This window comes from Pseudomonas sp. FW305-E2, assembly GCF_058782925.1.
Genome location: NZ_JBYSYE010000029.1, coordinates 1 through 57,671 on the forward strand (window position 1 = coordinate 1; position 57,671 = coordinate 57,671).

The following is a 57,671-nucleotide window of genomic DNA, read 5'->3' on the forward strand; positions in this document are numbered from 1 at the left end:
GCCGCGCGGGCGGCGCTCGATCTCCCTTCTGTGCCAGGCGCGCGCGACCGCCTTGTTTGTACGACGCGATATCGAGGCGTGCGCCAAGGCGTTAGGGCGTAAATCCCACAGGCATAATTGGCCCGAAACAAACGTAGGAGCGGGTTTACCCGCGAAGCGCCGCGCGGGCGGCGCTCGATCTCACAGGCGCTGAAACTCTCCCGGCGAACACCTACCGGGCGCTGAAACTCTCGCGGCGAACACCTACCAGGCGCTGAAACTCTCCCGCCAAACACCTACCCGCCAAAGCGCGAATTCCGCCTCTTGCCCTATACACACCGCGACACATTGTCGGCTTGACTTTGCCTATACCCACCCAATTGCTGTAAAGTTGACGCCAAGGTCAGCTTTTCTCAAGCCAGGCCAAGAATCAAAAGAAAGGGCAGGCCCCAACTGCCCAGAGGATCAAGCATGTCCAACCGTGATATTTCCCGGCGCGCCTTTCTGCAAGGCGGCCTGATCGCTGGTGTCGGCGTGACCATGGCGCCACTTGGCAGCCAGGCCTTCGCCGCGTTGATGGAGGAGCGCGTCACCACCTCGCCGCAGAAGTGGATGAACCACGACGGCAAGGCGCGTTTCCGTAACGATGCGTTGTCCAAGGTCTGCGGCGACAAAGTGTTCGCCCGCGACATCCGCGCCAAGGACATGCCCGGGTGGCCCGCGCAGCAGGGCCATGCGCTGCTGCTCAAGGCCACCACGGTTGATCGTATCTATGCCGGGCATGACCTCAGCCTGCTCGGCACCGACCTGCAGCCGGACCGCATCGTCACTGCCGCCGACCTCGAACAGGACGGCATTGCCTGGCCCGAGGCCCATTCGCCCGACCCGCTGCTGCCGCCCGGCAAGGTGCCGATGTTCATCGGCCACCCGGTGGCGATCCTGATCTGGCACGACTTCGAGCGCTTCCGCCAGGCCAAGCGCAAGCTGCAGTTCAATCAGCAGGCGATCCGTTACGGTGCCCAGGCGCCGCTGTACCAGCGCGACCCTTATGGCAGCTTCCGCTTCGTGCGGGTGGGCGGCGCCACGCCGTTCGACGACGATGAGTTCTCCAGCCTGAAGAACGCCATGCTGTTCCCCACCATTCTCAACCGCAAGCCGGTGTGGTCGAAGCAGCCCAACCAGCACGGCGACCTGACCGAGCAGGGTTTGTTCTACGCCAAGCGCATGGCCGAGCAGCTGGACAACCCGCCCGAGGACTGGCTGGTGTTCGACGAGCGCTACAAGACGCCGTCCATCGAACCTGCCGCGCTGGAGCCGGACAACGGTAACGGCTGGTATGACCCGGCCACGGGCACGCTGCACTTCGTGGTCGCCACTCAGTGCCCGTTCGAAGTGGCGCAGGAATGCGTGCACATGATCAAGCCGTCGCGCTTTGCCCTGAACACGCTGAACATGCATCCGGGCTATACCGTGGGCTATGGCTCAAAAGACAACAACATCTTCGTCTTCTATGCCGCGGTGGCTGCGCTTTACGGCGCCGGCGTGCCGATCCGCCTGGCCAACGACCGTTACGAGCAGTTCCAGAGCGGTATCAAGCGCCATGCCTTCGATATCCGCTACCAGCTGGCGGTGGACAAGAAGGACAACAGCTTCAAGATCTTCCGCGCCGACATGAGCTGCGACGGCGGCGGGCGCATCAACTACAGCCCGTCGGTGGCAGCCGTGGGCGCCACGGCAGCGCAGTCGATCTACTACATGCCACAGAACGACCTGTCGGTGACCGCCTACTATTCCCGTGGCGTCGAGGCCGGCTCCATGCGCGGTTACGGCACCCTGCAGAGCATGGCGGCCACCGAGATGATGGTGGATGAGATCGCCGGCCGCCTGGGCGTCGATGCCATCGACCTGCGCCGCGCCAACGCGCTGAAATCGGGCATGAAGAACACCCAGGGTGCGGTCCCGGCCGGCGCCCTGCGCCTGTACGAGATCCTCGACAAGGCCGCTGTGCACGAGTGGTGGCGCAACCGCGATGCACGCAAGCAACAGATGGACGCCAGGGACCCGGACCACTGGTACGGCGTCGGCTTCGCCATCTGCCAGAAGGACTTCGGCACAGGTTCCGAGGCGCCGATGGCCAGTGTCGAGTTCAGCGCCGATGGCCGCATCAGCCTGCGCCATATCGGCACCGAGCTGGGCACCGGCATGTCCACCTCCCAGGCTTTGGTGGTCAGCGATTTCCTCGGCCGTTCGGCCGACGAGGTGACGACTGCAGTCACCGAATGGCCAGAGCTGCAATTGAGCACTAGCGGAAACCCGTACCTGATCAGCCAGCCGGAGCAGGACGCCGCGCTGCGCAACCCGCGCTGGGTCGGCAAGCTGGCGTCGCCATCGTCGGCGACCAACTCGGCGTTTTACTTCAGCCATGCCACCCGCGAAGCGGCGCGTGTGCTGTTCAATCATGGGTTGTGGCCGGCGGCCATGGCGATCTGGAGCCAAGGCCCGCACGGCGGCCAGGCCAACCCGCTGGTGGTGCGCCGCGAAAATGCGGTGTGGGTCAACGGTGAGCTGACCGGCAATGGCCTGGCGCCGATTCCGTTTGCCCAGCTGGCGCAGAAGGCCCACGACATGGGGCTGGTTACTGGCGTGAGCGTGCACGGCTTCAACCGCTGGAGCTGGGCCGAGGCCGACTTTGTCATCGATGGCGTGCGCGAGCGCTTCCCCCTCGATGCCATGGCGGTGAAGTACGGCGATGGTGCGGTGAATGCCAAGAAGGCGCAGATGGGCAGCCATGGCTATCACCTGCTCGACCGGCAGAATGCGGCCTACCCCGACACCCAGCTGAACAACGCCATGGTCACCTACTACAGCCCGGTGGCGACCATCGTCGAGGTCAAGGTCAACAAAGGCACCTTGGAGACGCAGGTGCTCAACCACCACAGTTGGGTCGAGTGTGGCCGGGTGCTGGTGCCGGAACTGGTCAAGGGCCAGCTCGAAGGCGGTATCGCCATGGGCATTGGCCATGCACTGACCGAAGAAATGCCGTTGTACGAGGGTGGGCCCGGGGAGGGCGACTGGAACTTCAACCGCTACCGCCTGCCGCATGCGCGCAATGTGGCGGTGTGGCAGCAGACCAGCGAAATCCTCCCGCCGCTGTCACCGACCGACCCCTCCAAGGGCATCGCCGAAGTGGTGATGATCCCGGTCGTCGGTGCCATCGGCAATGCCGTCGCGCATGCCATCGGCAAGCGCGTGCGCGATCTCCCCATCACCCCAGCCCGTATCAAGGAGGCCCTCAATGGCTAACCGTCCACTGCAACTGACGCTCAACGGTCAACCGGTCGGGCCGGTCGAGGTTCCCGCGGACCTGGCGATGATCGACTACCTGCACGAACACCAGAACCTCACCGGCTCGCGCCTGGGTTGCGGCCAGGGCATCTGCCACGCCTGCGTGGTGATCGTCGACAACCCCGACGGCACCAGCGAAGAAGTGCGCACCTGCATCACCGGTGCGCATTACTTCGAAGGCAAGAAGGTTCGCACCATCGAAGGCCATGCCAAAAAAGACCAGGCCGGCAACCTGACGCTCAACCCGATCCAGCAGAAGTTCGTCGACCTGTTCGCCTTCCAGTGCAGCTACTGCGCACCAGGCTTCGTCAACGCCGCTACCGTGCTGGTGGAAACGGCCCAGCGCCAGCCGCTGAAGAAGAGCGAAGTGGAAGACCGCATCGAGGCCAGCCTCGGTCACCACATCTGCCGCTGCACAGGCTACGTGCGTTACTACGATGCCACCCGCAAGGTGCTCAACGATCTCGGCCTGGTCAAGGAGGGTTGAACATGGGCTTCGTACGTAGCGCCTCGGCGTTGGCCCTCGGGCTGGCGGTCAGTTCGTTTGCCTTGGCGGCCGACGATGCGCAGGTCAAGCGCGGTGAATACCTGGCCCGCGCGGCCGACTGCATGGCCTGCCATACCGCCGAAGGCGGCGCGCCGTATGCGGGCGGCTTGCCGATCCATTCGCCGTTCGGCACCATTTATGGCAGCAATATCACCCCGGACAAACAGTACGGCATCGGCAACTACAGCGCCGACGAGTTCTTCGCCGCAGTCACCGAGGGCAAGCGCAAGGACGGCGCCAACCTTTATCCTGCGATGCCTTACACCTCGTACCACCTGATCAAGCGTGAAGACTCGGACGCGATCCTCGCCTACCTGATGACCATACCGCCGATCAACCGCCCGGCACCGCAGACCGCGTTGCGCTTCCCGTTCAATGTGCGCATGGGGCTCAGCGGCTGGAACATGCTGTATGGCAAGAGCGTGCAACTGCAGCCGACCGAGGGTAAAAGCACGGCCTGGCAGCGCGGCCAGTACATGGTCGAGGTCATGGGCCATTGTGGCGAATGCCATACCCCGCGCAATCCGATCGGTGCGCTGCAGCAGGACCAACGCCTGAGCGGCGGCCTGCTGGGTGGCTACCTGGCGCCAAGCCTGCTGGCCCAGGACCTGGCCGAGCGCGGCTGGACGCAGCCGGACCTGACCACCTTCCTCAAGCACGGCATCAGCGCCCAGGGCAGCATGTTCAACGAGATGTTCCCGGTGGTGCACCACAGCACCCAGCACCTGGAAGATGCAGACCTTGCGGCCATGGCCACCTACCTGCTGGGCGACCAGCCGCCGCCGGCCAAGGCTATCGAGGCCGTTGCCCTGGAGCGGATGAGCGACAGTGCCAAGCGGGGCCACCAGCAGTACCTGAACGTCTGCGCCGGCTGCCATGGTGTCGACGGCGAGGGCAAGCCGCACATCGCCGTGGCCATGCGCGGCAACACCGTGCTGCGTCAGGCCGACTCGCGCAATCTGGTCAAGGTGGTCCTCGAGGGTATCCGTGAACAGCAGTTCACCGGCTTCGAGCGCATGCAGCCGATGCCGGGCTTTGCCGACAAGCTTGATGACCAACAGGTGACAGATATGGTCAACTACTTGCGCCAGGCCTGGGGTGGATTGCCCGGCGACCTGAACGTACAGCAGCTCGCCGAGCTGAAGGCGGAGTAAAGCGTGCAGCATCTCGATCTACAGGTGATCCGTCAGGCTTTGCAGTGGTCCTGCAACGGTCAGCGGGTATGGTTGTGCACGGTGCTCGCCACCTACGGCTCGGCACCGCGTGCGCCGGGCTCGCTGCTGGCGGTGAACGCCAGCGGCCAGTGGCTGGGCTCGCTGTCCGGTGGCTGTGTCGAAGACGACTTTCTCGAACGCGTGGCCCTGGGGGAATTCCCGGAGCCGGTTGCCATCGTGCGTTATGGCGACGGCAGCGACCCGCGTTCGCGCGTTCGCCTGCCGTGTGGCGGTGTGCTGGAAGTGCTGGTGGAGAACCTGCCGGTTGAATGCGAGGTGCAGGCGCATCTGCGTGAGTTGGAACGTGCGCTGCTGGGCCAGCGCCGGGTACTGCGTGAGGTGAGCCTGCCTACGGGTACCCGCCAGCTGCTCGATGACCATAGTCAGGGGCCACGGGTCGAACGGGAAAATGCCCGGGTGCGCTTGCGTGTCGGCGCCGCCCAGCGGCTGCTGCTGGCCGGCTATTCCAGCGTGGCGCATTTTTGCGCCGAATTCGGCAGGGGGCTGGGTTTTGAGGTCATCCTTTGCGAGCCGCGTGACGAAGTACTCGACGGCGTAGTGCTGAATGGCATAGAGGTGCGCCGCGAGCTGCCGTCGGAATTCATCGCCAATGGCGGTTGCCATGCCGATACGGCAGTGGTGGCATTGACCCATGATCCAAAAATCGATGACCTGGCCATGCTTGAAGCCGTACGGACCGAAGCGTTCTACATCGGCGTGATGGGCTCCAAGGCCACCTCCGACAAGCGTCGCGAACGCTTGCAGCGAATTGGTGGCCTGGGTTGCGACGAGCTGGCGCGCATCCATGCGCCGATAGGCCTGAACCTGGGCAGCAAGACCCCGGCCGAGATCGCCCTGGCGGTACTGGCCGATATCCTTCGTGCGCGCAATGGCATCGAGCGGGCGGCGCTGTGAGCGTGGTTGCGTTGGTATTGGCGGCAGGCAGCAGTGTGCGTTTCGGCGCTGACAAGCGCCGTTCGCTGCTGGCTGACGGTCGAAGCTTGCTGGTACACAGCGTAGAGAGCGCCTGCGCAGTGTTCGATGATGTGCGGGTGGTGTTGCGTGAAGGGGAGCGAGGCGTGGACCTGGGGTTGCCTGCGCGGTGCAGGGTGGTCTCCAGTCCGGATTTCACATTGGGCATGGGCCATAGCCTGGCGGCCGGGGCCGCTTCGCTGGCTGACAGCGAGGCGCAGGCAGTAGCGATTCTGTTGGGTGATATGCCCTGGGTGGCGTCCGCGACCCTGGATTTGCTTGCACGCGAGGCCAGTGGGTCAACGATAGTCCTGCCTTGTCATGCTGGACGACAGGGCCATCCGGTGTTGTTCGGGCGCGATTTCTGGCCGGCGCTTGCCCGGTTGAAGGGTGATGAAGGGGCGCGTTCGGTGGTCAAGGCCAACCCGGCGGTTTGCGTCAGGCTAGAGGTGCAGGATGCCGGTGTGTTGCAGGATGTCGATAGGCCGGATGCGGTGCGCCCTTGAATGCGTTCGTCAAAGGCTATTCATCTTCTTCGCCAGTGAGTTCATAGGGTTCGAGTTCGCTCAGTTGGGAAAGCAGCACCAGATGCTCCACTGCCTTCAGCTTTTCAAGACGCTCAAGGCTGTCTGGGCCTCCCAGCATCAAGGCGGGGACAAAGCCATACATTTCGTCTGAGCCCAGGGTGCCGAGCCGTTCCCTGGCAGGTTCGAACAGGTCGTCGAAGTAGACGCACTCGGTCATCAGCCACATGAGCAAACCGTGGATCTTGTTGTCCCGTTCTTCGTCGCCTGAGCTGTGAGCGCCATCGAGGTAACGGGAATGGTAGGCCGCGATGGTCAGCACCGAACCGGTTTTCTCACCCCATAGGTACAGGTCGCCAAAAGCGCTGCGGGCGATGAGGTGATAAGTGTCGCATGCTTCGAAGTGCGTACCTGCCAACCAAGAGGCCACTACACCCTGGTATTCCTGAGGATTTACCAGCCAGAACAAGCCGCCGCCGTAGCCGCACCAGCCGTGGTCTTGCCAGTATTCAAGGAGGCGATTGGGGAGTTTGCCTTGGTAATGATCGACAGCGGCAGGTGGTACGGGTTGCTGGCCGATGGGGTCGCCGAAGGTTTCCAGGAAAATGCTGAAGATGACATCCATTCGTTTAGGTCCTTTTGTGTGCTCAGAAGTCAGAGAAGCTGTAGGGTTCGAGTTCGGTGATTTGAGACAGCAAAATTAAATGCTCTATTGCTTTAAGTTTTTCCAGGTTTTTGAGGTCGGGGCGCCCTCCCAGCATTAATGCAGGAACAAAGGCATACATCTCATCTTCTTTCAAGATGCCCAGCTTTTTCTTCGCGGGCTCAAAAAGGTTTTCAAAATCGTTGTGTTCTTTTTTTCTTGATAGAAAGAAACTTTGGACCTCTCTGGTTGCTTCCGTTTCAGTGAGTGTGCAGTTTTCACCTGTGTAACGGGACAGAAGACTTGTGATTTTTACTGAAAAGCCACTGTTCTCTCCCCAAAGATACAGGTCGCCGAAAGCGCTTCTGGCAATCAAGTGGTAAGTGTCCCGATGTTCAAGGAGGGTGCCCTCGATCCAGGATGAGACCACGCCCTCATACTCCTGTGGATTAACCAGCCAGAATATACCTTCGCCAAAACCACACCATCCATGCTCTTTCCAGTATGCAAGTAACAACGCTGGAAGTTTTCCGTTATAGCGATCAATGCTGGAGGGGGGCACCTCTCGACGCGAAAAAGGCGCGCCTATATTGTCAAGGAATATGGAGAATACCTCATCCATTTGCGATGCCTCTTATCGTTAGCACTTATGAAGTCTTACATTCATGTAAGTCGAGTGGGTGCCGAATTTCGGCGATTTTTCCGCAGCCTCTTTTATGCTGGCTAGTCTGTTTCGCCATTGAGCACCAATGCTGGAGTTGACCCAGAACGGGCCGGTGCCTTCATTGCCGCAGGTGCCTTACCAGGCGAAGCGGATGCCATCGACGTAGTACTCGCCGATACGCGGCAAGCCCTCGACGAAGAACTCGGCAATGGAAGCCAGCCCCAGCGCACCGAGGATCCAGCCGCTGACCTTGAGGCCTATGGCCGCGCCCGCGCCGGCAAACGGAATGGTTCCGGCGCCGCCAGTGAATGCGCCAACCCCCGCTCCAAGCAGGCCGCCGGTAACGGTGCTGCCGATGACGATCATCGCCATCTGCTGCACAACCCTCAGCAGTTCGTCGACGATGCTGTTGATGTCGAGGTCGGCGAAGCGCTGGCGTAGCATGTGCGCCGCCTGCCATTCAGCCTGGTAGAAGGCTGTGCGGACAGCTTCGATCCGGCGCAGGTTGAGGCCCAGTGAGGCGACCTCTTCATTGAGGCTGGTGCGGAACTGGCCACCGCTTGGGTAGCCCACCATGGCGATGACACGTGACTCGATCTCGTGCCAGGAGGGCACGAGGTAATCCAGGTACATGAGGTGTCTCCCTGACAACGTGTGCAGGGGGAAATCCCATCATGGATTCGGATCAGAGGTTTCTGGGTCAGTTGTAGGAAAAGGCGACTTCGTTTCTGTTGTGTTCGAGAAGCTCGGGAATTGGGTCCCGCCGTGAGCAGGCCCTGCTCCAGGCGCTGCTGCAGACCCCTGGGCGAGTGCTGTCCAGCGAGCAACTGAAAGACTGCGTGTATGGTTTCAGCGACGAAGTCGAGAGCAACGCCCTGAACGTGCACATCCACCACCTGCGGCGCAAGCTGGGTAACGGCATTGTCGAGACCGTGCGTGGCCTTGGCTACCGGCTGGGCCCGGCGCAGGCACCGCAAGAGGCCGCATCATGAGCCTTCGGGTACGCCTGATCCTCGGCAGGCCTTCGTGATCATCTGGGCGCTGGCCGCGGCGTGGATGCTGCGTGACCTGCGCCAGCAGATGATGTTTTCCCTCGACCAGCGCCTGGTGGCGTCGGCGCGTATGGTCGCCGGGCTGATCGACCAGTTGCCGCAGCCGCTGACTGCCAAGGGCGGGGAGGCGCATTTTTCCGCCGACCAGTTCAGCGTACCGGATGGCATGGCCTGTCAGGTCAGCTCGCTGCGTGGCGAGATCCTCGCCAGCAACCACAAGCACGATGGCGCCATGGACGACGAGCGCAGCGGGTTCCGTGACCAGACCATCGACGATGCGCTTTGGCGCACCTTTACCTACAAGCACGGCGACGTGCGCATCACCACGGCTGACCGGCACATGGAGCGCGAGGCGCTGAACCAGTCGATTCTGCTGGCGGCATCGGTGCCGGTACTGATGGCCCTGCTCGGCAGCCTGGGGCTGTTGTGGATCGGCCTTGGCAAGGGCCTGGAGCCGCTCAACCGCATGCGTGATGCCTTGCGCCGCAGGCGCGCGGACAGTGTCGAACCGCTGCAGGTGGCGGGCATGCCCAGCGAGTTGCAGCCGTTGCTGGAAACCCAGAACCAGCTGTTCCGGCGCATTGCCAGGACCCTCGAGCGTGAGCGGCGCCTGACCGACGATGCCGCGCATGAACTGCGCAGCCCGCTGACCGCGATCAAGACCCACCTGCAGGTGGCACGCATGACCGACGGCGCGGTGCGCGAGCAAGCGCTGGAGCATGCAGGATTAGCCAGGCTGGCAGACGCGTCCAGCATCAACGCCGTGACGAAGCCGTGCATCTCATCCGCCGCTTTTCACGGCCAATACTGTGTTTAGAAGTCAGAAAAGCTATAGGGTTCGAGGGTGGAGATCTGTGCAAGTAGTATTAAGTGCTCGACAGCTTTGACTTTTTCTAGGTGGGCAAGATCGCAGGGGCCACCGAATGCCAAGGCTGGAACGAAACCATACATCTCATCATGATTGAGTTTGCCTAATTTGTTATATGCAGGCTCGAATAAATCGCCAAAGTCGTTGGACTCCCGTTCGATCAATAGAAAGAAATCTTGCACCTCCTTGTCCATGTTGCCTGCATCAAGTTCATTCACTCTGCCGCAGTATTGTGAAGTGTGGGCTACGATGTCTAATGAAAAACCGGAATTTTCTCCGTACAGATAGAGATCACCAAAGGCGCCCCGAGCGATGACATGATAGGTATCTCGCCCTTCGAGCGCAGTGCCTTCTATGAAGGAGGCGGCTACGCCCTCGTAGTCTTGCGGATTGACCGTCCAGAATATTCCATCACCATATCCGCACCATCCGTGCTCGGCCCAGTATTCCAACAGTTTCTTCGGCAATTTACCGCTGTAGCGCTCGATGCTAGAAGGAGGCACCTCCTGCCTGAAAATCGGCTCGCCCATCTCTTCTATGAAGAGGGAGAAAAATTCGTCCATTGTCGCGCTCCTTATCTTGTTAGCATTTGTGCAGTCTGACATTTAAAAAGCCTGATGCGCGGCCATCTTTGGCTTGTTCTTCGACTGATCTTGTCAGCTCTCCTACCCTGCTTCTCCATTGGGGACCTATAGTGGAATTTACTTGCCTATCCCCGAAGTCAGAGATGACATCCTTGCCGCCGGCGATTAGATCTGGATTGTGCAGCGCAGCAAGAGAGGACATCGTTTCCTTAGCCTGCATCGTTGAAATTTTTCTTGCTTCAATTGGGTTCATGTCCTTGGGCAGTTTTCTATAAGCTCTTTTCCTTAGGTCGTCATACAGTTTTTGTCTTGCTTTTCTCGCAGTTTTTGGATCTCGCTTTATGGGGTTTGCAATATTTTCCAGGAACTCTTCAACCGTCAGCCGATTGAGTCCATCTTGTTGTCCCTTTAACTGCCGCTCAAACTCGCCATGCTTCGACGCTGGCAATTTATCCGCCTTGAAACACGCCACCGTATGCAACGGCATCCTACCGGGCTTAGCTGTCGAGGGCTCCTTGTCTTTTCCCGCCTGCCGATTCGGCTGAACTGGCTGCGGATCATCCATCGCCCCTTTGCGCCGCTCCGGCACTTGCAGATCCGGCCGTTTCTTCAACCCCTCTTCATGCTGGAGCATCCATTGCCCCAACCGCGCGCCTTTGCGGCTGGCCGCCATCTCCTGGGCCAGCACTCGGGCATCGCCGCGCCCGCGGGTGAGGTACGACACGATCGCCCCCAACAACAGCACCACGACTTCCACATGGCCTTGGGCAATCTGATGCGTGGCCCGGGATATCGCATAGGGGTCGTCCCGGCAGAACGGGCCGGTGCCTTCATTGCCGCAGGTGCCTTCCCAGGCGAAGCGGATGCCATCGACGTAGTACTCGCCGATCCGCGGTAAGCCCTCGACGAAGAACTCGGCAATGGAGGCCAGCCCCAGCGCTCCGAGGATCCAGCCGCTGACCTTGAGGCCCATGGCCGCGCCTGCGCCAGCGAACGGAATGGTTCCGGCGCCGCCGGCGAATGCGCCTACCCCCGCGCCAAGCAGGCCACCGGTAATGGTGCTGCCGGCGACGATCATCGCCATCTGCTGCACGACCCTCAGCAGTTCGTCGACGATGCTGTTGATGTCGAGGTCGGCGAAGCGCTGGCGCAGCATCTGCGCCGCCTGCCATTCGGCGTGGTAGAAGGCTGTGCGGACAGCTTCGATCCGGCGCAGGTTGAGGCCCAGCGAGGCGACTTCTTCATTGAGGCTGGTGCGGAACTGGCCACCGCTTTGGTAGCCCACCATGGCGATGACACGTGACTCGATCTCGTGCCAGGAGGGCACGAGGTAATCCAGGTACATGAGGTGTCTCCCTGACAGCGCGTGCAGGGGGAAATCCCATCATGGATTCGGATCAGAGGTTTCTGGGTCAGTTGTAGGAAAAGGCGACTTCGTTTCTGTTGTGTTCGAGAAACTCGGGAATTGGGGTTGAGGCTGCGAGGGGCAGGGTGGCGACCCGCGCGGCGCTCGATCTCCCCCCAACCCTCCCCAAAAGGTCCATAATGCCCCCTTAATCCGCCCAAGGTGCAATACCAGCCACACCACTCCGGGAGCCCCACCATGCACGTTCTGCTCTGCGAGGACGACGACCTGATCGCCGCCGGCATCTGCGCCGGCCTCACCGCTCAGGGTCTGACCGTGGACCGGGTTGGCAACGCCGCCGCTGCGCGAGCGATGCTGCAGGCCGCGCAGTTCGACGTGATGATCCTCGACCTCGGCCTGCCCGACGAAGATGGCCTCAAGCTGCTGCGCCGCCTGCGCGAAAAAGGCGAGACCCTGCCGGTACTGGTGCTCACCGCCCGCGATGCCGTCACCGATCGTGTCGATGGCCTGCAGGCCGGTGCCGACGATTACCTGCTCAAGCCCTTCGATCTGCGCGAGCTGGCCGCACGCCTGCATACCTTGCTGCGGCGGGTGGCCGGGCGGGCGGTGAACGTGATCGAGCACGGCCCGCTGCGCTATGACCCGAGTAGCTGCGAGGCGACCCTGGCCGGCCAGCATGTCGACCTGTCCCGCCGTGAGCAGGCCCTGCTCCAGGCGCTGCTGCAGAACCCCGGGCGAGTGCTGTCCAGCGAGCAACTGAAGGACTGCGTATACGGTTTCAGCGACGAGGTCGAGAGCAACGCCCTGAATGTGCACATCCACCACCTGCGTCGCAAGCTGGGTAACGGCATTGTCGAGACCGTGCGTGGCCTGGGCTACCGGCTGGGCCCGGCGCAGGCACCGCAAGAGGCCGCATCATGAGCCTTCGGGTACGCCTGAGCCTGATCCTCGGCAGTGCCTTCGTGATCATCTGGGCGCTGGCCGCGGCGTGGATGCTGCGTGACCTGCGCCAGCAGATGATGTTTTCCCTCGACCAGCGCCTGGTGGCGTCGGCGCGTATGGTCGCCGGGCTGATCGACCAGTTGCCGCAGCCGCTGACTGCCAAGGGCGGGGAGGCGCATTTTTCCGCCGACCAGTTCAGCGTACCGGATGGCATGGCCTGCCAGGTCAGCTCGCTGCGTGGCGAGATCCTCGCCAGCAACCACAAGCACGATGGCGCCATGGACGACGAGCGCAGCGGGTTCCGTGACCAGACCATCGACGATGCGCTTTGGCGCACCTTTACCTACAACCACGGCGATGTGCGCATCACCACGGCCGACCGGCACATGGAGCGCGAGGCGCTGAACCAGTCGATTCTGCTGGCGGCATCGGCGCCGGTATTGATGGCCCTGCTTGGCAGCCTGGGGCTGTTGTGGATCGGCCTTGGCAAGGGCCTGGAGCCGCTCAACCGCATGCGTGATGCCTTGCGCCGCAGGCGTGCGGACAGTGTCGAGCCGCTGCAGGTGGCGGGCATGCCCAGCGAGTTACAGCCGTTGCTGGAGACCCAGAACCAGCTGTTCCTGCGCATTGCTCAGACCCTCGAGCGTGAGCGGCGCCTGACCGACGATGCCGCGCATGAACTGCGCAGCCCGTTGACCGCGATCAAGACCCACCTGCAGGTGGCGCGCATGACCGACGGTGCAGTGCGCGAGCAGGCGCTGGAACATGCCGAGCAGGGCACCGACCGCATGCACCGCACGCTTGAGCAGTTGCTGATGCTGGCGCGGGTAGAAGGCAGCCTGTCGTTCGAGGATGGCGTGCAGTGCAGCGCCGAGCAGGTGGCGCGGCAGGCGATGCAGGATGCGGGCGGCGGCGACAACCGGCGTATCGTGCTGCGTCTGCCTGAGGAGGCTACGCAAATCTACCTGGGCATGCCGGCACCGTTGGCGGTGGCAGCACTGCGCAACCTGCTGGACAACGCCTTGCGTCATGGCGGTGATGAAGCTGTAGAGCTGGACGTGCAGATGGCAGACGGCCAAGTGGGCTTCATGGTGCGTGACCATGGGCCAGGGATTGCCGAAGCGGACCTGGAGCACCTGACCGAGCGCTTCTGGCGTAATGGGCAGAGTGGTGGTTGCGGATTGGGGCTGGCGATAGTGCAGGCAATCGTGCAGCGGTGTGCCGGTAGCCTGCGCTTTGACAGCCGTAGTGACGGCTTGCGGGTCTTGTTGCGGGTACCGGCGCGTCCGGTGCATTGATGTTTATTGCCTGTGCTGGCCTCTTCGCGGGTGAACCCGCTCCTACGGGCGGTGCGGTCCTTGTAGGAGCGGTTTACCCGCGAAGGGGCCAGCAGAGACAAAAATAAAATCCAGTAACAACCGCTAAATCCTCCCCCCACTCAAGCGTTTCCAAAGCGATAACCGCCCATCCGCTTGCTTGCGAGGATTCACCCATGTCCACCGCTTCCAGCCTTGCCCAGGTTGCACCGGCCAGCTTGCCGCATCCCTTGTACGAATTCACCGATTCGCCTTTGCTGCAACGCCAGCAACAGCAGGAATCCAACGCCCGCAGCTACCCGCGGCGCATCCCGCTGGCGCTCAAGCGCGCCCGGGGCATCCATGTCGAAGACGTCGAAGGCCGCCAGTTCATCGACTGCCTGGCCGGCGCTGGCACCTTGGCGCTGGGTCATAATCACCCGGTCGTAGTCGAGGCAATCCAGCGCGTGCTGGCTGACGAACTGCCGCTGCATACACTCGACCTGACCACACCGGTCAAGGACCGTTTCGTCCAGGACCTGTTCGGCATCCTGCCCGAGGCGCTGCGTCGCGAGGCCAAGGTGCAGTTCTGCGGCCCAACCGGTACCGACGCCGTTGAAGCGGCGCTCAAACTGGTGCGTGGTGCAACCGGGCGCAGCACCGTGCTGGCCTTCCACGGCGCCTACCATGGCATGAGCCAGGGCGCGTTGAGTCTGATGGGTAGCCTTGGCCCCAAGCAGCCACTGGGTGCGTTGCTGAGCAGCGGCGTGCAGTTCATGCCGTACCCCTACGACTACCGCTGCCCGTTCGGCCTGGGTGGTGAGGCCGGGGTCAAGGCCAACCTGCATTACCTGGAAAACCTGCTGCTCGATCCGGAAAGCGGCGTGCCGCTGCCCGCCGCCGTGATCCTCGAAGTGGTACAGGGTGAGGGCGGGGTAATTCCGGCCGACATCGAATGGCTCAAGGGCGTGCGGCGCATTACCGAGCAGGCCGGCGTGGCGTTGATCGTCGATGAGATCCAGAGCGGCTTCGCCCGTACCGGGCGCATGTTCGCCTTCGAGCACGCCGGCATCGTGCCCGATGTGGTCACCTTGTCCAAAGCCATCGGTGGCAGCCTGCCGCTGGCGGTAGTCGTCTATCGCGACTGGCTGGACACCTGGAAGCCGGGCGCCCATGCCGGTACCTTCCGTGGCAACCAGATGGCCATGGCGGCGGGTTCGGCGGTGATCCACTACCTGGTCGAGCATCGCCTGGCCGAGCATGCCGAGGCCATGGGGCTGCGCCTGCGTCAGCACTTGCAGCAATTGCAACGTGACTATCCGCAATTGGGTGATGTACGCGGGCGTGGCTTGATGCTTGGGGTCGAACTGGTGGAGCCGCAGGGCGAGCGGGATGCCTTGGGGTATCCACAGGCCAACCGAGAGCTGGCGGCCAAGGTGCAGCGCGAGTGCCTCAAGCGCGGGTTGATCCTGGAACTGGGCGGGCGGCATGGCGCGGTGGTGCGTTTCCTGCCGCCGTTGATCATCAGCGCTGAGCAGATCGATGACGTGGCGCAGCGCTTTGCAGAGGCGTTGATCGCGGCAGTCTGAACCTTCGTCAGGGCCGCGTTGCGGCCCATCGCCTGCGCCAATGGCCCATCAAGATCAGGTTGCCGTCACGCCGGTTACCAGCCGCGTCCGGAGTCTACCCAGAAGTTCACGGACAGCGACGTGGACACTGACTCTACCTGGTGGAACCAGCCCTCGGGCAGGAACAGCAAGTCGCCGGCCTGCAACACCACGCGCAGGAAGGGCACCTTAAGGGCTTCGGGGAAGCGCTCGTAGTCGGGGGCATCGGGGTTGAAATCGCAGCCGTCCAGGCCGCCCTTCGGGCTGGTTGACCAGGTGCCCAGTGCGGCGCGATGGTGCGGTGCTGCCAGAATGAACGATTTCTGCCCCCAGACCTGGGCGAACAGGTTGTCAGTGTCATCCCGGTGCAGGGGTGTAAGGGTGCCTTTGGGACCGATCCAGATGCGCGGTGGAATGAAGCGCTGGCGATCGAAGTAGTCCGGGTAGCGGATCAGAGCCTGCAGCTTTTCCGGCACGATATTGTTGCCCATGTAGGCGGGCGGCTCGCCGGGCTTGGCCGGCTTGTCGAGCGAAGCGATGAAGTCGGCCATGGAGGTGGCGCGGAAGTCGCGGTCGGTAGAGAAGGTCTTCTTCACGTAGTCACCATGCCGGGTGATGCCCTGTAGCTCGGCAAAGTGGGCCAGCGAAGCGTCACGGCCCATGGTGAACAGCGGCCAGTCGCCAAGGGCGTCGCTCAGCACCACTGGCACGCCCGTTGAAAGGTGTTCATGGTGAAACCGCGACGGCGGCATTTCGGCCCGTGACAGGCGTTGTACCTCATGCAGCACGGGTTGGGCTGCCGAGACCTCCTCGCTGTAGCGTCCTGGCGTGGGGTAGCGCTGGTTCATTGCTGCCTTGCTGGTGGTCGCGCCTTGCCGCGCGCTGCTGATAACCTGCGGCAGCAGGGTCGCCAGGCCCATGTTGCCGGTTATTTTCAGGCGTCCACTGGCGAAAAGCTCCTCTACGTCGACAGCGCCCGCCATGATGCCGAGGAAGTCATCTTGAGCCACTTCGATCGTGACATCCGGAGCCTCATGCCGGCCACCCCCCGTGCAGGGGTTGTCGCATACCTCGGACCAGTAGGCGAGTCCCTGGCCGAAGTCGAACTGGAACACGCCCTCGATGCCGACGGCATGGGCATTGACGAACAGTTTTTCGAGTATGCGCTGAAGGTCCACGGTAAGCCTCGTCGGTTGTCGTTGTGCAGGATTGGCATGGGCGCGTGTGGCCGGGCAGGGGTTGTCAGGCGCGCAGGCGCTGGCGCAGTACTTCGACCAAACGGTCGATTTCCGCTTCGGTATTCAGCAAACCCGGCGCAGTGCGCACCACTGGCCCGGCATCGCGCGAGACGGCGTCGACGATGATGCGTTGGCTAGTCAGGTACCTGGCCAGCGCGTCGGCGTCCTGGCCTTTACCGCGAAAGAAGGTGAAGCCCGCCGAATGGGTGCTGCTGCGCGGCGTCACCAGCTCGATGGCAGGCAGGCTTTCCAGCTGTTGCTTCAGGTAGTCGTTGAGGGCGTGGATGCGTGCCTGCACGGCAGCCTTGCCGGTTTGCAGGTGCAGTTCGAACGCCTTGCCCAGGGCCCAGCGGTGCTCGAAGGCGTGGTAGCCGCCCGGGCTCATGATGGTGGCGAAGTCTTCGTTTTCCGAGAAGGTGGCGATGCTCGGTTGCAGCTGCCCCAGTGCCGAGGATGCGGCGCAGATGATGCCTGTCCCGCGGGGGCCGAACATCCACTTGTGGGTCCCGGATATGAAGTAGTCGCAGTTCAGGTCGGCGAAGCGCATGTCCTCGACGCCAAAACCGTGAACCCCGTCGATGACATACAGGATATGGTCGCGTTCGTCCCTGTTCTGATTGACCTCGCGTACGAGCGCACCGATTTCGCCAACCGGCAGTTTCACCCCGCTGCCCGAATGTACCCAGGTCATGCCCAGCACGCGCGTTTGCGGGGAAATGGCGGCCCGCACGGTGCCCAGCACCTGGTCGGTGCTCACCTTCCAGGGTTGCTCGAACAGGCGTAGCCTGCGTACCGGGTTGCCATCGCGGGCGCTGCGGTAGTTCATGGTCTGCCGTGCGGCGGAATGCTCGTGCACCGTGGTCAGGATTTCCTGGCCGGGCGCCAGCTTGATGCCGCCATAAATCAAACCCAGGCCCTCGGTAGTGCTGCCCGTCAGGGCAATCTGGCGTGGCGCCACCTCCAGGTAGCGTGCCGCCCATTGGCGTACCTCAGCCTCATGCTTCCACTCCGACTGGGCATCCCAGTCGACCATCAGCGCCGGGTGACGGTCGAAACGTGCACGCAGGGCCTCGATGGCTTCGCGTACCGGCCTTGGATGAGAGGTGATCAGAAAGTTGGCGAAGTGCGCATAGTTTGGGTCGAGTTCGAACAGGCGGCGAAAATCGGCCCATCGTTGGTTGCCGGCGCTCGGTATCGGCGTGGCGGCCTCGGCAACGGGTAGCAGATGGCTGGCGAGGGGCAGGCCGGCGGCGAGGATGCCGGCCCTTTTGAGAAAATTGCGGCGGTCGTTCATAAAGGTGCCCAATGGCTTAGCGCAGAGAAGTGTCGGTACCGCGGGCGGCGCTCTGTACCTGTGCCCAGACGCGCAGGAAGTTGCCACCCCAAAGCTTGGCGATGTCGGCTTCGGAGTAGCCGCGGGTAATGAGTTCGGCCGTTACGTTGCGTGCTTGGCTGGCGTCGTGCCAGCCGTCGATGCCGCCGCCTTCGTTGAAGTCCGAGCTGATGCCTACGTGGTCTATGCCGATCTTGCGCACGGTGTAATCGATGGCATCACCGTAGTCCTTCAGGGTCGCTGGCGGCTCCTGTTCGAGGATTGCATAGAGTTCGTTGGCATATTGCCCGACCTTCTGCTCGGGCCAGCCGGCTATGACCGGGTCGCCAGGCATCAGCGCGTAGTTCAGGTCAGCCAGTGGCGGCAGCGCGTAGCGGGCACGCAAGGCATTGAGCTTTTCCTGGGTCTGCGCGCTGAGCGGCTTGAGGTAGCTGGAGAACGCGACCAGTTGCACGACCCCGCCGCCTTCCTTGATCAATTGCATTTCCTTGTCGGACAGGTTGCGGTTGATATCGACCATGGCCCGTGGTGCCGAGTGCGACGCCACCACCGGAGTACGGCTGAGCTGAATGACCTGGTTCAGCGCCTTGCTGGACATCTGCGAGACATCGATGATCACGCCCAGGTCATTGAGCCGCTGTACGGCGCGCTTGCCGATGGGGGACAGACCCTCGAGCGCGTCGACAGTGTCATTGAAGAACGGCAAGGGGCGAGACGAGTCGGCCCAGCTGTTGTTGCCGACGTAGCTGAAGCCGAACATGCGCACCCCGCGCGCCGCCCAGCGGTCGAGCTGGTCGATATCGTCCCCCAGCGCATACGCATTGAGCATGCTCAGGAACACCGCGAACTTGCCTTCGCCGTGCAGGCGCCGCATGTCCTGTGGGGTGTAGGCGATGGCGACGCGTTCGGGGAAGTCGCGCACCATTGCGGTGATGGCGTTGTAGCGCACTTCCTGGGTGTGGCGGGCGGCCTCTACGAAGCCTGGTGTGGGGCGATGCGGGCTGTTTGCGCCCGTCCAGGATTCGGGCCAGGCAAAGATGGTCAGCGCCGCGCCAGACAACCGCCCTTGGGCAGCCTTGGCCAGGTCGAAGCGGCCCGGCCCGTCCTTGTCGGCTTCGCTGCCTTCGTTGCCGAAGTCCAGCGGCAAGGTGACATGGCTGTCGAACGAGATGATGCGTTCCTGCAAGTCGTTGGCTTGACGAACGACTTCCCGGGCGTAGCCGCCAGGGGCCGCGAAATGGTACCAGGCAGCCAGACCGGCACCCGCGGCGACTGCCGCAGCCAGGCTGATGTACAGGGCTTTTTTCCAGCGTGGTGTCGTCATCTTGGTCTCGGTAGGTTCGCCGTCGAGGGAGGGCACAGAGGCCGTCGCTACCTGGGGTGAACGAGTCGACACGGAGGAAATTTAGCCGCCCCGGCCGCGGCGTTAAATTTCAGTGCAGGTACAACGTTCTAGCCTTGGACGGGCCGTGCTCCATGGCCGCAATGAAGGCGCAGGTAGTTGCAATGACGATTTCTCGACGCGGGTTCATCGCTGCTGTGGCATTGACGGGCGTAGCGGTACCCGGAGCGCTGTATATGCAGCGCCAGCGGGATGCCGAGGCGTTTGCGGAAACGCCTGGCGAGGCTGTTGTCGAGTTGGCCGATACCCGCCTGCAGCAGCTGGGCGACACCCTGCGGGGCATCTGGCGCTGGACTGCACATGGCAAGGATGCCCAACTGCTGGGTTTGCCCGACGGGGAGCTGGAATTGTTTCTGGATGTCGCCAGCAATGGCCGGGGGCTGCGAGGTTACCTGGACACCGCCGAACGCCTGCGCAGTGAGCAGGAACCCCGTTATCGGGTCATGGGTGACTTGCTGACGGACAAGCCCGGGATGTTGCGCTGGCGGCTGTTTTCAACCGAGCCCGGTGCAGGGCAGGCGCGCTATGAATGCCATGTGGTGCTCGATGAGGTCTGGGGCGCCTATGGCAATGCCGGGCCGGCAACGCTCAATGGTCGTATCTCGGCCCTGGACCGCGCCCTGTCTCTGCCTGTTCTGGACAACGGCTTCCTGGCCTTGAAGCGGCCTTTCCCGGAGGCTCGCGAACGTACGCCGCTGTCGCCACAGCTGCTGGCTTGGCTCATTTCGCCGGAGCATCGGCTGTTCCACCAGCTATGGCACGCATCGCGGGACAAGTGGCACAAGCTGGAAGAGGACAAGCAATCCGCCCTGCGTGGCTTGGGCTGGCAACCCGGGCCGCGTGGCCAGGAGCGTGATGCGCGTGGCCGGCACAAGGATCGCAACGGTTCCGGAGAGGACTTCCTGTTCATGCACCGGCACATGCTTGGCAGTGCCAGGGCCCTGCAGGACCTGCCTTCGTGGACGCGGTTCCCGCTGCCTCAGCCGGAGCTCGAGCGTGACCGCATCGGTTTCGCCCGTTACTTCGACAACCACGACGGCAATGCCTTGCCACCGACCTGGCTGGCCCATGACGACCAGGAGTACACCCAGTGGGTACGCGACATCAAAAGCCCGGATACCTTCCACGGCAACTTTCAGGTCTGGGAGTCGCGCTACAGTGATCCGGAATACCTGAGCAAGCTGACCTTGGGGCAGTTCGGCTCAGAACTGGAGCTGGGCCTGCATGACTGGTTGCACATGCGTTGGGCGGCGGTGCCGCGCGACCCGTCCAACGGTATGCCGGTGCCTGCTGCACGTACCCCGGGTGATTTCGCTGAGCGCTGGTTCGAAGCACGCAACGATTTTCTCGGCGACCCGTTCTCGTCACATGTAAACCCGGTGTTCTGGCATTTTCATGGCTGGATCGACGACCGAGTCGACGATTGGTTTCGAGCCCATGAGCGGGTCCACCCGGGTGAGATCCGCCGCTTGCAGGTGAACGGCGTGCCCTGGTTCGCACCCGGGCGTTGGGTGGCGGTGGCTGACCCGTGGCTGGGTCCCGATACCCATGGCTGTTCGACGGTGCCGGGCTTGCGGCCCGGTCGAAGCGTCGAAATGGACCCGGAAACCATGAAGCTGGCGTTGCGCATCATTTATGGCAACGAAGACCTCTTTGCCCGGCTGCAACCACGGGTGCCGCAGCGCCCCTGGTATGCCCGCAATCTCAAGGTTGTGCGGCCGTCGGGCTGACGGTGAGCACAGCGCAGGTGTACGTTGCTGAGAATCATTATATTTTGTAAGATCGCACGCTGATATCACTCAGTTCTGCATCTGCCCCAGCGTGGGTGTGCAGACGATTCCAGGTGTGTTTGTGGAACGTTACTATCGTGAGTTGGTGAGTTTCCTGTCCGCGCGCTTGGGTAACCGTCAGGCGGCAGAGGATGTTGCCCACGATGCCTACCTGCGGGTACTGGAGCGAACGGACAACGGGCAGATCGAGCATCCGCGCGCATTCCTGTATCGTATCGCCCTGAACCTGGTGATCGACCGTCATCGTCGCCATCTGGTGCGTCAGGCCGAACCGCTTGAGATACTCGACAGTGATGAGGGCGGGCATGTGCCGGCGCTGTCGCAGGAACTGCAGCTCAACCAACGCCTGGCCCTCATGCAGCGGGCGCTTGACGAACTGACCGGCCCCTGCCGCGAATGCTTCCTGCTGCGCAAGATCGAAGGCCTTTCACATCTGCAGATCGCCGAGCGGCTGGGCATCTCCCGCAGCCTGGTGGAAAAGCACATCGTCAATGCCATGAAGCACTGCCGGGTGCGCATGCGGCAATGGGAATCCTGATTGCCAGGTTAAAGGCAAATGCAAATTCCGTCAGTCAATCACTTGATTTATGCGGCTTTCCCGACTTCTATCAAAGAAGACCGTTGCCGGGCATGGCCTTGGCATTAGCCGTTACTGGCGCAGTAGGGTCATGGAGCGTGCCCATTATCCAATGGCCCAGGTCCGACCATGGTAAACAAGACCCTGCGCATTCTCATCGCCGATACACACCCGTGCCAGCGCCTTCAGCTGGAGCGGTTGCTCAATGGTTTGGGCTATTACCGGATAGCCCCAGTGGCCAGCTTCGAGGAGCTGCAGCGCCTGGTGCAGTGCGCCTTGCAGCCCTTTCACCTGTTGCTGGGCAATATCGAGCTGGCCAGCCATTGTGGCGTCGATCTGGAGCGCTTCTGCCGTGTCAGCACACAGATCCAGCATGCCCTGCTTTACCATTCCAGCCAGTTGAAAGTGCCAGCAGTGCCGCAGGCCGAGCGCCAGGCGGTCAGCCTGAGCCTGCCTCAGGCGCCCGATAACGAGGCGCTGGAGACGTTCATGGCAATCATCGACGCACCGATGGTGGTCGGCAGGCTACCGCTGCCGGGCACCCTGCCGGCCAGTACAGCGCGGCCACGGCCGCGAGCCAACTTTGCGCATACGGTGTTCAACCGCTAGCGGTACCACCGGCGGGGCAATCGGGCAGCTATTTGTTATGCTCTTGCCCTTTGCCGATCTGCGGACCCTGCCATGACTGCCATCGATACCGCTCGCCCGCCCCGGTTCAGCCGCGGCGACCATCGGACCCTGGGCCTGGCGGCGCTGGGTGGCGCGCTGGAAATCTACGACTTCATCATTTTCGTGTTCTTCGCGCTGACCCTCAGCCAGCTGTTCTTCCCGCCCGAGATGCCCGAATGGCTGCGCTTGCTGCAAAGCTTCGGAATCTTCGTCACCGGCTATCTGGCGCGGCCGCTGGGCGGCATCCTGATGGCGCACTTCGCCGACCACCTGGGGCGCAAGCGGGTATTCAGCCTGAGCATCCTGATGATGGCCCTGCCGTGTCTGCTGATCGGGGTGATGCCGACCTATGCCGACATTGGCTATGCCGCCCCGCTGATCCTGTTGGCCTTGCGCATCCTCCAGGGGGCTGCCGTAGGCGGTGAAGTGCCAAGCGCCTGGACGTTCGTTGCCGAGCACGCGCCCAACGGGCGGCGCGGTTATGCCCTGGGCTTTCTGCAGGCCGGGCTGACTTTCGGCTACCTGCTGGGGGCGCTGACCGCCACCTTGCTGGCGCAACTGTTCACCCCGCAGGAAATCCTCGATTACGCCTGGCGCTACCCGTTCCTGTTGGGTGGGGTGTTCGGTGTGGTGGGTGTGTGGCTGCGCCGCTGGCTCAGTGAAACACCGGTGTTCCTCGCCCTGCGCGCGCGCCAGGAGCAACCTGTGACGTTTCCGCTGCGGCAAGTGCTGGGCGAGCACCGCCGGGCGTTGATCCCTGCCGCGTTGCTGACCTGTGTGCTGACCTCGGCGGTGGTGGTGCTGGTGGTGATCACGCCGACGGTGATGCAGCAGCGCTTCGGCATGACTGCCGGGCATACCTTCGCCCTGAGCAGTGTGGGCATCGTCTTCCTCAACATGGGCTGCGTGCTGGCCGGGCTGCTGGTCGACCGTGTGGGTGCCTGGCGCGCGCTGATGCTGTATAGCCTGTTGCTGCCGCTGGGTATTGGCGCGTTGTACGCCAGCCTGGTGGGGCAGTGGGGCATGACCTGGCTGGCCTATGCGCTGGCGGGGTTGAGCTGTGGCGTGGTGGGGGTGGTGCCCTCGGTGATGGTGGGGCTGTTCCCGGCGCAGATCCGCGTATCGGGCATTTCCTTCACCTACAACGTGGCCTACGCACTGTGGGCCAGTACCACGCCGTTGGCACTGATTGCGCTGATGCCGTGGAGCCCGTGGGTGTGTGTCGGGTTTTGTCTGATCATGGGCGCGGTGGGGCTGCTGACGGCCTTGTATTTCGGGCGTCGTGAGCCATTGGCGTTTGCGGCTGAGCCGATGCCGGTCATGTGTGGCGACAAATGAGCCGGTAACGGCTGCGGGGCATTGGGGCAGACTTCCAGGTGGGGGCTATTGGAATAACCTATTAGCCAAATTTAACCTGGAAGGTTAATTTCTCATGGAAAAGAGAATGCCTCATTGCCCGCTGGAGCGGGTAAAAGCCCTGGCTGCGGCAAGGCGAATCCGCCCTACGGGTGCTGCATTGAAAGGCGCCAAGGCGCTGGGAATGGATTTTCCGGGCATGCTTGAGGTGATCACCAGCTTGAAGCGCACTGATTTCTACAAGAGCATGACCAGCCATATTGACCACCGGGTTTGGCAGGATGTGTATCGCCCGCTTACAGCAATTGGGTACGTTTATTTGAAATTGTCCGTGGTAGACGACGTGCTCATCGTGTCTTTCAAGGAGTTGTAACCATGAGATGTCCAATATGCGGCGGCTCGGAGCTTGCACCTGACATTCAGGGCATGCCCTATAGCTACAAAGGCGAGATGACAGTGATCCCTGAGGTAAGTGGCGATTACTGCTCCGCATGTGGTGAATGTGTACTGAGTCATGATGAAGCCATGCGCGTCAGTCACTTGATGACGGCATTCGAGCGCCAGGTCAACGCAAATGTTGTGGATCCTTCCTTTATTGCCTCCATACGCAGAAAGTTCGACCTCGACCAGCGTGAAGCGGGGGAAATCTTCGGTGGTGGGGTCAATGCGTTCTCCCGTTATGAAAACGGCAAGACCACCCCGCCAGTGGCGTTGGTGAAACTGCTCAAGCTGCTGGATCGCCATCCAGAACTCTTTGAGGAAGTGCGTACTGCCTGATAATGGCAGCCAACAAAAAGCCCCCGGCTCATGAGAACCGGGGGCTTTTTGTTGCCGCAAGGGCAGGGGCCTTACATGTTCGGGTAGTTCGGCCCGCCAGCGCCTTCAGGGGTGACCCAGGTGATGTTCTGGGCCGGGTCCTTGATGTCGCAGGTCTTGCAGTGCACGCAGTTCTGCGCGTTGATCTGGAAACGCTTGTTGCCGTCTTCCTGGGTGACCACTTCGTACACGCCGGCCGGGCAGTAGCGCTGGGCTGGCTCGTCGTACAGCGGCAGGTTGCTGGCGATCGGTACGCTCGGATCGGTCAGCTTCAGGTGGCAGGGTTGTTCCTCTTCGTGGTTGGTGCTGGAGAGGAATACCGAGCTGAGCTTGTCGAAGCTGAGCTTGCCGTCCGGTTTCGGGTAGTCGATCTTTTTCGAGTCGGCGGCCAGCTTGAGGCAGGCATAGTCCGGCTTGGTGTCGTGCAGGGTGAACGGCAGCTTGCCACCGAACCAGTTCTGGTCGACATAGTTGAACGCCGCGCCCAGCAGCGGGCCGAACTTGTGCATGGCCGGGCCGAAGTTGCGGCTGGCGAACAGTTCTTCGTACAGCCAGCTCGCCTTGAAGGCGCTGACATAGCTGTTCAACTGATCACCGCCTTCGCTACCGGCGATCAATGCGTCGGCCACTGCTTCGGCAGCAAGCATGCCGGACTTCATCGCGGTGTGGCTGCCCTTGATCTTGGCCACGTTCATGGTGCCCAGGTCGCAACCGATCAGCGCGCCACCCTCGAAGACCATTTTCGGCAGCGAGTTGATGCCGCCCTTGGCCAAGGCGCGGGCGCCGTAGCTGATGCGCTTGCCGCCTTCGAGGTACTGGCTGATCACCGGGTGGTGCTTGAGGCGCTGGAATTCGTCGAACGGCGACAGGTAGGGGTTGGCGTAGGACAGGTCGACGATCAGGCCGACCACCACCTGGTTGTTTTCCAGGTGATAAAGGAACGAGCCACCGGTGTTTTCCTTGGCCACCACGTCCAGCGGCCAGCCGGCGGTGTGTACCACCAGGCCCTGTTCGTGCTTGGCCGGGTCGATTTCCCAGATTTCCTTCAGGCCGATGCCGTAGTGCTGGACGTCGGACTCGCTGTCGAGGTTGAAGCGTTTGATCAGTTGCTTGCCAATATGGCCACGGCAGCCTTCGGCGAACAGGGTGTACTTGGCGCGCAGCTCCATGCCCGGGGTGTACAGGCCGTCCTTGGGGTTGCCTTCACGGTCGACACCGAGGTCGCCGGTAACGATGCCGCGGACCACGCCGTTGTCGTCGAACAGCGCTTCCTGGGCGGCGAAGCCCGGGTAGATCTCTACACCGAGGTTTTCGGCCTGCTGCGCCAGCCAGCGGCACAGGTTGCCCAGCGAGATGATGTAGTTGCCATGGTTGTGCATGGTCTTGGGCACGAACAGGTCAGGCACCTTGGTCGCGCTGCCGGCATCCTTGAGCACGTAGATGTCGTCGCGCTTCACTTCGGTGTTCAGCGGTGCGCCGAGCGCTTTCCAGTCGGGGAACAGCTCGTTCAGGGCGCGGGGCTCGAACACTGCGCCAGAGAGGATGTGGGCGCCGACTTCAGAGCCTTTCTCCACCACGCAGACGCTGATTTCGCTACCGGCTTCGGCGGCCTTCTGCTTCAGGCGGCAGGCGGCGGACAGGCCCGCCGGGCCGGCGCCGACGATGACCACGTCGAATTCCATGTATTCGCGTTCCACTGGTTCTCTCCTACTCATCAAGGCTCGTGCTGTTGCTTTGTCTTATGGGTGCGGGGCATTCGCAGCGGTTCTACGCAACGGCGGAACTGTAGCTGGGCAAATGACGGACTACACCGTTTTGTCTTGGCCGCGCATTATATCTACACCACTTGGCGGGTCCAATACAAACGTTTGTTTGAATTTGCCGCAGGCCAGTAAAATCACAGGAACGCGGCTGGAGGGTGACCGATTTGCCGTATTGACCGGAATGGGTGTTACGGTCAAGATACGAGCGGTTTTACGTTCGCCGTAGGCTTGCAGCCGGGCGCAGGTACACCTCTAAAGACCAGGTGTGGAGCAGGGTTTTGCGGGCTTAGGCCAGTTTGTAGTGGAGTTTACACGCCACGACAGGAAATGACCCGTGAGGATTTGTCGCAAGAGTCCGAACAAGACTGTTTGGTCACTGTGAAGTTGCTGCCTCCCGATACGTTTTTAGAGGTGCCCTTGTACCCACGCGCATCGCTGGGCTCTGCCCCAGGCGACTATCTATTCACCGGAGAGTAACGAGGAATCCATGAAGGTTCTTGTAGCTGTCAAACGAGTGGTCGACTACAACGTCAAGGTTCGCGTCAAAGCGGACAACTCCGGCGTCGACCTTGCTAACGTCAAGATGTCCATGAACCCCTTCTGCGAAATCGCCGTCGAAGAAGCCGTGCGCCTGAAGGAAAAAGGCGTTGCGACCGAGATCGTCGTCGTTTCCGTCGGCCCGACCACTGCCCAGGAGCAACTGCGTACCGCCCTGGCCCTGGGTGCCGACCGTGCCATCCTGGTAGAAGCCGCTGACGAACTGAACTCCCTGGCCGTGGCCAAGGCGCTGAAGGCCGTTGTCGACAAGGAGCAGCCGCAGCTGGTCATCCTCGGCAAGCAGGCCATCGACAGTGACAACAACCAGACCGGCCAGATGCTGGCCGCGCTGACTGGCTTCGCCCAGGGCACCTTCGCTTCCAAGGTCGAAGTTGCTGGCGACAAGCTGAATGTCACCCGTGAAATCGATGGCGGCCTGCAGACCGTTGCGCTGAACCTGCCCGCGATCGTCACCACCGACCTGCGCCTGAACGAGCCACGCTACGCGTCGCTGCCGAACATCATGAAGGCCAAGAAGAAGCCGCTGGAGACTGTTACTCCAGACGCACTGGGCGTTTCCCTCGCCTCCACCAACAAGACCGTGAAGGTTGAAGCCCCGGCTGCCCGCAGCGCGGGCATCAAGGTCAAATCGGTGGCCGAACTGGTCGAGAAGCTGAAGAACGAAGCGAAGGTAATCTAAATGACTATCCTGGTTGTCGCTGAATACGAGGCCGGCGCCGTAGCCCCGGCCACCCTGAACACTGTCGCTGCAGCCGCCAAGATCGGTGGTGATGTGCACGTCCTGGTCGCTGGCCAGAACGTCGGTGGCGTTGCCGAATCCGCTGCCAAGATCGCCGGCGTTGCCAAGGTGCTGGTGGCTGATAACGCCGCCTACGCCCACGTCCTGCCGGAAAACGTCGCGCCGCTGATCGTCGAACTGGCCAAGGGTTACAGCCATGTGCTGGCCCCGGCTACCACCAACGGCAAGAACATCCTGCCACGTGTTGCCGCGCTGCTGGACGTGGATCAGATCTCCGAGATCATCTCGGTCGAGTCCGCCGACACCTTCAAGCGCCCGATCTATGCGGGTAACGCCATTGCTACCGTGCAATCGAGCGCGGCCATCAAGGTGATCACCGTGCGTACCACCGGCTTCGACGCCGTGGCCGCCGAAGGTGGCTCGGCTGCCGTCGAGGCTGTTGGCGCTGCGCACAACGCCGGCATTTCGGCTTTCGTTGGCGAAGAGCTGGCCAAGTCCGATCGCCCAGAGCTGACCGCAGCCAAGATCGTCGTTTCCGGCGGCCGTGGCATGGGCAACGGTGACAACTTCAAACACCTGTACAGCCTGGCCGACAAGCTCGGCGCCGCCGTCGGTGCTTCGCGCGCCGCGGTCGACGCAGGCTTTGTGCCGAACGACATGCAGGTCGGCCAGACCGGCAAGATCGTTGCGCCACAGCTGTACATCGCCGTCGGTATCTCCGGCGCGATCCAGCACCTGGCCGGCATGAAAGACTCCAAAGTGATCGTGGCGATCAACAAGGATGAAGAAGCGCCGATCTTCCAGGTGGCTGATTACGGCCTGGTTGCTGACCTGTTCGAAGCGGTGCCGGAGCTGGAAAAGCTGGTCTGATCCGCCTGCTTCACTTATAAAGAACCCGGCCCTCGTTTTGAGGGTCGGGTTTTTTTATGGCTTGAGGGGTGAGGGATGACGTTGCGCGGAACGGGCAGGGTGCTGGCATGTGTGGCGCTGTTGGTGTCACCACTGGCCATGGCCGCAGGCAAGTGCGAGCGCCTGGTGGCGACCGGCAGCCCTGATGCGCCGCCCTATTCGTGGCAGGACCCGAAAGACCCGAAGCACCTGATCGGCGCCAACGTTGACCTGTTGCGCCAGGTGGCGGAAGAGCTGGGTGTGAAGGTCGAGGTGCTGAGTGCCGGTCGCCGTGATCAGGCGCTGGAAGAGGTGCGCAGCGGGCGCATGGACCTGCTGCTCGACACCCCCATGCAGGTGGAGCAACTGACCGCGCTGGACTACATCCATCCGCCGTTGCAGCTCAATGAGTACCTGGTGTGGACCCGCCACGATGCAGCGGTGACCTTTGATGGCCCGGCCGATCTGGCCAGGTACCAGGGCAGTTTGTCCGAGCGTGCGCGCCTGACCCCGGCCTTTACTGCGTTCGCCAAGGCCCAGCTCAAGCTGGTGCCGGCGCAGAACCTGACCCAGGCGTTCCAGAAACTGGTACTCGGCCAGGTGGATTATGTGCTGGCTGGCCGTTACTCCGGTATGGCCATGGCCCAGAGCCTGGGTATGAGCAATGACCTGATAGCCCGCGGCTTGCCGGTGGACAGGCCGGGCCTGTACCTGGCGCTGTCGCACAACTCGGCGTGCAATGACAGCTGGTTGCGTGGGCAATTGGCAAAAAAACTGACAGAATTGCCGATCTCTGGTGCATCCGAAGCTGTGCTGCAACGTAATGTCGAGCGCTGGAAAGCGCAGTTGCACGTGCCTGCGGACGCCCCCAAACACTAGGAAGATTGCGTGAGAACCCAACCACTAATCCTCGCCCTGGCCGTGCTCGGCCTGGCTGGCTGCGCCAATGATCCGGCCCCTGACGAGCAGATGCGCATTTCCGAACAGGCTCTGGACCAGGCCAAGGCCGTCGGCGCCACTGAGCAGGTAGAAACGCTGAAACTGGCTGAAGACAAGCTGGCCCGCGCCAAGGCCAACATGCTTACCCAGGACTATCGCGATGCTCGCATGCGCGCCGAGCAAGCCGAGCTGGATGCGCGCCTGGCCGAGGCCCAGGTGCTGAACCAGAAGAGCGAAGAGCAGTTGCAGGTGCTGCAGTCGCGGGTCAAGCGCTTGCGCAAGCAACTGGAGGTGCAGCCATGATCCGTCGTACGCCTTTGGCTGCACTGGCATTGTTGGCGCTGACGGCAGGTTTGCAAGGTTGCGCCAGCCAGCGCAGCAGTGCCGCGCTGGATGAGGCCACCGTTGCCTTCCAGGGGGTCAAAGATGATTCCGATGTGCTGCGCAGCGCGCCGCGTGACGTGATTCGGGCGGGTGAATCGCTGGCTCGCGCCGAGCGCCTGTCCAGTTACATCGGCACCGGTTCTGATGTGCGGCATTATGCTTACCTCAGCCAGCGCTACAGCGAGATTGCCCGCGAGCATGCCAAGCTGGCGCTGAACCAGGAGCGCCAGGCCAAGCTGGACCTGGAGCGCCAGCGCCTGCAGTTGGCCTTGCGTGAGGCCAAGCTGGCCAGCGTGCAGCAGCAGGGCAAGTGGGTCGAGTCGCAGATTGCCGCGTTGGCTTCGGAGCAGGCCGATCGTGGCTTGGTGATGACCTTGGGCGATGTGCTGTTCGATACCGGCAGCGCCGACCTGAAGAACTCGGCCAGCCGTACTGTGCTCAAGCTGGTGCAGTTCCTGCAGCTCAACCCGCGCCGGGTAGTGCGTATCGAGGGCTATACCGACAGTACTGGCGCGGGCGAGGAGAATCTCAAGCTGTCGCGCGACCGGGCGCAGTCCGTGGCCGACATGCTTGTGGACCTGGGCATCGATGAAAAGCGCCTGCAGGTTGAGGGCTATGGCGACCAGTACCCGATCGAGGCCAATGCTTCGGAGCGGGGCAGGGCGCAGAACCGTCGAGTGGAGATCGTATTCTCCGATGACAAGGGTCGGCTCGCGCCAGTGCGCTGAGTCTTGTCGAAACGGGCCGCTTTGCGGCCCGTTTTATGTCGGTTTAATCGTTTCGATAGCGGTCACGCTGTTGTATTGTCGACTATGTTGCAATCTGTCCCAGTACACTTTGCAACTGTTACGGTATTCTCTACCGTCAGTGACCCGTACAAGAATAACGAGCATGTCGACATGACCAACCTGCTGCTGTACCAGCGTATCGCCCAGCAACTGGCCGATGATATCCGTCGCGGCGTCTACCAGCCAGGCGAGCGGGTACCCTCCGTGCGCAAGATGAGCGCCCAGCTCAACGTCAGCCATGCCACGGTGTTGCAGGCCTATGCCAATCTTGAGGACCAAGGGCTTATCCGGGCGCGGCCGCAGTCTGGCTATTACGTGCACCAGACCCCTGCCTTGACCGCGCAAACCCCGGACATCGCCCGGGTGGAGCGCCCCGGCCTGGTCACGCGCGCGAGCATCATCCAGCAGGTGCTGACTGAGGCGCGCCGCGATGGTGTGTTCCCGTTTGGCGCTGCAGTGCCGCATGTCGACTACCTGCCAGTGCGCGCCCTGCATCAGCAAATCGCCAAGGTGACGCGCTTCCACAGCCCGCGCGCCTTCAGCTACATGTTCAGCCCCGGTTTCGAGCCGCTGCGCCGACAGATTGCCATACGCATGCGCGATGCCGGCGTGCTGGTCGACCCGCGCGAAGTGATCGTGACCCATGGGTGTGTCGATGCCCTGCAGATGTCGCTGCGGGTGCTCACCCGCCCAGGTGACCTGATCGCCGCCGAGTCGCCGACCTATTACGGCTTGCTGCAGCTGGCTGACCTGCTGGGTTTGAAAGTGATCGAAATCCCCAGTGACCCGTCCACCGGTATCAGCCTCGAAGCCTTGCAACTGGCGGCTAACCAATGGTCGATCAAGGCGCTGGTGCTCACTGCGCGCTTGAGCAACCCGCTGGGCGGCACCGTTCCCGAAGAGCGGCAAAAGCAATTGCTGCGCCTGGCCTCGGACTTCGATATCCAGATCATCGAGGATGACATCTACGGTGAGCTGATGTTCGAGCAGGGCAAGACCAAGGCGCTGAAGGCGTTCGACCGGCTGGACCGGGTGATCTACTGTTCGAGCTTCTCCAAGACCCTGTCCCCTGGGGTGCGGGTGGGCTGGATGATCGCCGGGCGTTACCAGGACGAGATTCAGCGCCTGCAGACGTTTACCACCCACTCGGCCTGTAGCGTGACGCAGATGGGCGTGGCAGCCTACCTGGAGAATGGCGGCTACGATCGGCATCTGCGCTACATACGCCAGGAATATCGCAAGAACCTCAGTGCCTATCAGCTGGCAGTGCAGCAGCACTTCCCCGAGGGTACCCAGATGACCCGGCCGACAGGCGGCTTCATTCTCTGGGTGAGCCTGCCGGGTCGGGTCAATACCCAGGAGCTGCATGTGCGCGCGCTGGAGCAGGGCATCAGCATTGCCCCTGGACTGATATTCAGTAACACAGAGCAGTTCAACCACTGTGTCCGACTCAACTGCGGCATACCTTGGAATAAAGAGGCCGAGCGGGCTGTGATTACGCTCGGTTTGCTGGCGCAGCAGTTGTGCAGGGAGACTGCGGTTACGCTTTTGTAAGGCTTGCAAGCTGCCTGTGGAACAGGGAGCATACGCATTTTTCCTGCCAGTCTGTCCATTTGCCATGAACGTTTTGCGCTGCTTTGTTCTGATCGTGTGCCTTTTGCCGTTTTGCTGCCCGGTCGCCCCTGCCTTGGCTGCGCAACCGGCAAACGAGGTTCAGGCGGCTCAGGGTAAGCACGTGCCAAAAAAGGCGACAGCCAAGCCCGCGCACAAGCCGGTCAGCAAAGCGGTTGCCAAGCCATTGCCCAAGACAGGGCTGGACCTTAGCTTGCCCGTCGAGATGGTCAACAACCTTGAGCCGAATGTGGGCACGCTTTCCCCAATCCAGCGGCGCAAACCTTTGTTGCCGCCCATGTTCACAGAAAAGCCAGAGACCAATGACAGCCCGTTCCAGCTCAATGGCCGGCTGATCAACAACGAAATGCAGCTGCAACTGCGCAATGATAGCCGTCGTGAGGTGGAGGGCGCTGCCATCGATTTCGAGTATCGCCAATAGGCGAGTACTGACTGCTGGGTCACAGCAGATTTCATCGTGCCAGCAATTTCAAACGACTGTTTGAGCGGTTACTATCCAGGGACGTTCGTCCCGTTTTGTTCCAGGGAGTCCTGATTTTGGTGAATAGCCATGAAATGCCGTGAGGGCTGTGGTGCCTGCTGCATCGCCCCGTCCATCACTTCTCCGATGCCGCTAATGCCCAATGGCAAGCCGGCGGGTGAGCGCTGTCTGCACCTGACTGCGGCCAACCTTTGCGACCTGTTCGGCAAGCCCGAACGGCCGGCGGTGTGCGGTGGCTTCAAGGCGGATGCCGAGGTGTGCGGCAGTGATCGTGACGAGGCAATCAGGATTCTTGGCTGGTGGGAGCAGATGACGGCGGCGTGACAGGCTGGATCTTCGACAACAAGGATAAACATGATGAGATCGTTCAAGCGTATTGCACTGCTGTGTGGCATGGGTGTTCTGCTGGCACCGGCGGCCTGGGCCGAGAACTGGCAAGTGGCCAAGGACGAGGAGGGGATCAAGGTATCCCTCAGCGAAGTGGCGGGTTCCAAGTACAAGGCTTACCAGGGTGTTACCTTGATCAAGGCGCCGCTGGCCAAGGTGCAGGCGCTGCAGGAAGACGTGGCCGGTGCCTGTGCGTGGATTCACGAATGCAAGTCGCAGAAGCTGCTCAAGCACGAGGGCGACCAAAGTTGGACCTACACCCAGTTCAATACGCCTTGGCCGGTGACCCCGCGTGATTCCGTGCTGCACATTACGACCGTCAAGGAGGCGGATGGCAGCCTGACCCGTAACCTGAAAGAAGAGCCGACTTACCTGCCGGAAGAGAAGGGTTTTGTTCGGGTGGCAAAAGTCGAAGGCTTCTGGAAGCTGGTGCCCAAGGGTGACAGCACTGAAGTGACCTACCAGGTGCACACCGAGCCAGGTGGTAGCGTGCCGGCGATGGTGGCCAACAAGTTCGTGGTGGATGCGCCGTTCAATACCCTGAAAGGGCTGCGCGAGCGGGCGGAGAAAAACTGAGGTTTTGTGGTGTCTGTGCCGGCCTCTTCGCGGGCTTGCCCGCTCCCACAGGTACAGCGCAGCCCTCGAGATCTGTGCAGTACCTGTGGGGGCGGGCAAGCCCGCGAAGAGGCCGGTACAGGACAAATAAAAAAGGCTGCCCGAGGGCAGCCTTCTTGCGTTCGGCTACTGCAGCTTACTTGCGGTCTTTCAGGTCAACGATGTCGCGCTTCTGCTCACCGGTGTACAGCTGGCGCGGACGGCCGATCTTGTACGGGCTGGAGAGCATTTCTTTCCAGTGCGAGATCCAGCCCACGGTACGTGCCAGGGCGAAGATCACGGTGAACATGCTGGTCGGAATGCCGATCGCCTTGAGGATGATCCCCGAGTAGAAGTCGACGTTCGGGTACAGCGAACGCTCGATGAAGTAAGGATCGGTCAGGGCGATCTCTTCCAGGCGCATGGCCAGTTCCAGCTGCGGGTCGTTCTTGATGCCCAGCTCGCGCAGGACTTCGTCGCAGGTCTGCTTCATCACGGTGGCGCGCGGGTCGCGGTTCTTGTACACGCGGTGACCGAAGCCCATCAGCTTGAACGGGTCGTTCTTGTCCTTGGCCTTGGCGATGAATTTGTCGATGTTCGAAACATCGCCGATTTCATCCAGCATGGTCAGTACGGCTTCGTTCGCACCGCCGTGGGCCGGGCCCCACAGTGCGGCGATACCGGCGGCGATACAGGCGAACGGGTTAGCACCCGACGAGCCGGCCAGACGAACGGTGGAGGTGGAGGCGTTCTGCTCGTGGTCGGCGTGGAGGATGAAGATCCGGTCCATTGCCTTGGCCAGCACCGGGCTGATCGGTTTGATCTCGCACGGGGTGTTGAACATCATGTGCAGGAAGTTTTCCGCGTACGACAGGTCGTTGCGCGGATACATCATCGGCTGGCCCATGGAGTACTTGTAAACCATCGCAGCCAGGGTCGGCATCTTGGCGACCAGGCGCACCGCGGAGATTTCGCGGTGTTGCGGGTTATTGATGTCCAGGGAGTCGTGATAGAACGCCGACAGTGCGCCGACCACGCCGCACATCACCGCCATCGGGTGAGCGTCGCGGCGGAAGCCGTTGAAGAAGGACTTCAACTGCTCGTGAACCATGGTGTGGTTCTTCACGGTGCTGACGAACTGGGCCTTTTGCTCGGCATTCGGCAGTTCGCCGTTGAGCAGCAGGTAGCAGGTTTCGAGGTAGTCGGACTGTTCGGCGAGTTGCTCGATCGGGTAGCCGCGGTGCAGCAGGATACCTTTGTCGCCGTCAATATAGGTGATCTTCGACTCGCACGAGGCAGTCGCCATGAAACCTGGGTCGAAGGTGAAGTGACCAGTGGCCCCTAACCCGCGGACGTCGATTACATCAGGACCAACGGTGCCGGTTAAAATGGGCAGCTCGACGGGGGCAGCGCCCTCGATGACCAACTGCGCTTTTTTGTCAGCCATGTGGCCTCCTATTAATGCTTGAAATCATCAGACAGACCCCCCACGCAGGGCCCGCACCACTATAGAGGGATAAATTCAGATGTCAATTTGCCTAAAGGCTTGTTGAATCAGGCATTCAAGCCTGATTTTTCCCGAAATTCTCGCCCATTTACGCCTTTTGTTCATTAAAGGCAATGCGCTATTTGGGCTACCCCGTCACGTTGTCATAAGCAGCCTAACTGTCTATACTCGGCACCCGACCGCCAGGGGCTTGCAAGCCCGAACTGCTGGGGGTCGCCGTTCCCTGGGTGGTGGGTACCTGACCAGTACACTTACCAACAACTTTGCCCTGATTCGCTAGGGGCTCTTCAGTGTGAAAAAAGCCGTGAAAAGCCAACGACCTGTAAACCTAGACCTAAGGACCATCAAGCTCCCCGTCACTGCGTACACGTCCATCCTGCACCGTATCTCCGGCGTCATCCTGTTCATCGGCCTTGCCATCATGCTTTATGCACTGGGCAAGTCGCTGGGTTCCGAGGAAGGCTTCGGTGAGGTGAAGGCGTGTCTGACCAGCCCGCTGGCCAAGTTCGTGACCTGGGGTCTGCTGTCCGCCCTGCTTTATCACCTCGTGGCAGGTGTTCGTCACCTGATCATGGACATGGGTATCGGTGAGACGCTGGAAGGCGGCAAGCTGGGCTCGAAAATCGTGATCGTCATCTCCGTGGTGCTGATCGTTCTGGTGGGAGTTTGGGTATGGTAACCAATGTCACGAACCTGTCGCGTTCGGGCCTCTATGACTGGATGGCGCAGCGCGTTTCTGCGGTCGTTCTCGCGGCTTACTTCCTCTTCCTGATCGGCTACGTGGTCGCCCACCCAGGCATCGACTACACCCAGTGGCATGGTCTGTTCTCCAACAACGCGATGCGGATCTTCAGTCTGCTGGCCCTCGTTGCCCTGGGCGCTCACGCCTGGGTCGGCATGTGGACCATTGCAACCGACTACCTGACGCCTATGTCGTTCGGCAAGTCGGCAACTGCGATTCGTTTCCTGTTCCAGGCGGTATGCGGCGTTGCGATGTTCGCTTACTTCGTCTGGGGTGTGCAGATTCTCTGGGGTATCTGATCCATGGCTAGCATTCCAACCATTTCCTTCGACGCCATCATCATCGGTGGTGGCGGCGCCGGCATGCGCGCAGCGCTGCAACTGGCTCAAGGCGGCCACAAGACTGCCGTAGTCACCAAGGTCTTCCCGACCCGTTCGCACACCGTATCCGCCCAGGGCGGCATCACCTGCGCCATTGCTTCGGCCGACCCGAACGACGACTGGCGCTGGCACATGTACGATACCGTCAAGGGTTCCGACTACATCGGTGACCAGGACGCTATCGAATACATGTGTCAGGAAGGCCCGGCTGCGGTCTTCGAACTGGACCACATGGGTCTGCCGTTCTCGCGCACTGAAACCGGCCGCATCTATCAGCGCCCGTTCGGTGGTCAGTCCAAGGACTTCGGTAAAGGTGGCCAGGCCGCCCGTACCTGTGCCGCTTCGGACCGTACCGGTCACGCGCTGCTGCACACCCTGTACCAGGGCAACCTGAAAGCGGGCACCACGTTCCTCAACGAGTACTACGCAGTTGACCTGGTGAAGAACCAGGACGGCGCATTCGTGGGTGTGATCGCCATCTGCATCGAAACCGGCGAAACCCTGTACATCAAGTCCAAGGCCACCGTACTGGCCACTGGCGGTGCAGGCCGTATCTACGCGTCCACCACCAACGCCCTGATCAATACCGGTGACGGTATCGGCATGGCCCTGCGTGCAGGCGTGCCGGTGCAGGACATCGAGATGTGGCAGTTCCACCCGACCGGTATCGCCGGCGCCGGTGTACTGGTCACCGAAGGTTGCCGCGGTGAAGGTGGCTACCTGATCAACGCCCACGGCGAGCGCTTCATGGAGCGTTACGCGCCGAACGCCAAAGACCTGGCCGGCCGCGACGTGGTTGCCCGTTCCATGGTCAAGGAAATCATCGCCGGCAACGGCGTGGGCCCGAACAAGGACCACGTACTGCTGAAGCTGGACCACCTGGGCGAGGAAGTGCTGCACAGCCGCCTGCCAGGTATCTGCGAACTGTCCAAGACCTTCGCCCACGTCGACCCTGTGGTCGCGCCGGTGCCGGTGGTTCCAACCTGCCACTACATGATGGGCGGCGTTGCCACCAACATCCATGGCCAGGCCATCACCATGGACGCCGACGGTCAGGATCACATCATCCCGGGCCTGTTCGCCGTAGGTGAAGTGGCGTGCGTATCGGTTCACGGTGCCAACCGCCTGGGCGGCAACTCGCTGCTCGACCTGGTGGTGTTCGGCCGTGCTGCCGGCCTGCACCTGGAGAAGGCGCTGAGCGAGGGCGTGGAATACCGCGACGCCAGCGACACCGACGTCGATGTTGCCCTGAACCGCCTGAACAAGCTCAACGAGCGTACCAGCGGTGAAGACGTTGCCAGCCTGAAGCGCGAGCTGCAGAGCTGCATGCAGAACTACTTCGGTGTATTCCGTACTGGCGAATACATGCAGAAGGGTATCGAGCAACTGGCCGGTCTGCGTGACCGTATCGCCAACGTCAAGATCAACGACAAGTCCCAGGCCTTCAACACCGCGCGTATCGAAGCGCTGGAGCTGCAGAACCTGCTGGAAGTTGCCGAAGCTACCGCCATCGCGGCGGAAGCCCGTAAAGAGTCCCGCGGCGCTCACGCCCGTGAAGACTTCGAAGACCGTGACGACGAAAACTGGCTGTGCCACACCCTGTACTACCCGGGTGAGAAGCGCGTTGCCAAGCGCGGCGTCAACTTTGCGCCGAAGACTGTTCCAGCCTTCGAACCAAAAGTCCGGACTTACTAAGGGTGGCTGCTATGTTGAAAGTCGAAGTTTATCGTTACAACCCGGACACCGACTCGGCGCCAAAAATGGAGTCGTTCGACGTCGATACCGGCGGCAAGGACCTGATGGTGCTGGATGTATTGGCACTGATCAAGGAAAAGGACGAGGGTTTCTCGTACCGTCGCTCCTGCCGTGAAGGCGTTTGCGGTTCCGATGGCATGAACATGAACGGCAAGAACGGCCTGGCCTGCATCACCCCGCTGTCGGCGGTCGTGAAGGGCGGCAAGCTGGTTCTGCGTCCTCTGCCAGGCCTGCCGGTCATTCGTGACCTGGTGGTCGATATGAGCATCTTCTACAAGCAGTACGAGAAGGTGAAGCCGTTCCTGCAGAACGACACCCCGGCCCCGGCCATCGAGCGCCTGCAGTCGCCGGAAGACCGTGACAAGCTGGACGGCCTGTACGAGTGCATCCTGTGCGCGTGCTGCTCGACTTCCTGCCCGTCGTTCTGGTGGAACCCGGACAAGTTCCTGGGCCCGGCAGCCTTGCTGCAAGCCTACCGCTTCCTTGCCGACAGCCGCGATACCAAGACTCAGGAGCGCCTGGCGTCCCTGGATGACCCGTTCAGCGTATTCCGCTGCCGCGGGATCATGAACTGCGTAAACGTTTGCCCGAAAGGTCTGAACCCGACCAAGGCAATCGGTCACGTACGTAACATGCTGCTGCAAAGCGGCACCTGATACAAAGCGTTGTACCTGCAGTAAGCCGAGGTGCGGGTGGTGAGCCCGCACTGAGGTAAAACCCGAACAAGGGCCCACAAAGCCCGCGTTCATTACCTATGAAGATATGAGACCAGCAGGGGCTTTCCGGGCTGGTACCCGGAAAATCAGCAGGATCCAGGTGGCGTGGTTCAGTCGCTGTTTTCGGACTTTTCCAGGTTTGCTGTGGCTCTCGCCGATCAGTCCCCTAATCGAGGGTGACCAAGCATGCAAGAAAGCGTGATGCAGCGCATGTGGGATAGCGCCCACCTTTCAGGTGGTAACGCTGCATATGTGGAAGAGCTCTACGAGCTCTACCTGCACGACCCTAACGCTGTGCCAGAAGAGTGGCGCACTTACTTCCAGAAGTTGCCAGCCGACGGCAGCACCGCTACTGATGTATCGCACTCGACAATCCGCGACCATTTCGTACTGCTGGCAAAGAACCAGCGCCGCGCTCAACCGGTTTCCGCCGGGAGCGTGAGCAGTGAACACGAGAAGAAGCAGGTTGAAGTTCTGCGACTGATCCAGGCCTATCGTATGCGCGGCCATCAGGCTGCCAAGCTCGACCCGTTGGGGTTGTGGCAGCGCCCTGCGCCTGTAGACCTGTCGATCAATCACTACGGCTTGACCAATGCCGATCTTGATACGACCTTCCGTGCCGGCGACCTGTTCATCGGCAAAGAGGAGGCGAGCCTACGCGACATCTTCGATGCACTCCAGAAGACATATTGTCGCACCATTGGCGCCGAATTCACCCACATCGTCGATTCCGAGCAGCGCAGCTGGTTCCAGCAGCGCCTGGAAAGCGTGCGCGGCCGTCCGGAGTTTTCCGCTGACGTGCAGGCCCACCTGCTCGAGCGCGTGACCGCCGGTGAGGGCCTGGAAAAGTACCTGGGCACCAAGTACCCGGGCACCAAGCGTTTCGGCCTTGAAGGCGGCGAGAGCCTGATTCCGATGCTGGATGAAATGATCCAGCGTTCCGGCTCTTACGGCGCCAAGGAGGTCGTGATCGGCATGGCCCACCGTGGCCGCCTGAACGTGCTGGTGAACACCTTCGGCAAGAACCCGCGCGAGCTGTTCGACGAGTTCGAAGGCAAGAAGATGAACGAGCTGGGCTCCGGTGACGTGAAGTATCACCAGGGCTTCTCCTCGAACGTGATGACCCCGGGTGGCGAAGTGCACCTGGCCATGGCGTTCAACCCGTCCCACCTGGAAATCGTTTCGCCGGTGGTCGAGGGTTCGGTGCGCGCCCGTCAGGACCGCCGCAACGACACCGTTGGCGACAAGGTGCTGCCGATCTCGATCCACGGCGACGCTGCGTTCGCTGGCCAGGGCGTGGTCATGGAAACCTTCCAGATGTCGCAGACCCGCGGTTTCAAGACCGGCGGTACCGTGCACATCGTGATCAACAACCAGGTTGGTTTCACCATCAGCAACCCACTGGATGCGCGCTCCACCGAGTACGCGACCGACGTTGCCAAGATGATCCAGGCACCGATCCTGCACGTGAACGGCGATGACCCGGAAGCCGTGCTGTTCGTCACCCAGCTGGCCATCGACTACCGCATGCAGTTCAAGCGTGACGTGGTCATCGACCTGGTCTGCTACCGTCGCCGTGGCCACAACGAGGCTGACGAGCCGAACGGCACCCAGCCGCTGATGTACCAGCAAATCAGCAAGCAGCGCACTACCCGTGAGCTGTATGCCGAGCAGCTGATCCAGGCCGGTCGCATCGACGCCGAGCGCGCTCAGGCCAAGATCGACGAGTACCGCAACGCGCTGGACAATGGCCTGCACGTGGTGAAAAGCCTGGTCAAGGAGCCGAACCGCGAGCTGTTCGTCGACTGGCGTCCGTACCTGGGCCATGCCTGGACCGCGCGTCACGACACCCGTTTCGACCTCAAGACCCTGCAGGATCTGTCGGCCAAGCTGCTCGAGCTGCCGGAAGGTTTCGTGGTCCAGCGTCAGGTGTCGAAGATCTACGAAGACCGTCAGAAGATGCAGGCCGGTGGCTTGCCGATCAACTGGGGTTATGCAGAGACCATGGCTTACGCCACCCTGCAGTTCGAAGGTCACCCGATCCGCATGACCGGCCAGGACATCGGCCGTGGCACCTTCTCGCACCGTCACGCGGTGCTGCACAACCAGAAGGACGCCAGCACCTACATTCCGTTGCAGAACCTGTTCCCTGGCCAGCCACGTTTCGATCTGTACGATTCGTTCCTGTCCGAGGAGGCGGTACTGGCCTTCGAATACGGCTACTCCACCACCATGCCGAACGCGCTGGTGATCTGGGAAGCCCAGTTCGGCGACTTCGCCAACGGTGCGCAAGTGGTGATCGACCAGTTCATCACCAGTGGTGAGCACAAGTGGGGCCGCCTGTGTGGCCTGACCATGCTGCTGCCACACGGCTATGAAGGGCAGGGGCCGGAGCACTCCTCCGCGCGTCTGGAGCGTTACCTGCAGCTGTGCGCCGAGCACAACATCCAGGTCTGCGTACCGACGACGCCGGCACAGATTTACCACCTGCTGCGTCGCCAGGTCATTCGCCCGCTGCGCAAGCCGCTGGTCGTCCTGACGCCGAAGTCGCTGCTGCGCCACAAGCTGGCCATCTCGACCCTGGAAGACCTGGCAGAAGGCTCGTTCCAGACCGTGATCCCGGAAATCGACGCAATCGATCCGGCCAAGGTCGAGCGTCTGGTGCTGTGCAGCGGCAAGGTCTACTACGACCTGCTGGAAAAACGCCGTGCCGAAGGCCGCGAAGACATCGCCATCCTGCGTATCGAGCAGCTGTATCCGTTCCCTGAGGACGATCTGGTCGAAATCCTCGCCCCTTACACCAACCTCAAGCATGCGGTCTGGTGTCAGGAAGAGCCGATGAACCAGGGTGCCTGGTACAGCAGCCAGCACCACATGCGCCGTATCCTGGGCCGCCACAACAAGGCACTGGTCCTGGAATACGCCGGTCGCGACGCTTCTGCCGCGCCAGCCTGTGGTTACGCTTCGAAGCACGCCGAACAGCAGGAAAAACTGCTGCAAGACGCCTTCACTGTCTAACGCCTTCGCGCACCTGAAACCGAATTTAAGGAAACACAGATAATGGCTATCGAGATCAAAGCCCCAACCTTCCCGGAATCGGTTGCCGATGGCACCGTTGCCACCTGGCACAAGAAGCCGGGCGAAGCCGTCAAGCGTGACGAGCTGATCGTCGACATCGAGACTGACAAGGTTGTCCTGGAAGTACTGGCGACTGCCGATGGCGTGCTGGGCGACATCGTCAAGGGCGAGGGCGACACCGTCCTGTCCGACGAATTGCTGGGTTCGATCGTTGAAGGCGGTGCTGCCGCCGCGCCTGCCGCGGCCGCCGCACCTGCAGCTGCTCCGGCCGCTGCCAGCGCTGACGCCGGCGAAGATGACCCGATCGCTGCCCCGGCTGCGCGCAAGCTGGCTGAAGAAAACGGCATCGACCTGGCTACCGTGGCAGGCACCGGTAAAGGCGGTCGCGTCACCAAGGAAGACGTGGTTGCTGCTGTTGCCAACAAGAAGTCGGCTCCTGCCGCTGCACCGGCTGCCAAGCCTGCCGCTGCTGCCGCTGCCCCGGTTGTCGTCGCCGCTGGCGACCGTACCGAGAAGCGCGTGCCGATGACCCGCCTGCGTGCCAAGATCGCCGAGCGTCTGGTCGAAGCCCAGTCGAACATGGCGATGCTGACCACCTTCAACGAAGTGGACATGACCGAAGTCATGGCCCTGCGTTCGAAGTACAAGGACCTGTTCGAGAAGACCCACAATGGCGTGCGCCTGGGCTTCATGTCGTTCTTCGTCAAGGCTGCCACCGAAGCGCTGAAACGCTTCCCGGCTGTCAACGCCTCGATCGACGGCAACGACATCGTCTACCACGGCTTCGCCGACGTCGGTGTTGCCGTGTCCAGCGACCGTGGCCTGGTGGTGCCGGTGCTGCGTAACGCCGAGTCGATGAGCCTGGCTGAAATCGAGAACGGCATCGCTACCTTCGGCAAGAAGGCCCGTGACGGCAAACTGTCCATCGAAGAGATGACCGGTGGTACCTTCACCATCACCAACGGTGGCACCTTCGGTTCGATGATGTCGACCCCGATCGTCAACCCGCCGCAGGCTGCCATTCTCGGCATGCACAACATCATCCAGCGCCCGATGGCCATCAATGGCCAGGTCGTGATTCGCCCGATGATGTACCTGGCGCTGTCGTACGATCACCGCCTGATCGACGGCAAGGAAGCGGTAACCTTCCTGGTCACTATCAAGAACCTGCTGGAAGATCCGTCTCGCCTGCTGCTGGACATCTAACCCTCTGGCTGCGTACCGTGCCGGGCCTGGCTTCGCGAGAAGCCATGCCGCGCGGTTCGCGGCTTGTAGCTTGTAGCTGATAAGGAATCTTTTATGACCCAGAAATTCGACGTAGTGGTAATCGGTGCAGGCCCAGGCGGCTATGTGGCTGCCATCAAGGCCGCACAACTTGGTCTGAAGACTGCCTGTATCGAGAAGTACACCGACGCCGAGGGCAAGCTGGCCCTGGGCGGCACCTGCCTGAACGTAGGTTGCATTCCATCCAAGGCGCTGCTGGACAGCTCCTGGAAATACAAGGAAGCCAAAGAGAGCTTCAACGTCCACGGTATCTCCACTGGCGAAGTGAAGATGGACGTGGCCGCGATGGTTGGCCGCAAGGCGGGCATCGTCAAGAACCTGACCGGTGGCGTTGCCACCCTGTTCAAGGCCAACGGCGTCACTTCGATCCAGGGCCACGGCAAGCTGCTGGCCGGCAAGAAAGTCGAAGTCACCAAGGCTGACGGCACCACCGAAATCATCGAAGCCGAGAACGTGATCCTGGCTTCCGGCTCGCGCCCGATCGACATTCCGCCGGCCCCGGTCGACCAGAACGTCATCGTCGACTCCACCGGCGCCCTGGAATTCCAGGCCGTACCGAAGCGCCTGGGCGTTATCGGTGCAGGCGTGATCGGCCTGGAGCTGGGCTCGGTATGGGCTCGCCTGGGTGCTGAAGTGACCGTCCTGGAAGCCCTGGACACCTTCCTGATGGCTGCCGACACCGCCGTGTCGAAAGAAGCCCAGAAGACCCTGACCAAGCAAGGCCTGGACATCAAGCTGGGCGCTCGCGTCACCGGCTCGAAAGTCAACGGCAATGAAGTCGAAGTGACCTACACCAACGCCGAAGGCGAGCAGAAGATCACCTTCGACAAGCTGATTGTTGCCGTCGGCCGTCGCCCGGTGACTACCGATCTGCTGGCTGCCGACAGCGGCGTGACCATCGACGAGCGTGGCTACATCTTCGTCGACGATTACTGCGCCACCAGCGTTCCGGGCGTGTACGCCATCGGTGACGTGGTACGCGGCATGATGCTGGCCCACAAGGCTTCGGAAGAGGGCATCATGGTCGTCGAGCGCATCAAGGGCCACAAGGCCCAGATGAACTACGACCTGATCCCATCGGTCATCTACACCCACCCGGAAATCGCGTGGGTCGGCAAGACCGAACAGGCCTTGAAGGCCGAGGGCGTTGAGGTTAACGTGGGCACCTTCCCGTTCGCGGCCAGCGGCCGTGCGATGGCTGCCAACGACACCGGTGGTTTCGTCAAGGTCATCGCCGATGCCAAGACCGACCGCGTTCTGGGTGTTCACGTGATTGGCCCATCGGCTGCCGAACTGGTGCAGCAGGGCGCAATCGCAATGGAATTCGGCACCAGTGCCGAGGATCTGGGCATGATGGTCTTCAGCCATCCAACCCTGTCCGAAGCGTTGCATGAAGCAGCGCTGGCGGTGAATGGCGGCGCCATTCACGTGGCCAACCGTAAGAAGCGTTAATTATAAGAAACCACGGCGGGCTGCCCGTCGTGAGTCTTGCGTGCATGACTCACCGCGGAAAGTCCGCCGGACCGGATCACACGGGAAACCCGGGGTCAACGGTCACAGGTGGTGCGGCGCCACTGATGGCGCAGCGCCGAAGCGCAGTACCTAACGAAGACGGTAAAAAGCATGAATCTTCACGAGTATCAGGGTAAGCAGCTGTTCGCTGAGTACGGCCTGCCAGTTTCCAAGGGTTTCGCAGTCGATACCCCTGAGCAAGCTGCAGAAGCCTGCGACAAGATCGGCGGGAACGAGTGGGTTGTAAAAGCCCAGGTTCACGCGGGTGGTCGCGGTAAAGCGGGCGGCGTAAAGCTGGTTCGCAGCAAGGAAGACGCCAAGGCGTTCGCTGCACAGTGGTTGGGCAAGAATCTGGTTACCTACCAGACCGATGCCAACGGTCAACCCGTCTCCAAGATTCTGGTCGAATCCTGCACTGACATCGCCAAAGAGCTGTACCTGGGCGCTGTAGTCGATCGTTCGAGCCGCCGTATCGTGTTCATGGCTTCCACCGAAGGTGGCGTGGACATCGAGAAAGTCGCTCACGAAACGCCTGAGAAAATCCTCAAGGCCACCATCGACCCACTGGTCGGCGCTCAGCCGTTCCAGGGTCGCGAGCTGGCTTTCCAGCTGGGCCTGGAAGGCAAGCAAGTTCAACAGTTTGCCAAGATCTTCGTTGGCCTGGCCAAGCTGTTCAAGGATCATGACCTGGCGCTGCTGGAAGTGAACCCACTGGTGATCAAGGCCGATGGCGACCTGCACTGCCTCGATGCCAAGATCAACATCGACGCCAACGCCATGTACCGTCAGCCGAAGCTGAAAACCTTCCACGACCCGTCGCAGGACGACGCCCGGGAAGCCCACGCTGCCAAGTTCGAACTGAACTACGTTGCCCTTGAAGGCAACATCGGCTGCATGGTCAACGGTGCCGGCCTGGCCATGGGTACCATGGACATCGTCAACCTGCACGGCGGCAAGCCGGCCAACTTCCTCGACGTTGGCGGTGGTGCTACCAAAGAGCGCGTTACCGAAGCGTTCAAGATCATTCTGTCCGACAGCAATGTCGCGGCCGTTCTGGTCAACATCTTCGGCGGCATCGTTCGCTGCGACATGATTGCCGAAGGCATCATTGGTGCAGTGAAAGAAGTCGGCGTTAAAGTTCCGGTCGTCGTTCGCCTCGAAGGCAACAACGCCGAACTGGGCGCTAAAGTACTGGCAGAAAGCGGTTTGAACATCATTGCGGCAACCAGCCTGACCGACGCTGCTCAACAAGTTGTCAAAGCTGCGGAGGGCAAGTAATGAGCGTCCTGATCAATAAAGATACCAAAGTCATCTGCCAGGGCTTCACCGGCTCGCAGGGTACTTTCCACTCCGAACAGGCCATTGCCTACGGCACCAAGATGGTCGGCGGCGTAACCCCAGGCAAGGGTGGCACCACCCACCTGGGCCTGCCGGTGTTCAACACCGTCAAGGAAGCCGTGGAAGCTACCGGCGCTGACGCTTCGGTCATCTACGTACCCGCTCCGTTCTGCAAAGACTCGATCCTGGAAGCTGCCTTTGGCGGCATCAAGCTGATCGTCTGCATCACCGAAGGCATTCCTACCCTGGACATGCTGGATGCCAAGGTCAAGTGCGACGAGCTGGGCGTGACCCTGATCGGCCCTAACTGCCCAGGTGTCATCACCCCGGGCGAGTGCAAGATCGGCATCATGCCAGGCCACATCCACTTGCCAGGCAAGGTCGGTATCGTTTCGCGTTCCGGCACCCTGACCTACGAAGCTGTGAAGCAGACCACCGACGCCGGCTTCGGCCAGTCGACCTGCGTCGGCATCGGCGGTGACCCGATCCCGGGCTCCAACTTCATCGACATCCTGAAGCTGTTCCAGGAAGACCCGAAGACCGAAGCGATCGTGATGATCGGTGAGATCGGCGGTTCGGCTGAAGAAGAAGCCGCGGCCTACATCAAGGCCCACGTGACCAAGCCTGTCGTTTCCTACATCGCCGGTGTTACCGCACCTGCGGGCAAGCGCATGGGCCACGCTGGCGCCATCATCTCCGGTGGCAAGGGTACTGCGGACGAGAAGTTCGCCGCCCTGCAGGACGCGGGTGTGAAAACCGTGCGTTCGCTGGCTGACATCGGCAAGGCCCTGGCCGAGCTGACTGGCTGGGAAGCCAAGAAGTAATACTGCTACACCCCCCACGCGCACAGAGGCCACCTTCGGGTGGCCTTTGTCGTATGTGGGGTTCGTAGGAGCGAAGAGGCCGGTGCTGGCGATAGAGATTCTTCGACAGGTTTAATAGGAATTTTCACGCAGACGAATGTTTCAATCCGAGGATAATGCCTGCTGTCCTCGGTCGCGCAGACGACAAACATGTACGCACATCGGACAAGCAGCACTGTGCCAGTGCGTTTGACTGACAAAACAGTTACATTACGCGTTCACTCTGTGCCCGTACCCCAAAAGGGAACGACACGCTAAACGGGTCTGGCCTATCAAGCCGGGCAGCATTTCCCCTTACCCAAAGGGAAATCCCCTCTCGAATCCCGATTTCAGCAGTGTGGTACTACCTTAAATGAAAGTTCTCAAAGGCCAGGATATCCTGGCGCTTGGCTTTATGACGTTTGCGCTTTTCGTGGGTGCAGGCAATATCATCTTCCCGCCTATCGTCGGCCTGCAGTCTGGCCCGCATGTATGGATGGCTGCACTGGGCTTCCTGGTGACTGCCGTCGGCCTGCCGGTCATCACCGTGGTCGCCCTGGCCAAGGTCGGTGGCGGCATGGATGCCCTGAGCAGCCCGATCGGCAAGTTCTTCGGTGGCTTGCTGGCTGCTGTGTGCTACCTGTCGGTAGGCCCACTGTTCGCCACCCCGCGTACCGCGACCGTGTCGTTCGAAGTGGGCGTTGCACCGCTGACCGGTGAAAGCCCGCTGGCGCTGTTCATCTACAGCCTGGTGTACTTCATCGTCGTGCTGGCCGTGTCCATGTACCCTGGCAAGTTGCTCGACACCGTGGGCCGCTTCCTGGCACCGTTGAAGATCATTGCCCTGGCCGTCCTGGGCATCGCTGCCTTCGCCTTGCCCGCCGGTACCATCGGTGACGCACAGCCTGCCTATGCCGCCGCTGCGTTCTCAAAGGGCTTCTCCGATGGCTACCTGACCATGGATACCCTGGGTGCCCTGGTGTTCGGTATCGTCATTGTCAATGCCATTCGCTCGCGCGGTGTCGAGTCGCCGAGGCTGATTACCCGCTACGCCATCATCGCCGGCCTGATCGCCGGTGTCGGGCTGGCCCTGGTTTACATCAGCCTGTTCCGCCTGGGTGCCACCAGCCACGACATCGCGGCGGACGCCACCAACGGTGCGGCGGTGCTGCATGCCTACGTACAGCACACCTTCGGCTCCCTGGGCAGCGGCTTCCTGGCCGTTCTGATCGCGCTGGCCTGCCTGGTGACCGCGGTTGGCCTGACCTGTGCCTGCGCCGAGTACTTCAGCCAGATCCTGCCGCTGTCGTACCGCGCGCTGGTGGTGATCCTCGCCGGCTTCTCGCTGCTGATTTCCAACCTTGGCCTGACCAAGCTGATCATGTTCTCGATCCCGGTGCTCACCGCCATCTATCCGCCGTGCATCGTGGTGGTTGGCCTGAGCTTCGTGAAAGACCTGTGGAACTCGCCAACGCGCATCCTGGCACCGGTGATGCTGGTATCGCTGTTGTTCGGCATGGTCGATGCGATCAAGGGCAGCAGCCTTGCCCACGTGTTGCCAGACTTCATGGCGCACCTGCCATTGAGTGATGCCGGCATGGCCTGGCTGGTACCTTCGGTGGTGACCCTGGTGGGTGCCGTGGCCTGCGACCGCATGCTCGGCAAGCCGCGCGAGGCGCTGGCCTGACCGGACAAGTCGAAGCCTGAGGGCGGCACCGGCCACAAGCCGAAGGGTGCCCGCCAAGGGTGAAAACAAGAGAGCCCCGTCTCCGAAAGGATGCGGGGCTTTTTGCTGTTTGCCTGTTTCGGCCGCTTCGCAGCAGGTAATGCATTTTTCAGTGTGCAGGTGTGCCTTTTGCCGCTTGCCAGCGTCGAAATCCGGTCCCTATCCTTTAGGCACATGGCCCTTTCGGTAACCCTGCATGAACTTCATCCAAAGCAACCTCAACAACCTGCTGGCCATCGCCTGGTTCGCCCTGTGCTGGGGTGGCTATACCCGCTATGCGATCTGGAAGGGGCGCGACACCGCGTGCCTGGCCAGTGTGCTGCACTTGTACCGCGAAGACTGGATGCGCCGCATGCTGCTGCGCGACAACCGCATCGCCGATGCCAGCGTGATCGGTAACCTGGAGCGCAACGCTTCGTTCTTTGCCTCCAGCACCCTGATCATTCTGGCTGGCATCCTCACCGTGCTCGGTGCCTCCGACCGGGCACTGTCGTTGCTGGCCGACCTGCCGCTGGTTCAGCAAACATCCCAGGGCATGTCGGAGATCAAGCTGCTGTGCCTGGCCATGGTATTTGTCTATGCCTTCTTCACGTTCAGCTGGTGCATGCGCCAATACAACTTTGCCGCCGTGCTGGTGGGGTCGGCGCCGATGATCGGCGAACGGCTGGTCAATGAGCTGGAGCGCAAGGCGTTCGCCTCCCGCGCGGCGCGGGTGCTGTCACTGGCCGCCAACCAGTTCAACTTCGGCCTGCGCTCGTATTACTTCGGCATGGCCATGCTGACCTGGTTCATCAGCCCTTGGTTATTCATGGTGGTGAGTGTGGGCGTGGTATTGATCTTGTACCGCCGTGAGTTCCATTCCGATGTACTGGAAGTGATGGTCTTCACGCCCACTGAAAGCGCCCCAACGGACGCGGGCAAGGAAAGCGCCGCTGGCAACGCTTGACCCGATCAGGGGGCGCCGCCGGGTTGTCTAGCGGCTGCCAACCTGCGCCTGCAGCCAGGCAACTGTCGCCGGCGAGGCCTGGCTGAGGGGAATCGAAGCCTGGTGCACGCTGCCATCCCAGCCTTCCATGGTGATCCACAATTCAGCGTTGGGTCGGGTCTTGGCCGGAACCGGGACGGAAGCGCCCATGCTGTAGGGTGAACCGAAGAAGATGCTCCCGGCCGCGCGCAGGCTGCGTGGCTTACCCACCCGCAGGTAGGTGGCCTTCACTTCGCCGATACAGTGGTTGCACAGCGCCGCACTGAAACTCTTGAAATACCCGGCCGGGCCTTCCTGGCGGGGCGCCGACGCACGGAATTCGGCCAGGCGCAGGCTCCATGGGCCCACTGCGACCACACCCGCCTCACGCTCACCCAGCCCGGCTTCACCTTTGAACAACGCCTGGTCGGCAAAATACCGGGGCATGAACCCCAAGGGGATGAGTATCAGCAGGATGTTCAGGTGAAAGCGCCATTTCAGCCACAGGCGGCGTGAGGCCGAAGGTGCGTCGGTGGTGGTGGCTCGGCTCATCGGGCGGTCTCCGGCAGTTGGGCGTCTTGCGCGGCGTTGGCCGTTGGTGCGCTGCGCGGCTTGCGTTTCAGTGCGGCTGCAGTGGCCTGTGCGGTGCGCTTGCTCCAGATCAACAGGCCGCTGAGCACCATCAAGGTCAGCACCAGGCCAAAAACGAACCAGATCATCTTGACCCACAGTCCGCCGAAGTCGCCTGTGTGCAACGGGCGCATGGATTCGGTGACGAACTCCAGCGACGTGCGATCATCCAGGGTGTGCGAGGTGGCGACCACGCCTGTGTACGGGTTGATGCTGGCGCTCTGGAACATCAGCGGGTACCAGCCGCGGCCACGGATGTTGAAGGTGTCATAGGCATTGCCGGGCAGGCGCACGAAGGATGCCTCGAAGCCGGGGATCTGCGCCTTTACCGTTTCGATGGCATGCTCCAGGCTGACCAGCCGGGGCGCTTCGCCAGCCTGCAGTAGCGGTACGTCCTCGCGGGCTACCACGGCGGGGACGTCGCGGCTTGAGATCGAGATGTGGTTGTCGGCCAGCAACGCCTGGATCAGGAACCAGGTGCCGGTGATCGCGATCACGGCAATGAACCAGATCGACCAGATACCGCTCAGGCGATGGAAGTCACCCCAGAAGATGCGGGCACCTTGGCGAAAGCGCAGGGTAGGTTTCAGAAAGCCTTTCCAGAAGCGCTTGTAGACGACCAGGCCGGTGACCAGCGAGGCAAGCATCGGCAAGCCCAGCAGCGAGACCAGGTACCACCCCCACGGGTAGCCGTTGCCGAAAGGTACCAGCCACCAGCCATGCAAGGCGCGAGTGAACTGGCGGAAGTCGAAGGAAGGGCTGATGCCCTGGATCTTGCCTGTATAGGGGTTCACGTAGAGGTTCTGGGTGGTGTTGTCCGGTTGCACCACCTGCACCTGCAGCGCGAAGTGCGACTCGTCCGGGCGCATGATGTATTGCACATCCAGATCGGGGCGGGCTTCACGCAGGGCCTTGAGCACCTGGTCGTAAGTCAGCAGTGGCGCATCATCGCTCGGCTTCGCCGCGCGTATCTCCGGTTTGGCCAGCCACACCAGCTCTTGGCTGACCACTGCCAGGGTGCCGGTGAAGCAGACGATCAGCACGAAGAACCAGATGGGCAGGGCCAGCCAGCTGTGAACCAGGAACCAGAGTTTCGAGCGTGACTTTTTGGACATAGGGGCCGGTGCCTTGTGGTTTGGGGGGCTTGCGCGTCGATCCCTCGCGGTATGAGGAAAATCCCGCCGGTACCCTTATGACGCGCGAGGGCAGGCAAACCGGAAAACCGTCTGTCATGGCGAACCCCAGGCCCCCGCTGAGCCTGCCTTTGCCGGTGGCCGTGACGGGTTAATTTTCCCGGTGTTCCATCCGTTTCGTAGGGATAGCCGAGTTGTTACTCGAAACCCATGTGCACGGATGAAACCCGATGAATGTTGAGAAGTCCCTGAAGCTCGCCCGCCGTTTCATTGAGCTGCCGGTGGAAAAGCGGCGGCTGTTTCTCGAAACCCTGGCCAGCGAGGGTATCGACTTTTCACAATTCCCGATCCCTGCGGACGTCGCCGTCGACGATCGCCATGCACTGTCCTATGCCCAGCAGCGCATGTGGTTTCTGTGGCAACTGGACCCACACGGTGCCGCCTACAACCTGCCCAGTGCGGTGGTGCTGAAAGGGGCGCTGGACACCTCGGCGGTACAGCGCGCGTTCGAGCAGGTACTGCAGCGTCACCAGGCCCTGCGTACTGTGTTCCAGACCCAGGGTGACGACGTGGTGCAAGTGGTGCAGCCAGCGGCCATCGTCATTGAAGAACACGACCTTCAGGCGCTGGCCGCCGAGGCCCGCGACGCCGCCGTCGCGCAGGCGGTGCGGGACGAAGCCGGTTTGCCCTTCGACCTCCAGCAGGGCCCGCTGTTTCGCGTACGCTTGTTGAAGCTGGCGGCACAGGAGCATGTGCTGCTGTTGACCCTGCACCATATCGTCGCCGACGGCTGGTCGATGAACGTGCTCATCCAGGAATTCGTCCACGGCTACGACGCCTTGGTTCGCGGGCAGGTGCCGGTGCTGCCTGAGTTGCCGATCCAGTACAGTGACTATGCGCTGTGGCAGCGGCGTTGGCTGGAGGCCGGGGAGCAGGCGCGACAGCTGGCTTACTGGCAGGCCAAGCTGGGCGACCAGCACCCGGTATTGCAGTTGCCTGCCGACTACCCGCGCCCGCTGCATGCCAGCCGCCAGGGCCAGCGCCTGCCCATCGCGGTGCCACAGGGCCTGAGCGAGCGCCTGGCGGGCCTGGCGCGTCAGCAAGGGGTCACCTTGTTCAGTGTGCTGTTGGCCGGTTTCAAGCTGCTTTTGCAACATTACAGTGGCCTGCAGGACATCCGTGTCGGGGTGCCGGTCGCCAACCGCAATCGCGAAGAAGTCGAGGGGCTGATTGGCGTATTCGTCAACACCCAGGTGTTGCGCACCGAGCTCGACCCGCAGATGTCCGTCGCCCAATTGCTGGCCGATATCCGCGAAACCACCCGCGCGGCCCAGAGCCACCAGGATTTGCCGTTCGAGCGTTTGGTCGAAGGCCTGCAAGTCGAGCGCAGCCTCAGCCACACGCCGTTGTTCCAGGTGTTGCACAACCATCAGGCGAACGTCGCCGACATCGGCGCCTTACGCAGCGAATCAGGCCTTGAGCTGCACGTGCTGGAGCGTCACGAGCGCAGTGTCCAGTTCGAGCTCACCCTCGATACCGTGGAGCGCGATGGCCAGGTGCAGGCCGCCTTCACCTATGCCCGCGAATTGTTCGCCCCGGCCACCATCGAACGTATGGCGAGCCATTGGCTGAACCTGTTGCAGGCCATGGCCGCCGACCCGCTGGCGGCCATCGGCGATTTGCCGCTGCTGGGTGCCGGCGAGCGGCAGCGGCTGCTGCAGGCCAGCCAACCGGCCGCCAGCGAGTTCGCCGTCGACAACATACTTGCGCTGTTCGCCGCGCAGGTGGCGCAGCAGCCGCAGGCCCCGGCACTGGTGTTCGGCGACCGGCAACTGAGCTATGCCGAACTCGATGCCGATGCCAACCGGCTGGCACACCAACTGATCGAGTGGGGCGTCGGGCCTGAAGTACGGGTGGGTATTGCAGTCGAACGGTCGGTGGAGATGATCGTTGGCCTGCTGGCCATCCTCAAGGCCGGCGGTGCCTATGTGCCGTTCGACCCCGAATACCCGCAAGAGCGGCTTGCCTACATGCTCGACGACAGCGGTGTTCAACTGCTGCTGACCCAGCAGGCGCTGCTGCCCCGTCTACCGCAGGACACACAAGTGCGCTACCTGGTGCTCGACCAGGCAGCAGAGGAGCTGGCGCGCTTCAGTACGACGGCTCCGCCTGCACAGCTGAATGCCGATAACCTGGCCTATGTCATCTATACCTCGGGCTCTACCGGGCGTTCGAAGGGTGTCACCATCAGCCATGGCGCCCTGGCCAACTACGTGCAGGCGGCCTTGCAGCGCCTGGCGCTGGGCCGGGTCGCGAGCATGGCGGTGGTTTCCACGCTGGCGGCCGACCTTGGCCATACCACCCTGTTCGGCGCACTGTGCAGCGGCAGCTGCCTGCATGTGATTGCCCTGGACATCAGCCTGGACGCCGAGCGCTTTGCCGCCTACATGCACGCACACGCCGTGGATGTGCTGAAAATTGTCCCTTCCCACCTGCAGGCATTGCTCGATGGCCCGCACCCGGCCCGGGCACTGCCGCAGCGTGCGCTGGTGCTGGGCGGCGAGGCTTGCCCCGCCGGGCTGATGGCACAACTGGCGCAGCTGGCCCCGCACTGCACGCTGTTCAACCATTACGGCCCAACCGAAACCACCGTGGGCGCGCTCGCTGATGCGGTCGAGGCGCCACCGGCGACGGGGCGTGCGCCGCTTGGGCGGCCGTTGGCCAACATGCAGGCTTATGTGCTGGACGCTTCGCTGCAACCGCTGAGCACCGGCTGCCAGGGCGAGTTGTATCTTGCCGGCGCAGGGGTGGCGCGAGGCTATCACCGCCGCGCGGCGATGACCGCCGAACGCTTCGTGCCCAACCCGTTCGGGGCCGCCGGTAGCCGCGTGTACCGAACCGGCGATCTGGCGCGGCAGTTGGCGAACGGCCAGGTCGATTACCTGGGGCGGGTCGACCATCAGGTGAAGATTCGCGGTTACCGCATCGAACTGGGTGAAATCACCGACACCCTCAAGCGCCAGCCCCGTGTGCACGACGCCGTGGCCGTTATCCACGGCACCGGCAGCGCGGCCCGTATCGTCGCCTACGTGGTGCCCGACAGCCAGGCCGAGGCCCCGCAGGTGCTTGCCGACGTACAAGCGGCGCTGGCCAGGCAGTTGCCGGACTACATGCTGCCGAGCCGCTTCATGGCATTGCCCGGCATGCCACTGACACTCAACGGCAAGCTCGATTTACGTGCCTTGCCGGTGCCTGACGAAGGCCCGGCACAGGCCTACCGTGCCCCGCAGACCACCTTGCAGCAGCAGCTGGCGCTGATCTGGCAGGACGTGCTGAACGTTGCCCAGGTAGGGCTTGACGACAACTTCTTTGCCCTGGGTGGGCATTCCCTGCTGGCGACGCAGATCATCGCCCGGGTCCGGCGCATCCTGGGGCGTGACGTACCGTTGCGCAGCCTTTTCGAAAGCAACTCGCTACAGGGCTTTGCCGAACAGGTAATGGGCGCTGGCGCGCAGCACGTCGAGCCGATCGCCGCGGTGCCGCGTGACCAGCCCCTGGTCGCGTCGCATGCCCAGCAGCGGCAATGGCTGTTCTGGCAGATGCAGCCGCACAGCACCGCCTACCACACACCTATGGTCGTGCGCCTGCGTGGCGAACTGGATCGCGCCGCATTGACCCAGGCCTTCGCGATCCTCTGCGAACGCCATGAAGCCTTCCGCACGACGTTCGTCGAGCGCGATGGCGTGTTGCTGCAGTGCATCCAGCCTGCGGGTGAACTACCGCTGGCCTGGGACCATCTGCCGGCAACGGCCGAGCTGGCACACATACAGGCTCAGGTACTGGCCGAGACCCAGCGGCTGTTCGACCTCGGCACCGGCCCGTTGTGGCGCGCCAGGGTGCTGCAGTTGGGCGAGCAGGACCAGCTGCTGGTGGTCACCTTGCACCACATCATTTCCGATGGGGGGTCGATGAGCGTGATGGTGCGTGAGTTCGTTGCCCTGTACCAGGCCTTGCACCGGGGCGAAGCGCCGGCATTGGCCAAGCTGCCGATCCAGTACGCCGATTACGCCGCCTGGCACAAGCACTGGCTTGAGCAGGGCGAGCTCCAGCGCCAACTGGACTACTGGCGCGGGCAGCTGGGAAGCGAGCAGCCTATTCTGGAGCTGCCAATCGACCACCCGCGCAGCGCGCTGAAAGACCACCGCCTGGGGCGGGTCGCGTTCGCCCTGGACAGCGAACTGGCGCAGCGCTTGCGGCAGTTGGCGCGTGAGCATGAGCTGACCCTGTTCCAGCTGTTCCTCGGGGCTTTTGCCCTGTTGTTGCAACGCTACTGCGAACAGCCCGATGTACGCATCGGCATACCGGTGAGCAACCGTAGCCGGCAAGAGCTGGAAAACGTCCTGGGCTTTTTCGTCAATACCTTGGTCATGCGCGTCGAAGTCGACCCGGCCATGAGCGGCGCGGCGCTGCTCAGCCAGGTCAAGGCCACGGCGCTGGCCGGCCAGGCGCATCAGGACCTGCCGTTCGACCGCCTGGTCGAAGCCTTGAACCCGCAACGCTCGCTGGACCGCAACCCGCTGTTCCAGGTGATGTACAACCACCTCAGCATTGCCGGCCAGCAGGTTGGCAGCTCCAGCCTGGCAGGTTTGCATGCCGAGGAAATGACCCTGCAGGGTGGCACCGCGCAATTCGACCTGACCCTGGAAACGCTGGAGACCGACGCGGCGATCAACGTGTCGTTCCTCTACGCTGCCGAGCTGTTCGAAGCCGCTACCCTGCAACGCATGGCTGAGCACTGGTGCAACTTGCTGCGCGGCCTGGCCGCCGACCCAGCCCAGGCTGTCGGCGAGCTGCCGTTGCTGGCGCCGCAGGAGCAGGCGGCCCTGTTGCAGGGCTGGCAACAGGCGGGGCTCGCGGCCGCGCCGGCGGCGGTTCACCAGCTGATTGCCGAGCAGGCCCGGCGCCAACCGCAAGCGGTAGCGTTGCTGGTCGGCGACCAGCAACTGAGCTACGGCCAACTTGAGGCCCGGGCCAACCAGCTGGCACACCGCCTGCGGGCGCTGGGTGTCGGCCCCGACGTGCTGGTGGGCATCGCCCTGGAGCGTTCGCTCGACATGGTTGTCGGTTTGCTGGGCATCCTCAAGGCCGGTGGCGCGTTCCTGCCGTTGGACCCCCAGTACCCGGCAGAGCGCCTGGCCTACATGATGCAGGACAGCGGCATCGACCTGTTGCTCAGTCACAGCCGGGTGCTGCCGGGCCTGGACGTGCAGGCCGGCATGCGTACGCTGCTGCTCGACCAACGGGTTGAGCAGCCGGGCGCCGACCATGCGCCCACCGTGGCATTGAACCCACAGAACCTGGCCTACGTGATCTATACCTCCGGTTCTACCGGCCAGCCCAAAGGCGTTGCGGTCGCACACGGGCCGCTGGCCATGCACTGCCTGGCCACTGGCCAATGGTACGAAATGACCCCGGCGGACCGTGAGCTGCATTTCCTGTCGTTTGCCTTCGACGGTGCCCATGAACGCTGGCTGACTTCGCTGGTCATGGGAGGCAGCCTGCTGCTGCGCGACGATGAGCTGTGGAGCCCCGAGCGCACCTACGAGGAGATACGCCGGCATGGGGTGACCATGGCCGGATTCCCGCCGGCCTACCTGCAACAGCTGGCCGAGCATGCGGCGCATGCCGGTAACCCTCCACCGGTTCGTCTTTACAGCTTTGGCGGCGATGCCATGCCGCGGGCGACTTACGAGCGGGTGCAGCAAAGCCTGCAACCCCAGGTGATGATCAATGGGTATGGCCCCACCGAGACCGTGGTCACGCCGATGGTCTGGCGTACCCGCGCCGGGGATCATTGCGACAGCGCCTATGCACCGATCGGCCAGCCTGTCGGCGAGCGCAGTGCGTGTGTGCTGGACGCCGCCCTGGGCCTGCTGCCAGCAGGCGTGGCCGGGCAGCTGTACCTGGGCGGTGCCGGCCTGGCCCGCGGCTACCTGGGGCGCCCGGGGCTGACGGCCGAGCGCTTCGTGCCCGACCCGTTTGGCACCGAGGGTGCGCGCCTGTACCGCACCGGTGACCAGGTTCGCCTGCGCGCCGACGGGCAGTTCGATTACCTGGGGCGGATCGAT

Annotated in this window: 46 protein-coding genes and 4 pseudogenes (1 of these 50 running past the window's edge); 37 read left to right on the forward strand and 13 right to left on the reverse strand. The window is 62.2% G+C overall.

Annotated elements, in window-relative coordinates:
- The first annotated feature begins 450 nt into the window (after positions 1-450).
- From AC3WLP_RS19290 to AC3WLP_RS19310, 5 genes are read left to right on the forward strand one after another with little or no spacing between them, the layout of a single operon-like run.
- Positions 451-3,282: a xanthine dehydrogenase family protein molybdopterin-binding subunit gene (locus AC3WLP_RS19290; protein WP_014755856.1), complete on the forward strand. Its 2,832-nt coding sequence runs from the start codon at positions 451-453 to the stop codon at positions 3,280-3,282.
- On the forward strand, positions 3,275-3,811 hold the full coding sequence (locus AC3WLP_RS19295) for a (2Fe-2S)-binding protein (RefSeq protein WP_014755857.1): 537 nt from the start codon (positions 3,275-3,277) through the stop codon (positions 3,809-3,811). The genes AC3WLP_RS19290 and AC3WLP_RS19295 overlap by 8 nt, the downstream gene beginning before the upstream one ends.
- Positions 3,812-3,813: 2 nt before the next feature.
- Positions 3,814-5,025, forward strand: coding sequence for a cytochrome c (locus AC3WLP_RS19300; protein ID WP_012051706.1), 1,212 nt, complete (start codon positions 3,814-3,816; stop codon positions 5,023-5,025).
- Between the two features lie 3 nt (positions 5,026-5,028).
- On the forward strand, positions 5,029-6,000 hold the full coding sequence (locus tag AC3WLP_RS19305) for an XdhC family protein (protein ID WP_003254261.1): 972 nt from the start codon (positions 5,029-5,031) through the stop codon (positions 5,998-6,000).
- A complete protein-coding gene (locus AC3WLP_RS19310; RefSeq protein ID WP_004576177.1) occupies positions 5,997-6,563 on the forward strand; it encodes a nucleotidyltransferase family protein in 567 nt (188 codons plus the stop codon). The genes AC3WLP_RS19305 and AC3WLP_RS19310 overlap by 4 nt, the downstream gene beginning before the upstream one ends.
- Before the next feature lie 16 nt (positions 6,564-6,579).
- On the opposite strand, the gene AC3WLP_RS19315 is transcribed toward AC3WLP_RS19310, so the two are convergent.
- The 4 genes and pseudogenes from AC3WLP_RS19315 to AC3WLP_RS19330 form a co-directional block, all read right to left on the reverse strand.
- Complete coding sequence (locus tag AC3WLP_RS19315; RefSeq protein WP_010954984.1) at positions 6,580-7,206, reverse strand: GAD-like domain-containing protein; 627 nt, start codon at positions 7,204-7,206, stop codon at positions 6,580-6,582.
- A 22-nt stretch (positions 7,207-7,228) separates the two neighbouring features.
- On the reverse strand, positions 7,229-7,846 hold the full coding sequence (locus tag AC3WLP_RS19320) for a GAD-like domain-containing protein (RefSeq protein ID WP_088513748.1): 618 nt from the start codon (positions 7,844-7,846) through the stop codon (positions 7,229-7,231).
- 18 nt (positions 7,847-7,864) lie between these two features.
- A pseudogene (locus tag AC3WLP_RS19325) lies at positions 7,865-7,978 on the reverse strand (hypothetical protein); the annotation flags it as partial.
- Positions 7,979-8,026: 48 nt separating this feature from the next.
- A pseudogene (locus AC3WLP_RS19330) lies at positions 8,027-8,521 on the reverse strand (DUF6861 domain-containing protein); the annotation flags it as partial.
- Positions 8,522-8,646: 125 nt separating this feature from the next.
- Here AC3WLP_RS19330 and AC3WLP_RS19335 point away from each other — a divergent pair.
- Positions 8,647-8,880 (forward strand): annotated as a pseudogene (locus tag AC3WLP_RS19335) (winged helix-turn-helix domain-containing protein); the annotation flags it as partial.
- Positions 8,877-9,664, forward strand: a pseudogene (locus tag AC3WLP_RS19340) (sensor histidine kinase N-terminal domain-containing protein); the annotation flags it as partial. The pseudogenes AC3WLP_RS19335 and AC3WLP_RS19340, both read left to right, overlap by 4 nt.
- Before the next feature lie 89 nt (positions 9,665-9,753).
- Here the strand turns inward: AC3WLP_RS19340 and AC3WLP_RS19345 are convergent.
- Both AC3WLP_RS19345 and AC3WLP_RS19350 read right to left on the reverse strand, forming a co-directional pair.
- On the reverse strand, positions 9,754-10,371 hold the full coding sequence (locus AC3WLP_RS19345; RefSeq protein WP_088513747.1) for a GAD-like domain-containing protein: 618 nt from the start codon (positions 10,369-10,371) through the stop codon (positions 9,754-9,756).
- Positions 10,372-10,390: 19 nt separating this feature from the next.
- Positions 10,391-11,737, reverse strand: coding sequence for a DUF6861 domain-containing protein (locus AC3WLP_RS19350; protein ID WP_088513746.1), 1,347 nt, complete (start codon positions 11,735-11,737; stop codon positions 10,391-10,393).
- Positions 11,738-11,995: 258 nt separating this feature from the next.
- Here AC3WLP_RS19350 and AC3WLP_RS19355 point away from each other — a divergent pair, with 258 nt between their 5' ends.
- The 3 genes from AC3WLP_RS19355 (at position 11,996) to AC3WLP_RS19365 (ending at position 15,584) form a co-directional block, all read left to right on the forward strand.
- A complete protein-coding gene (locus tag AC3WLP_RS19355; RefSeq protein WP_004576176.1) occupies positions 11,996-12,679 on the forward strand; it encodes a response regulator in 684 nt (227 codons plus the stop codon).
- Complete coding sequence (locus AC3WLP_RS19360; protein ID WP_003254253.1) at positions 12,676-13,998, forward strand: ATP-binding protein; 1,323 nt, start codon at positions 12,676-12,678, stop codon at positions 13,996-13,998. The genes AC3WLP_RS19355 and AC3WLP_RS19360 overlap by 4 nt, the downstream gene beginning before the upstream one ends.
- A 194-nt stretch (positions 13,999-14,192) precedes the next feature.
- The gene (locus AC3WLP_RS19365) at positions 14,193-15,584 is read left to right on the forward strand and encodes an aspartate aminotransferase family protein (RefSeq protein ID WP_012051710.1); all 1,392 of its coding nucleotides are present in this window, start codon (positions 14,193-14,195) and stop codon (positions 15,582-15,584) included.
- 74 nt (positions 15,585-15,658) lie between these two features.
- Here AC3WLP_RS19365 and AC3WLP_RS19370 read toward each other — a convergent pair whose 3' ends face one another.
- The 3 genes from AC3WLP_RS19370 to AC3WLP_RS19380 all read right to left on the reverse strand — a co-directional run bounded on the left by AC3WLP_RS19370 (position 15,659) and on the right by AC3WLP_RS19380 (position 19,497).
- Positions 15,659-16,780: a cupin-like domain-containing protein gene (locus AC3WLP_RS19370; RefSeq protein WP_088513744.1), complete on the reverse strand. Its 1,122-nt coding sequence runs from the start codon at positions 16,778-16,780 to the stop codon at positions 15,659-15,661.
- Between the two features lie 64 nt (positions 16,781-16,844).
- Positions 16,845-18,134, reverse strand: a complete 1,290-nt coding sequence (gene pvdN, locus AC3WLP_RS19375) for a pyoverdine-tailoring periplasmic protein PvdN (RefSeq protein WP_088513743.1) — start codon at positions 18,132-18,134, stop codon at positions 16,845-16,847.
- A gap of 16 nt (positions 18,135-18,150) precedes the next feature.
- Positions 18,151-19,497: a dipeptidase gene (locus AC3WLP_RS19380; protein WP_088513751.1), complete on the reverse strand. Its 1,347-nt coding sequence runs from the start codon at positions 19,495-19,497 to the stop codon at positions 18,151-18,153.
- 182 nt (positions 19,498-19,679) lie between these two features.
- Between AC3WLP_RS19380 and pvdP the strand changes: the two genes are divergently transcribed.
- From pvdP to AC3WLP_RS19410, 6 genes are all read left to right on the forward strand, one after another.
- On the forward strand, positions 19,680-21,305 hold the full coding sequence (gene pvdP, locus AC3WLP_RS19385; protein ID WP_017148195.1) for a pyoverdine maturation tyrosinase PvdP: 1,626 nt from the start codon (positions 19,680-19,682) through the stop codon (positions 21,303-21,305).
- A gap of 121 nt (positions 21,306-21,426) precedes the next feature.
- Positions 21,427-21,903: a sigma-70 family RNA polymerase sigma factor gene (locus tag AC3WLP_RS19390; protein WP_012051715.1), complete on the forward strand. Its 477-nt coding sequence runs from the start codon at positions 21,427-21,429 to the stop codon at positions 21,901-21,903.
- Positions 21,904-22,071: 168 nt separating this feature from the next.
- Positions 22,072-22,551, forward strand: a complete 480-nt coding sequence (locus tag AC3WLP_RS19395) for a hypothetical protein (RefSeq protein ID WP_012051716.1) — start codon at positions 22,072-22,074, stop codon at positions 22,549-22,551.
- 72 nt (positions 22,552-22,623) lie between these two features.
- Positions 22,624-23,949 (forward strand): MFS transporter, encoded by a 1,326-nt coding sequence (locus tag AC3WLP_RS19400; RefSeq protein WP_012051717.1) that lies wholly within the window; start codon positions 22,624-22,626, stop codon positions 23,947-23,949.
- A 94-nt stretch (positions 23,950-24,043) separates the two neighbouring features.
- Positions 24,044-24,340 carry a type II toxin-antitoxin system MqsR family toxin gene (locus AC3WLP_RS19405; protein ID WP_010954960.1) on the forward strand — a complete coding sequence of 99 codons (297 nt, stop codon included), beginning with the start codon at positions 24,044-24,046 and terminating at the stop codon, positions 24,338-24,340.
- Between the two features lie 2 nt (positions 24,341-24,342).
- Positions 24,343-24,744, forward strand: a complete 402-nt coding sequence (locus AC3WLP_RS19410; protein ID WP_003254235.1) for a type II TA system antitoxin MqsA family protein — start codon at positions 24,343-24,345, stop codon at positions 24,742-24,744.
- A 71-nt stretch (positions 24,745-24,815) separates the two neighbouring features.
- Here the strand turns inward: AC3WLP_RS19410 and AC3WLP_RS19415 are convergent, their stop codons facing one another.
- Complete coding sequence (locus tag AC3WLP_RS19415) at positions 24,816-26,498, reverse strand: electron transfer flavoprotein-ubiquinone oxidoreductase (protein WP_012051718.1); 1,683 nt, start codon at positions 26,496-26,498, stop codon at positions 24,816-24,818.
- Between the two features lie 535 nt (positions 26,499-27,033).
- On the opposite strand from AC3WLP_RS19415, the gene AC3WLP_RS19420 reads away from it, so the two are divergent.
- The 9 genes from AC3WLP_RS19420 (at position 27,034) to AC3WLP_RS19460 (ending at position 33,918) form a co-directional block, all read left to right on the forward strand.
- Positions 27,034-27,783 (forward strand): electron transfer flavoprotein subunit beta/FixA family protein, encoded by a 750-nt coding sequence (locus AC3WLP_RS19420; RefSeq protein ID WP_003254232.1) that lies wholly within the window; start codon positions 27,034-27,036, stop codon positions 27,781-27,783.
- Positions 27,784-28,713: an electron transfer flavoprotein subunit alpha/FixB family protein gene (locus AC3WLP_RS19425; RefSeq protein ID WP_010954958.1), complete on the forward strand. Its 930-nt coding sequence runs from the start codon at positions 27,784-27,786 to the stop codon at positions 28,711-28,713.
- Between the two features lie 75 nt (positions 28,714-28,788).
- On the forward strand, positions 28,789-29,610 hold the full coding sequence (locus AC3WLP_RS19430; protein WP_012051719.1) for a substrate-binding periplasmic protein: 822 nt from the start codon (positions 28,789-28,791) through the stop codon (positions 29,608-29,610).
- Between the two features lie 9 nt (positions 29,611-29,619).
- Positions 29,620-29,973, forward strand: a complete 354-nt coding sequence (locus AC3WLP_RS19435; RefSeq protein WP_003254227.1) for a DUF4398 domain-containing protein — start codon at positions 29,620-29,622, stop codon at positions 29,971-29,973.
- Positions 29,970-30,782, forward strand: a complete 813-nt coding sequence (locus tag AC3WLP_RS19440; RefSeq protein ID WP_088513742.1) for an OmpA family protein — start codon at positions 29,970-29,972, stop codon at positions 30,780-30,782. Before AC3WLP_RS19435 ends, AC3WLP_RS19440 begins: the two co-directional genes overlap by 4 nt.
- A gap of 171 nt (positions 30,783-30,953) precedes the next feature.
- A complete protein-coding gene (locus AC3WLP_RS19445) occupies positions 30,954-32,396 on the forward strand; it encodes an aminotransferase-like domain-containing protein (protein WP_003254223.1) in 1,443 nt (480 codons plus the stop codon).
- 64 nt (positions 32,397-32,460) lie between these two features.
- Positions 32,461-32,895 carry a hypothetical protein gene (locus AC3WLP_RS19450; RefSeq protein WP_088513741.1) on the forward strand — a complete coding sequence of 145 codons (435 nt, stop codon included), beginning with the start codon at positions 32,461-32,463 and terminating at the stop codon, positions 32,893-32,895.
- Positions 32,896-33,024: 129 nt separating this feature from the next.
- Positions 33,025-33,279: a YkgJ family cysteine cluster protein gene (locus AC3WLP_RS19455; protein WP_088513740.1), complete on the forward strand. Its 255-nt coding sequence runs from the start codon at positions 33,025-33,027 to the stop codon at positions 33,277-33,279.
- Between the two features lie 33 nt (positions 33,280-33,312).
- The gene (locus tag AC3WLP_RS19460) at positions 33,313-33,918 is read left to right on the forward strand and encodes an START domain-containing protein (RefSeq protein WP_029380551.1); all 606 of its coding nucleotides are present in this window, start codon (positions 33,313-33,315) and stop codon (positions 33,916-33,918) included.
- A gap of 175 nt (positions 33,919-34,093) precedes the next feature.
- Here AC3WLP_RS19460 and gltA read toward each other — a convergent pair whose 3' ends face one another.
- A complete protein-coding gene (gltA, locus tag AC3WLP_RS19465; protein WP_012051724.1) occupies positions 34,094-35,383 on the reverse strand; it encodes a citrate synthase in 1,290 nt (429 codons plus the stop codon).
- A gap of 352 nt (positions 35,384-35,735) precedes the next feature.
- On the opposite strand from gltA, the gene sdhC reads away from it, so the two are divergent.
- From sdhC to AC3WLP_RS19520, 11 genes are all read left to right on the forward strand, one after another.
- Positions 35,736-36,122 carry a succinate dehydrogenase, cytochrome b556 subunit gene (sdhC, locus tag AC3WLP_RS19470; protein ID WP_008091902.1) on the forward strand — a complete coding sequence of 129 codons (387 nt, stop codon included), beginning with the start codon at positions 35,736-35,738 and terminating at the stop codon, positions 36,120-36,122.
- Entirely contained in the window at positions 36,116-36,484 is a 369-nt protein-coding gene (gene sdhD, locus AC3WLP_RS19475) for a succinate dehydrogenase, hydrophobic membrane anchor protein (protein WP_003254214.1), read from the forward strand. Before sdhC ends, sdhD begins: the two co-directional genes overlap by 7 nt.
- Positions 36,485-36,487: 3 nt before the next feature.
- Positions 36,488-38,260 carry a succinate dehydrogenase flavoprotein subunit gene (gene sdhA / locus AC3WLP_RS19480; RefSeq protein WP_003254213.1) on the forward strand — a complete coding sequence of 591 codons (1,773 nt, stop codon included), beginning with the start codon at positions 36,488-36,490 and terminating at the stop codon, positions 38,258-38,260.
- A gap of 11 nt (positions 38,261-38,271) precedes the next feature.
- Positions 38,272-38,976, forward strand: coding sequence for a succinate dehydrogenase iron-sulfur subunit (locus AC3WLP_RS19485; RefSeq protein WP_003254212.1), 705 nt, complete (start codon positions 38,272-38,274; stop codon positions 38,974-38,976).
- A 246-nt stretch (positions 38,977-39,222) separates the two neighbouring features.
- Complete coding sequence (locus AC3WLP_RS19490) at positions 39,223-42,054, forward strand: 2-oxoglutarate dehydrogenase E1 component (protein ID WP_003254210.1); 2,832 nt, start codon at positions 39,223-39,225, stop codon at positions 42,052-42,054.
- Positions 42,055-42,096: 42 nt separating this feature from the next.
- Positions 42,097-43,320: a 2-oxoglutarate dehydrogenase complex dihydrolipoyllysine-residue succinyltransferase gene (gene odhB, locus AC3WLP_RS19495; RefSeq protein ID WP_003254209.1), complete on the forward strand. Its 1,224-nt coding sequence runs from the start codon at positions 42,097-42,099 to the stop codon at positions 43,318-43,320.
- 93 nt (positions 43,321-43,413) lie between these two features.
- Positions 43,414-44,850 carry a dihydrolipoyl dehydrogenase gene (gene lpdA, locus AC3WLP_RS19500; RefSeq protein WP_014755881.1) on the forward strand — a complete coding sequence of 479 codons (1,437 nt, stop codon included), beginning with the start codon at positions 43,414-43,416 and terminating at the stop codon, positions 44,848-44,850.
- Between the two features lie 171 nt (positions 44,851-45,021).
- Positions 45,022-46,188 carry an ADP-forming succinate--CoA ligase subunit beta gene (sucC, locus tag AC3WLP_RS19505; protein WP_003254205.1) on the forward strand — a complete coding sequence of 389 codons (1,167 nt, stop codon included), beginning with the start codon at positions 45,022-45,024 and terminating at the stop codon, positions 46,186-46,188.
- A complete protein-coding gene (sucD, locus tag AC3WLP_RS19510; RefSeq protein ID WP_003254203.1) occupies positions 46,188-47,072 on the forward strand; it encodes a succinate--CoA ligase subunit alpha in 885 nt (294 codons plus the stop codon). The genes sucC and sucD overlap by 1 nt, the downstream gene beginning before the upstream one ends.
- A 391-nt stretch (positions 47,073-47,463) precedes the next feature.
- Positions 47,464-48,777 carry a branched-chain amino acid transport system II carrier protein gene (brnQ, locus tag AC3WLP_RS19515; RefSeq protein ID WP_003254201.1) on the forward strand — a complete coding sequence of 438 codons (1,314 nt, stop codon included), beginning with the start codon at positions 47,464-47,466 and terminating at the stop codon, positions 48,775-48,777.
- A gap of 235 nt (positions 48,778-49,012) precedes the next feature.
- Complete coding sequence (locus AC3WLP_RS19520; RefSeq protein WP_003254200.1) at positions 49,013-49,762, forward strand: DUF599 domain-containing protein; 750 nt, start codon at positions 49,013-49,015, stop codon at positions 49,760-49,762.
- A 27-nt stretch (positions 49,763-49,789) separates the two neighbouring features.
- On the opposite strand, the gene AC3WLP_RS19525 is transcribed toward AC3WLP_RS19520, so the two are convergent.
- Positions 49,790-50,332 carry a PA2404 family protein gene (locus AC3WLP_RS19525; protein WP_004573639.1) on the reverse strand — a complete coding sequence of 181 codons (543 nt, stop codon included), beginning with the start codon at positions 50,330-50,332 and terminating at the stop codon, positions 49,790-49,792.
- Positions 50,329-51,525, reverse strand: a complete 1,197-nt coding sequence (locus tag AC3WLP_RS19530; protein WP_012051726.1) for a PepSY-associated TM helix domain-containing protein — start codon at positions 51,523-51,525, stop codon at positions 50,329-50,331. The genes AC3WLP_RS19525 and AC3WLP_RS19530 overlap by 4 nt, the downstream gene beginning before the upstream one ends.
- Positions 51,526-51,773: 248 nt before the next feature.
- Between AC3WLP_RS19530 and AC3WLP_RS19535 the strand changes: the two genes are divergently transcribed.
- On the forward strand, positions 51,774-57,671 hold the 5' portion of the coding sequence (locus AC3WLP_RS19535) for a non-ribosomal peptide synthase/polyketide synthase (protein ID WP_492576209.1). It continues 9,795 nt past the right edge of the window; the window shows 5,898 of its 15,693 coding nt (coding positions 1-5,898); it begins with the start codon at positions 51,774-51,776; the stop codon falls past the right edge of the window.

Coding starts and splice junctions, on each gene's coding strand:
- AC3WLP_RS19295 (WP_014755857.1), top strand. CDS start 3,275: ATGGCTAACCGTCCACTGCAACTGACGCTCAACGGTCAACCGGTCGGG.
- AC3WLP_RS19430 (WP_012051719.1), top strand. CDS start 28,789: ATGACGTTGCGCGGAACGGGCAGGGTGCTGGCATGTGTGGCGCTGTTG.
- gltA (WP_012051724.1), bottom strand. CDS start 35,383: ATGGCTGACAAAAAAGCGCAGTTGGTCATCGAGGGCGCTGCCCCCGTC.
- AC3WLP_RS19315 (WP_010954984.1), bottom strand. CDS start 7,206: ATGGATGTCATCTTCAGCATTTTCCTGGAAACCTTCGGCGACCCCATC.
- AC3WLP_RS19320 (WP_088513748.1), bottom strand. CDS start 7,846: ATGGATGAGGTATTCTCCATATTCCTTGACAATATAGGCGCGCCTTTT.
- AC3WLP_RS19415 (WP_012051718.1), bottom strand. CDS start 26,498: ATGAGTAGGAGAGAACCAGTGGAACGCGAATACATGGAATTCGACGTG.
- AC3WLP_RS19420 (WP_003254232.1), top strand. CDS start 27,034: ATGAAGGTTCTTGTAGCTGTCAAACGAGTGGTCGACTACAACGTCAAG.
- AC3WLP_RS19440 (WP_088513742.1), top strand. CDS start 29,970: ATGATCCGTCGTACGCCTTTGGCTGCACTGGCATTGTTGGCGCTGACG.
- AC3WLP_RS19365 (WP_012051710.1), top strand. CDS start 14,193: ATGTCCACCGCTTCCAGCCTTGCCCAGGTTGCACCGGCCAGCTTGCCG.
- AC3WLP_RS19445 (WP_003254223.1), top strand. CDS start 30,954: ATGACCAACCTGCTGCTGTACCAGCGTATCGCCCAGCAACTGGCCGAT.
- sdhA (WP_003254213.1), top strand. CDS start 36,488: ATGGCTAGCATTCCAACCATTTCCTTCGACGCCATCATCATCGGTGGT.
- AC3WLP_RS19525 (WP_004573639.1), bottom strand. CDS start 50,332: ATGAGCCGAGCCACCACCACCGACGCACCTTCGGCCTCACGCCGCCTG.
- AC3WLP_RS19290 (WP_014755856.1), top strand. CDS start 451: ATGTCCAACCGTGATATTTCCCGGCGCGCCTTTCTGCAAGGCGGCCTG.
- brnQ (WP_003254201.1), top strand. CDS start 47,464: ATGAAAGTTCTCAAAGGCCAGGATATCCTGGCGCTTGGCTTTATGACG.
- AC3WLP_RS19350 (WP_088513746.1), bottom strand. CDS start 11,737: ATGTACCTGGATTACCTCGTGCCCTCCTGGCACGAGATCGAGTCACGT.
- pvdN (WP_088513743.1), bottom strand. CDS start 18,134: ATGAACGACCGCCGCAATTTTCTCAAAAGGGCCGGCATCCTCGCCGCC.
- AC3WLP_RS19425 (WP_010954958.1), top strand. CDS start 27,784: ATGACTATCCTGGTTGTCGCTGAATACGAGGCCGGCGCCGTAGCCCCG.
- AC3WLP_RS19410 (WP_003254235.1), top strand. CDS start 24,343: ATGAGATGTCCAATATGCGGCGGCTCGGAGCTTGCACCTGACATTCAG.
- sucC (WP_003254205.1), top strand. CDS start 45,022: ATGAATCTTCACGAGTATCAGGGTAAGCAGCTGTTCGCTGAGTACGGC.
- AC3WLP_RS19520 (WP_003254200.1), top strand. CDS start 49,013: ATGAACTTCATCCAAAGCAACCTCAACAACCTGCTGGCCATCGCCTGG.
- AC3WLP_RS19455 (WP_088513740.1), top strand. CDS start 33,025: ATGAAATGCCGTGAGGGCTGTGGTGCCTGCTGCATCGCCCCGTCCATC.
- AC3WLP_RS19380 (WP_088513751.1), bottom strand. CDS start 19,497: ATGACGACACCACGCTGGAAAAAAGCCCTGTACATCAGCCTGGCTGCG.
- AC3WLP_RS19300 (WP_012051706.1), top strand. CDS start 3,814: ATGGGCTTCGTACGTAGCGCCTCGGCGTTGGCCCTCGGGCTGGCGGTC.
- AC3WLP_RS19450 (WP_088513741.1), top strand. CDS start 32,461: ATGAACGTTTTGCGCTGCTTTGTTCTGATCGTGTGCCTTTTGCCGTTT.
- AC3WLP_RS19460 (WP_029380551.1), top strand. CDS start 33,313: ATGAGATCGTTCAAGCGTATTGCACTGCTGTGTGGCATGGGTGTTCTG.
- AC3WLP_RS19360 (WP_003254253.1), top strand. CDS start 12,676: ATGAGCCTTCGGGTACGCCTGAGCCTGATCCTCGGCAGTGCCTTCGTG.
- sdhD (WP_003254214.1), top strand. CDS start 36,116: ATGGTAACCAATGTCACGAACCTGTCGCGTTCGGGCCTCTATGACTGG.
- odhB (WP_003254209.1), top strand. CDS start 42,097: ATGGCTATCGAGATCAAAGCCCCAACCTTCCCGGAATCGGTTGCCGAT.
- AC3WLP_RS19355 (WP_004576176.1), top strand. CDS start 11,996: ATGCACGTTCTGCTCTGCGAGGACGACGACCTGATCGCCGCCGGCATC.
- AC3WLP_RS19530 (WP_012051726.1), bottom strand. CDS start 51,525: ATGTCCAAAAAGTCACGCTCGAAACTCTGGTTCCTGGTTCACAGCTGG.
- sucD (WP_003254203.1), top strand. CDS start 46,188: ATGAGCGTCCTGATCAATAAAGATACCAAAGTCATCTGCCAGGGCTTC.
- lpdA (WP_014755881.1), top strand. CDS start 43,414: ATGACCCAGAAATTCGACGTAGTGGTAATCGGTGCAGGCCCAGGCGGC.
- AC3WLP_RS19485 (WP_003254212.1), top strand. CDS start 38,272: ATGTTGAAAGTCGAAGTTTATCGTTACAACCCGGACACCGACTCGGCG.
- AC3WLP_RS19405 (WP_010954960.1), top strand. CDS start 24,044: ATGGAAAAGAGAATGCCTCATTGCCCGCTGGAGCGGGTAAAAGCCCTG.
- AC3WLP_RS19490 (WP_003254210.1), top strand. CDS start 39,223: ATGCAAGAAAGCGTGATGCAGCGCATGTGGGATAGCGCCCACCTTTCA.
- pvdP (WP_017148195.1), top strand. CDS start 19,680: ATGACGATTTCTCGACGCGGGTTCATCGCTGCTGTGGCATTGACGGGC.
- AC3WLP_RS19400 (WP_012051717.1), top strand. CDS start 22,624: ATGACTGCCATCGATACCGCTCGCCCGCCCCGGTTCAGCCGCGGCGAC.
- AC3WLP_RS19345 (WP_088513747.1), bottom strand. CDS start 10,371: ATGGACGAATTTTTCTCCCTCTTCATAGAAGAGATGGGCGAGCCGATT.
- AC3WLP_RS19395 (WP_012051716.1), top strand. CDS start 22,072: ATGGTAAACAAGACCCTGCGCATTCTCATCGCCGATACACACCCGTGC.